Annotated in this window: 56 protein-coding genes and 1 tRNA gene; 27 read left to right on the top strand and 30 right to left on the bottom strand. The window is 70.5% G+C overall.

What is annotated here, in order from left to right; all coding sequences use genetic code 11:
• Positions 1 to 240: 240 nt before the first annotated feature.
• Genes Ato02nite_RS39030 through Ato02nite_RS39015 form a run of 4 tightly spaced genes read left to right on the top strand, consistent with a single transcriptional unit; the run spans position 241 to position 3373 of the window.
• Positions 241 to 753: a hypothetical protein gene (locus tag Ato02nite_RS39030; RefSeq protein ID WP_213011729.1), complete on the top strand. Its 513-nt coding sequence runs from the start codon at positions 241 to 243 to the stop codon at positions 751 to 753.
• Positions 754 to 803: 50 nt separating this feature from the next.
• Positions 804 to 1643 carry a DUF4097 family beta strand repeat-containing protein gene (locus tag Ato02nite_RS39025; RefSeq protein ID WP_213011728.1) on the top strand — a complete coding sequence of 280 codons (840 nt, stop codon included), beginning with the start codon at positions 804 to 806 and terminating at the stop codon, positions 1641 to 1643.
• A 15-nt stretch (positions 1644 to 1658) separates the two neighbouring features.
• A complete protein-coding gene (locus tag Ato02nite_RS39020; RefSeq protein ID WP_213011727.1) occupies positions 1659 to 2582 on the top strand; it encodes an ATP-binding cassette domain-containing protein in 924 nt (307 codons plus the stop codon).
• Complete coding sequence (locus Ato02nite_RS39015) at positions 2579 to 3373, top strand: ABC transporter permease (RefSeq protein ID WP_213011726.1); 795 nt, start codon at positions 2579 to 2581, stop codon at positions 3371 to 3373. Before Ato02nite_RS39020 ends, Ato02nite_RS39015 begins: the two co-directional genes overlap by 4 nt.
• A gap of 238 nt (positions 3374 to 3611) precedes the next feature.
• On the opposite strand, the gene Ato02nite_RS39010 is transcribed toward Ato02nite_RS39015, so the two are convergent.
• The 6 genes from Ato02nite_RS39010 to Ato02nite_RS38985 form a co-directional block, all read right to left on the bottom strand.
• Positions 3612 to 3688, bottom strand: a tRNA-Ala gene (locus Ato02nite_RS39010).
• Between the two features lie 82 nt (positions 3689 to 3770).
• Complete coding sequence (gene sepX / locus Ato02nite_RS39005; protein ID WP_213011732.1) at positions 3771 to 4502, bottom strand: divisome protein SepX/GlpR; 732 nt, start codon at positions 4500 to 4502, stop codon at positions 3771 to 3773.
• A gap of 228 nt (positions 4503 to 4730) precedes the next feature.
• A complete protein-coding gene (locus tag Ato02nite_RS39000) occupies positions 4731 to 5348 on the bottom strand; it encodes a GNAT family N-acetyltransferase (RefSeq protein WP_213011725.1) in 618 nt (205 codons plus the stop codon).
• A complete protein-coding gene (locus tag Ato02nite_RS38995; RefSeq protein WP_213011724.1) occupies positions 5349 to 6659 on the bottom strand; it encodes a molybdopterin molybdotransferase MoeA in 1311 nt (436 codons plus the stop codon). It abuts the gene before it with no gap.
• Positions 6656 to 7570, bottom strand: coding sequence for a UTP--glucose-1-phosphate uridylyltransferase (locus Ato02nite_RS38990; protein ID WP_213011723.1), 915 nt, complete (start codon positions 7568 to 7570; stop codon positions 6656 to 6658). The genes Ato02nite_RS38995 and Ato02nite_RS38990 overlap by 4 nt, the downstream gene beginning before the upstream one ends.
• A 49-nt stretch (positions 7571 to 7619) precedes the next feature.
• A complete protein-coding gene (locus Ato02nite_RS38985) occupies positions 7620 to 9527 on the bottom strand; it encodes a diguanylate cyclase (RefSeq protein ID WP_246607951.1) in 1908 nt (635 codons plus the stop codon).
• Positions 9528 to 9608: 81 nt separating this feature from the next.
• Here Ato02nite_RS38985 and Ato02nite_RS38980 point away from each other — a divergent pair, with 81 nt between their 5' ends.
• The 3 genes from Ato02nite_RS38980 (at position 9609) to Ato02nite_RS38970 (ending at position 11585) form a co-directional block, all read left to right on the top strand.
• Positions 9609 to 10232 (top strand): 5-formyltetrahydrofolate cyclo-ligase, encoded by a 624-nt coding sequence (locus Ato02nite_RS38980; RefSeq protein ID WP_213011721.1) that lies wholly within the window; start codon positions 9609 to 9611, stop codon positions 10230 to 10232.
• Between the two features lie 68 nt (positions 10233 to 10300).
• Positions 10301 to 10708 (top strand): FmdB family zinc ribbon protein, encoded by a 408-nt coding sequence (locus Ato02nite_RS38975; RefSeq protein ID WP_213011720.1) that lies wholly within the window; start codon positions 10301 to 10303, stop codon positions 10706 to 10708.
• A gap of 199 nt (positions 10709 to 10907) precedes the next feature.
• Positions 10908 to 11585, top strand: coding sequence for a hypothetical protein (locus Ato02nite_RS38970; RefSeq protein ID WP_213011719.1), 678 nt, complete (start codon positions 10908 to 10910; stop codon positions 11583 to 11585).
• Between the two features lie 72 nt (positions 11586 to 11657).
• On the opposite strand, the gene Ato02nite_RS38965 is transcribed toward Ato02nite_RS38970, so the two are convergent.
• Positions 11658 to 11837 (bottom strand): hypothetical protein, encoded by a 180-nt coding sequence (locus Ato02nite_RS38965; protein ID WP_213011718.1) that lies wholly within the window; start codon positions 11835 to 11837, stop codon positions 11658 to 11660.
• 63 nt (positions 11838 to 11900) lie between these two features.
• On the opposite strand from Ato02nite_RS38965, the gene Ato02nite_RS38960 reads away from it, so the two are divergent.
• Positions 11901 to 12233 (top strand): translation initiation factor 2, encoded by a 333-nt coding sequence (locus Ato02nite_RS38960; RefSeq protein WP_307854204.1) that lies wholly within the window; start codon positions 11901 to 11903, stop codon positions 12231 to 12233.
• Positions 12234 to 12308: 75 nt separating this feature from the next.
• Here the strand turns inward: Ato02nite_RS38960 and Ato02nite_RS38955 are convergent, their stop codons facing one another.
• Positions 12309 to 12776: a DUF2231 domain-containing protein gene (locus Ato02nite_RS38955; RefSeq protein ID WP_213011716.1), complete on the bottom strand. Its 468-nt coding sequence runs from the start codon at positions 12774 to 12776 to the stop codon at positions 12309 to 12311.
• A gap of 158 nt (positions 12777 to 12934) precedes the next feature.
• Here Ato02nite_RS38955 and Ato02nite_RS38950 point away from each other — a divergent pair, with 158 nt between their 5' ends.
• Together Ato02nite_RS38950 and Ato02nite_RS38945 are read left to right on the top strand one after the other, a co-directional pair.
• Entirely contained in the window at positions 12935 to 13360 is a 426-nt protein-coding gene (locus Ato02nite_RS38950) for a Fur family transcriptional regulator (RefSeq protein ID WP_213011715.1), read from the top strand.
• Between the two features lie 79 nt (positions 13361 to 13439).
• The gene (locus tag Ato02nite_RS38945) at positions 13440 to 14306 is read left to right on the top strand and encodes an oxygenase MpaB family protein (RefSeq protein ID WP_213011714.1); all 867 of its coding nucleotides are present in this window, start codon (positions 13440 to 13442) and stop codon (positions 14304 to 14306) included.
• Between the two features lie 161 nt (positions 14307 to 14467).
• Here the strand turns inward: Ato02nite_RS38945 and Ato02nite_RS38940 are convergent, their stop codons facing one another.
• From Ato02nite_RS38940 to Ato02nite_RS38910, 7 genes are all read right to left on the bottom strand, one after another.
• Positions 14468 to 15292, bottom strand: coding sequence for a RecB family exonuclease (locus tag Ato02nite_RS38940; protein ID WP_246607953.1), 825 nt, complete (start codon positions 15290 to 15292; stop codon positions 14468 to 14470).
• Between the two features lie 88 nt (positions 15293 to 15380).
• A complete protein-coding gene (locus Ato02nite_RS38935) occupies positions 15381 to 16004 on the bottom strand; it encodes a MarC family protein (protein ID WP_213011712.1) in 624 nt (207 codons plus the stop codon).
• Between the two features lie 52 nt (positions 16005 to 16056).
• Entirely contained in the window at positions 16057 to 16911 is an 855-nt protein-coding gene (locus Ato02nite_RS38930) for a PHP domain-containing protein (RefSeq protein WP_213011711.1), read from the bottom strand.
• 70 nt (positions 16912 to 16981) lie between these two features.
• Positions 16982 to 17833, bottom strand: a complete 852-nt coding sequence (locus tag Ato02nite_RS38925; RefSeq protein WP_213011710.1) for a PH domain-containing protein — start codon at positions 17831 to 17833, stop codon at positions 16982 to 16984.
• Positions 17834 to 17842: 9 nt separating this feature from the next.
• Positions 17843 to 18145: a hypothetical protein gene (locus Ato02nite_RS38920; RefSeq protein ID WP_213011733.1), complete on the bottom strand. Its 303-nt coding sequence runs from the start codon at positions 18143 to 18145 to the stop codon at positions 17843 to 17845.
• Positions 18132 to 18860: a DUF6758 family protein gene (locus tag Ato02nite_RS38915; protein WP_369076932.1), complete on the bottom strand. Its 729-nt coding sequence runs from the start codon at positions 18858 to 18860 to the stop codon at positions 18132 to 18134. The genes Ato02nite_RS38920 and Ato02nite_RS38915 overlap by 14 nt, the downstream gene beginning before the upstream one ends.
• 9 nt (positions 18861 to 18869) lie before the next feature.
• The gene (locus tag Ato02nite_RS38910) at positions 18870 to 19499 is read right to left on the bottom strand and encodes a TrmH family RNA methyltransferase (RefSeq protein WP_213011708.1); all 630 of its coding nucleotides are present in this window, start codon (positions 19497 to 19499) and stop codon (positions 18870 to 18872) included.
• Between the two features lie 431 nt (positions 19500 to 19930).
• On the opposite strand from Ato02nite_RS38910, the gene trxA reads away from it, so the two are divergent.
• The 4 genes from trxA (at position 19931) to Ato02nite_RS38890 (ending at position 23451) form a co-directional block, all read left to right on the top strand.
• Positions 19931 to 20293, top strand: a complete 363-nt coding sequence (trxA, locus tag Ato02nite_RS38905) for a thioredoxin (protein ID WP_203812200.1) — start codon at positions 19931 to 19933, stop codon at positions 20291 to 20293.
• Between the two features lie 110 nt (positions 20294 to 20403).
• Positions 20404 to 22338 carry an intein-containing Rv2578c family radical SAM protein gene (locus Ato02nite_RS38900; protein WP_213011707.1) on the top strand — a complete coding sequence of 645 codons (1935 nt, stop codon included), beginning with the start codon at positions 20404 to 20406 and terminating at the stop codon, positions 22336 to 22338.
• Positions 22339 to 22416: 78 nt separating this feature from the next.
• Positions 22417 to 22824: a CoA-binding protein gene (locus Ato02nite_RS38895; protein WP_213011706.1), complete on the top strand. Its 408-nt coding sequence runs from the start codon at positions 22417 to 22419 to the stop codon at positions 22822 to 22824.
• Positions 22825 to 22911: 87 nt separating this feature from the next.
• Positions 22912 to 23451 (top strand): DUF4190 domain-containing protein, encoded by a 540-nt coding sequence (locus Ato02nite_RS38890; RefSeq protein WP_213011705.1) that lies wholly within the window; start codon positions 22912 to 22914, stop codon positions 23449 to 23451.
• Between the two features lie 45 nt (positions 23452 to 23496).
• Here the strand turns inward: Ato02nite_RS38890 and Ato02nite_RS38885 are convergent, their stop codons facing one another.
• Complete coding sequence (locus Ato02nite_RS38885; RefSeq protein WP_213011704.1) at positions 23497 to 24405, bottom strand: SDR family NAD(P)-dependent oxidoreductase; 909 nt, start codon at positions 24403 to 24405, stop codon at positions 23497 to 23499.
• A gap of 119 nt (positions 24406 to 24524) precedes the next feature.
• Between Ato02nite_RS38885 and Ato02nite_RS38880 the strand changes: the two genes are divergently transcribed.
• Positions 24525 to 25097 carry a DUF4190 domain-containing protein gene (locus Ato02nite_RS38880; RefSeq protein ID WP_213011703.1) on the top strand — a complete coding sequence of 191 codons (573 nt, stop codon included), beginning with the start codon at positions 24525 to 24527 and terminating at the stop codon, positions 25095 to 25097.
• A gap of 200 nt (positions 25098 to 25297) precedes the next feature.
• On the opposite strand, the gene Ato02nite_RS38875 is transcribed toward Ato02nite_RS38880, so the two are convergent.
• Together Ato02nite_RS38875 and Ato02nite_RS38870 are read right to left on the bottom strand one after the other, a co-directional pair.
• The gene (locus Ato02nite_RS38875; RefSeq protein ID WP_213011702.1) at positions 25298 to 25945 is read right to left on the bottom strand and encodes a hypothetical protein; all 648 of its coding nucleotides are present in this window, start codon (positions 25943 to 25945) and stop codon (positions 25298 to 25300) included.
• Positions 25946 to 26038: 93 nt separating this feature from the next.
• Positions 26039 to 26950, bottom strand: a complete 912-nt coding sequence (locus Ato02nite_RS38870; RefSeq protein ID WP_213011701.1) for a DMT family transporter — start codon at positions 26948 to 26950, stop codon at positions 26039 to 26041.
• A gap of 135 nt (positions 26951 to 27085) precedes the next feature.
• Here Ato02nite_RS38870 and Ato02nite_RS38865 point away from each other — a divergent pair, with 135 nt between their 5' ends.
• Together Ato02nite_RS38865 and Ato02nite_RS38860 are read left to right on the top strand one after the other, a co-directional pair.
• On the top strand, positions 27086 to 27802 hold the full coding sequence (locus tag Ato02nite_RS38865) for an HAD family hydrolase (RefSeq protein WP_213011700.1): 717 nt from the start codon (positions 27086 to 27088) through the stop codon (positions 27800 to 27802).
• Between the two features lie 9 nt (positions 27803 to 27811).
• Positions 27812 to 28309: a hypothetical protein gene (locus Ato02nite_RS38860; RefSeq protein WP_213011699.1), complete on the top strand. Its 498-nt coding sequence runs from the start codon at positions 27812 to 27814 to the stop codon at positions 28307 to 28309.
• Between the two features lie 13 nt (positions 28310 to 28322).
• On the opposite strand, the gene Ato02nite_RS38855 is transcribed toward Ato02nite_RS38860, so the two are convergent.
• On the bottom strand, positions 28323 to 29189 hold the full coding sequence (locus Ato02nite_RS38855) for a PhzF family phenazine biosynthesis protein (protein WP_213011698.1): 867 nt from the start codon (positions 29187 to 29189) through the stop codon (positions 28323 to 28325).
• A 27-nt stretch (positions 29190 to 29216) separates the two neighbouring features.
• On the opposite strand from Ato02nite_RS38855, the gene Ato02nite_RS38850 reads away from it, so the two are divergent.
• Genes Ato02nite_RS38850 through Ato02nite_RS38840 form a run of 3 tightly spaced genes read left to right on the top strand, consistent with a single transcriptional unit; the run spans position 29217 to position 32221 of the window.
• Positions 29217 to 30503 (top strand): magnesium transporter MgtE N-terminal domain-containing protein, encoded by a 1287-nt coding sequence (locus Ato02nite_RS38850; RefSeq protein WP_213011697.1) that lies wholly within the window; start codon positions 29217 to 29219, stop codon positions 30501 to 30503.
• Complete coding sequence (locus tag Ato02nite_RS38845; protein WP_213011696.1) at positions 30500 to 31048, top strand: DUF1003 domain-containing protein; 549 nt, start codon at positions 30500 to 30502, stop codon at positions 31046 to 31048. The genes Ato02nite_RS38850 and Ato02nite_RS38845 overlap by 4 nt, the downstream gene beginning before the upstream one ends.
• 21 nt (positions 31049 to 31069) lie before the next feature.
• The gene (locus Ato02nite_RS38840; protein ID WP_213011695.1) at positions 31070 to 32221 is read left to right on the top strand and encodes an Mrp/NBP35 family ATP-binding protein; all 1152 of its coding nucleotides are present in this window, start codon (positions 31070 to 31072) and stop codon (positions 32219 to 32221) included.
• A 3-nt stretch (positions 32222 to 32224) separates the two neighbouring features.
• On the opposite strand, the gene Ato02nite_RS38835 is transcribed toward Ato02nite_RS38840, so the two are convergent.
• Positions 32225 to 32641, bottom strand: coding sequence for a twin-arginine translocase TatA/TatE family subunit (locus tag Ato02nite_RS38835; RefSeq protein WP_213011694.1), 417 nt, complete (start codon positions 32639 to 32641; stop codon positions 32225 to 32227).
• A 73-nt stretch (positions 32642 to 32714) separates the two neighbouring features.
• Positions 32715 to 33962, bottom strand: a complete 1248-nt coding sequence (locus Ato02nite_RS38830; RefSeq protein WP_213011693.1) for a S1C family serine protease — start codon at positions 33960 to 33962, stop codon at positions 32715 to 32717.
• 227 nt (positions 33963 to 34189) lie between these two features.
• On the opposite strand from Ato02nite_RS38830, the gene Ato02nite_RS38825 reads away from it, so the two are divergent.
• The gene (locus Ato02nite_RS38825; RefSeq protein WP_213011730.1) at positions 34190 to 34798 is read left to right on the top strand and encodes an O-methyltransferase; all 609 of its coding nucleotides are present in this window, start codon (positions 34190 to 34192) and stop codon (positions 34796 to 34798) included.
• On the opposite strand, the gene Ato02nite_RS38820 is transcribed toward Ato02nite_RS38825, so the two are convergent.
• Both Ato02nite_RS38820 and Ato02nite_RS38815 read right to left on the bottom strand, forming a co-directional pair.
• Positions 34779 to 36197, bottom strand: a complete 1419-nt coding sequence (locus tag Ato02nite_RS38820; RefSeq protein ID WP_246607950.1) for a leucyl aminopeptidase family protein — start codon at positions 36195 to 36197, stop codon at positions 34779 to 34781. The genes Ato02nite_RS38825 and Ato02nite_RS38820 overlap by 20 nt on opposite strands.
• Before the next feature lie 77 nt (positions 36198 to 36274).
• The gene (locus Ato02nite_RS38815; protein ID WP_014447667.1) at positions 36275 to 36442 is read right to left on the bottom strand and encodes a DUF3117 domain-containing protein; all 168 of its coding nucleotides are present in this window, start codon (positions 36440 to 36442) and stop codon (positions 36275 to 36277) included.
• A 259-nt stretch (positions 36443 to 36701) separates the two neighbouring features.
• Here Ato02nite_RS38815 and Ato02nite_RS38810 point away from each other — a divergent pair, with 259 nt between their 5' ends.
• The 3 genes from Ato02nite_RS38810 (at position 36702) to Ato02nite_RS38800 (ending at position 39214) form a co-directional block, all read left to right on the top strand.
• Positions 36702 to 37514, top strand: a complete 813-nt coding sequence (locus Ato02nite_RS38810; protein ID WP_213011692.1) for a PaaX family transcriptional regulator — start codon at positions 36702 to 36704, stop codon at positions 37512 to 37514.
• Positions 37511 to 38299, top strand: coding sequence for an enoyl-CoA hydratase-related protein (locus tag Ato02nite_RS38805; RefSeq protein WP_213011691.1), 789 nt, complete (start codon positions 37511 to 37513; stop codon positions 38297 to 38299). The genes Ato02nite_RS38810 and Ato02nite_RS38805 overlap by 4 nt, the downstream gene beginning before the upstream one ends.
• Positions 38300 to 38404: 105 nt before the next feature.
• Positions 38405 to 39214: a serine protease gene (locus tag Ato02nite_RS38800; RefSeq protein WP_213011690.1), complete on the top strand. Its 810-nt coding sequence runs from the start codon at positions 38405 to 38407 to the stop codon at positions 39212 to 39214.
• A gap of 130 nt (positions 39215 to 39344) precedes the next feature.
• On the opposite strand, the gene Ato02nite_RS38795 is transcribed toward Ato02nite_RS38800, so the two are convergent.
• The 5 genes from Ato02nite_RS38795 to ndhC are packed head-to-tail and all read right to left on the bottom strand — an operon-like array spanning position 39345 to position 41911.
• On the bottom strand, positions 39345 to 39869 hold the full coding sequence (locus tag Ato02nite_RS38795) for a hypothetical protein (protein ID WP_213011689.1): 525 nt from the start codon (positions 39867 to 39869) through the stop codon (positions 39345 to 39347).
• A gap of 13 nt (positions 39870 to 39882) precedes the next feature.
• A complete protein-coding gene (locus tag Ato02nite_RS38790; protein ID WP_213011688.1) occupies positions 39883 to 40470 on the bottom strand; it encodes a DNA-3-methyladenine glycosylase I in 588 nt (195 codons plus the stop codon).
• A gap of 34 nt (positions 40471 to 40504) precedes the next feature.
• On the bottom strand, positions 40505 to 41002 hold the full coding sequence (locus Ato02nite_RS38785; RefSeq protein ID WP_213011687.1) for an SRPBCC family protein: 498 nt from the start codon (positions 41000 to 41002) through the stop codon (positions 40505 to 40507).
• Positions 40999 to 41475 (bottom strand): DivIVA domain-containing protein, encoded by a 477-nt coding sequence (locus Ato02nite_RS38780; RefSeq protein ID WP_213011686.1) that lies wholly within the window; start codon positions 41473 to 41475, stop codon positions 40999 to 41001. The genes Ato02nite_RS38785 and Ato02nite_RS38780 overlap by 4 nt, the downstream gene beginning before the upstream one ends.
• Positions 41476 to 41533: 58 nt before the next feature.
• The gene (gene ndhC, locus Ato02nite_RS38775; protein WP_213011685.1) at positions 41534 to 41911 is read right to left on the bottom strand and encodes an NADH-quinone oxidoreductase subunit A; all 378 of its coding nucleotides are present in this window, start codon (positions 41909 to 41911) and stop codon (positions 41534 to 41536) included.
• A 203-nt stretch (positions 41912 to 42114) separates the two neighbouring features.
• On the opposite strand from ndhC, the gene Ato02nite_RS38770 reads away from it, so the two are divergent.
• Complete coding sequence (locus Ato02nite_RS38770) at positions 42115 to 43968, top strand: 2-oxoacid:acceptor oxidoreductase subunit alpha (protein ID WP_213011684.1); 1854 nt, start codon at positions 42115 to 42117, stop codon at positions 43966 to 43968.
• Positions 43961 to 45007: a 2-oxoacid:ferredoxin oxidoreductase subunit beta gene (locus Ato02nite_RS38765; RefSeq protein ID WP_213011683.1), complete on the top strand. Its 1047-nt coding sequence runs from the start codon at positions 43961 to 43963 to the stop codon at positions 45005 to 45007. Before Ato02nite_RS38770 ends, Ato02nite_RS38765 begins: the two co-directional genes overlap by 8 nt.
• Positions 45008 to 45368: 361 nt before the next feature.
• On the opposite strand, the gene Ato02nite_RS38760 is transcribed toward Ato02nite_RS38765, so the two are convergent.
• Positions 45369 to 46379: a potassium channel family protein gene (locus Ato02nite_RS38760; protein WP_213011682.1), complete on the bottom strand. Its 1011-nt coding sequence runs from the start codon at positions 46377 to 46379 to the stop codon at positions 45369 to 45371.
• A 164-nt stretch (positions 46380 to 46543) separates the two neighbouring features.
• Here Ato02nite_RS38760 and Ato02nite_RS38755 point away from each other — a divergent pair, with 164 nt between their 5' ends.
• On the top strand, positions 46544 to 47038 hold the full coding sequence (locus tag Ato02nite_RS38755; protein WP_213011681.1) for a phospholipase: 495 nt from the start codon (positions 46544 to 46546) through the stop codon (positions 47036 to 47038).
• Here the strand turns inward: Ato02nite_RS38755 and Ato02nite_RS38750 are convergent.
• On the bottom strand, positions 47010 to 49634 hold the full coding sequence (locus Ato02nite_RS38750; protein ID WP_213011680.1) for an adenylate/guanylate cyclase domain-containing protein: 2625 nt from the start codon (positions 49632 to 49634) through the stop codon (positions 47010 to 47012). The genes Ato02nite_RS38755 and Ato02nite_RS38750 overlap by 29 nt on opposite strands.
• Positions 49635 to 50200 lie beyond the last annotated feature (566 nt).

The following is a 50200-nucleotide window of genomic DNA, read 5'->3' as shown; positions in this document are numbered from 1 at the left end:
GAAAGGTCCGCGCCCGCTTCATGTCCACGGTGTGTCCCGCCATCACGGTCGACCGTGGTGGCGGGACTTCGACTTTCTCCTGCCGGGAAGATGCCGGGCGGGACCGCTGGGCGGCCCCGCTGCGGGGGTCAACAGACCTGGATGCCATATCCCCTGGTCACAGCCGAGCGAAAGGCCATGGTGCCACAATGGTGCCAGATTGGCTTGCGCTTGGTGCCACATGGGTGCCATAGTGGTGCCATGGACTTGACCTCGTATGTGAACAACCTCGGCCGCGAGTTCGCCACCCTGGCCGAAGCCGGCGGCGAGGAGTCGCGTGCGCTGGTCGAGCGCCTGACCGGGCCGCTCGAGTCGGCGATCCGGATGACCCTGCTGGACGCACTGTCGGCCGCCGCCGACGAGATCACCCAGGACCTGGTGCCGGGTTCGGTCGAGGTGCGCCTGCGCGGACGCGATCCGGAGTTCGTCGTGAAGGTGCCGGCCGCCGAGCCGATCGAGCGCCCGGCCGAGCCCCTCGCGACAGCACCCGACCTCTTCCCCGAGGACGGCCCGGCCGCCCGCATCAACGTCCGCATGCCCGAGCAGCTCAAGACCGCGATCGAGGATGCCGCGGCCAAGCAGGGCCGCTCGGTCAACGCCTGGCTGGTCCGGGCGGCCACCGCCGGCTTGCAGCAGGCTGATCCGGCCGTGCGTCCCGAGCCACGCGACACCGCCAAACGCACCTCACAGAGCTTCAGCGGCTGGGTGCACTGACCCCTCCGGCCTGCGAAAACGAAAACCCGACCGATGAAGTGGGGACCACCATGCCTAAATTCGAAACCCCCGAACAGATCTCCGTGACGCTCGACTACGCCGTCGGCAACGTGCGGATCGCCGCGAGCGACCGCACCGACACCGTCGTCGACGTCCGCCCCAGCGACGAATCCGACGAGTCCGACGTCCAAGCGGCCCAGCAGACCCGGGTCGACTACAGCAACGGCACGCTTCAGATCACCGGCCCGAAACGCTATTTCGACTTCTCCAAGAAGACCCGGGCGGTCGAGGTGACCATCGAGCTGCCGGCCGGCTCCCAACTGGACGCCCACCTGCAGATGGGTGAGGTCCGCACCACCGGCCGGCTCGGCGCGAGCAAGATCAGGACCACCGGCAACATCCTGCTCGAGCACACCGGCCCGCTGCGCCTGCACACCGGCTTCGGGAACATCACCATCGACGGCATCACGGGCGACGGCGAGGTCTCCACCGGCTCCGGCAAGATCCAGATCGGCGAGGTCGACGGCACCGCGACGGTCAAGAACGCCAACGGCGACACCGTCATCGACGCCGTCACCGGCGACGTCCGCGTCCGCAACTCCAACGGCAACATCGAGCTCGACCGGACCGGCGCCGGCGTCGACGCGAAGACGTCCAACGGCAACATCCGCCTCGGCGAGGTGGTCCGCGGCTCGGTCGTGCTCGCCACCGCCGCCGGCGGCCTGGACATCGGCATCGCCGAGGGCACCGCCGCCTGGCTGGAGTTGAACACCGGATTCGGCCACGTGGTCAACCACATGGAGAACACCACCCGGCCGGACGAGACCGGCAACACCGTCGAGATCCGCGGCCGCACCGGCTACGGCGACATCGCCATCCACCGTTCCTGACCAGGGGAGAAAGCCATGATCAGTGTTACCGGCCTGCGGAAATCCTTCGGCGATCACGTCGTACTCGATGGGGTCGATCTTGAAGTGCGACGGGGAACGGTCTTCTCACTGCTCGGCGCGAACGGCGCCGGGAAGACCACCACCGTGAAAATTCTGTCCACATTGCTCAGTGCCGACGCCGGCGAGGTCCGGGTCGCCGGGCACGACGTCGCCCGCGAACCGGACGCGGTACGCGCCGCGATCGGCGTCACCGGCCAGTTCTCCGCGGTCGACAAACTCCTCACCGGTGAGGAGAACCTGCGGCTGATGGCCGACCTGCACCAACTCGGCAAGGCCGAGGGCCGGCAGCGCGCCGGCCGGCTGCTCGAACAGTTCGACCTGACCGACGCGGCCAAGAAGCCGGCCTCCACCTACTCCGGCGGCATGCAGCGGCGGCTCGACCTGGCCATGACCCTGGTCGGCAATCCGCAGGTGATCTTCCTCGACGAGCCGACCACCGGCCTCGACCCGCGCGGCCGCCGCGACATGTGGCAGATCGTCCGCGACCTGGTCGCCGACGGCGTGACCATCTTCCTCACCACCCAATACCTCGAAGAGGCCGACGAGCTCGCCGACCGGATCGCGGTCCTGGGCCACGGCCGGGTGATCGCCGAGGGAACCGCGGAGGAACTGAAGCGCCGCATTCCCGGCGGGCACGTCCGCCTGCGGTTCGCCGACCACGAACGCCTCGACGCGGCTCTGCGCGTGCTCAGCGACGCCTCCCGCGACAACGACGCACTCGCCCTGCGGGTGCCCAGCGACGGCAGCCTCCACGAATTGAAGAACCTCATCAGCCGGCTCGACGACCACACCGTCGAGGTCGACGAACTGTCCGTGCACACCCCCGACCTCGACGACGTCTTCCTCGCCCTCACCAGCCAGAAGGTGGCCACCCGATGAGCACCCAGACGCTCCCGCGCCTCCACCCGATACACGACTCCGCGACGATGCTGCGCCGCAACCTCAAGCGCATGCTGCGCTACCCGTCGATGACCATCACGCTCATCGCGATGCCCGTCGTCTTCCTGCTGCTGTTCGTCTACGTGCTCGGCGGCACCCTCGGCGCCGGCCTACCAGGCGGCGGCGGCCGAGCCGCGTACGCGAACTACGTGGCCCCCGCGATCATCCTGATGACCGTCATGTCCACGGTCCAGGGCACCGCGATCTCGGTGGCCATGGACATGACCGAGGGCATCATCGCCCGTTTCCGCACCATGCACATCGCCCGCGTCTCGGTCCTGACCGGCCACGTCCTGGGCAGCGTCCTGCAGGCCGTCTTCGCCGTCACGGTAGTGACCGGCGTGGCCCTGCTGGTCGGCTTCCGCCCCACCGCCGGCCCGCTCGAGTGGCTCGCCACGGCCGGCTTCCTGGTGGCGGTGGCCTTCGCCTTCGTCTGGCTGTGCGTAGCCCTGGGCCTGGCCAGCAAGACCGTGGAGGGCGCCAGCAACACGCCCCTACCCCTGATCCTGCTGCCCTTCCTGGGCAGCGGCTTCGTTCCGACCGACTCGATGCCGGCCGCCATCCGCTGGTTCGCCGAATACCAGCCCTTCACCCCGATCATCGAGACGGTGCGCGGCCTGCTGATGGGCACCCCGATCGGCAACAGCGCATGGCTGGCCCTGGCCTGGTGCGCAGCAATAGCCCTGACCGGCTACCTATGGTCAAAGCGCCTCTTCAACCGCGAGTCCTAAACCAAAACCAAAACCAAAACCACAAGCCAACCGCCACCGGCCGGCAAAGCGCACCGAGCAAGCCAACCCCACCCCGCCCCACCCGCCGGCAAAGCGGAGCGAGCAAGCCAACCCCACCCGCCGGCAAAGCGCACCGAGCAACCACCGCAACGCGGGGTTTCCGGGGGCTCGGCCCCCGGAGCAGATATGACAAACGCCGTGTGTCTGCGCTTTCCGCAGACGCACGGCGTCCAAAGTTTGGTGGAGCTGTGGGGATTTGAACCCCAGACCCCCTCGATGCGAACGAGGTGCGCTACCAGACTGCGCCACAGCCCCCAACCAGCCATCGGACGTTGTCCGTTGGACCGCAGCAAGGCTAACAGGTCAGTCGGCTTGGCCGCGAACCGACCCACCCAACTCAAGCCGTGTGGTGCCGGCCGCCCGCCTCGTACGCCCGCCCCCGCAGGCCGCCCACCCGGCGGTAGGACACCGAGCCGGTGGCGGGCAGGTCCGACGGGTCGCGGTCGAGGCCCATCGCGGCTCGCCGTACGGCTTCCTTCTGCGCCGCCAGGCGTCGTTGGGTCTCGCGGCGGGCGGCGGCCCGCCTCGCCTGCTCGCGGCGGACCTCGGCCTGCCGGGCGGCCAGCCAGGCGGCCTCCCGCGCTTCCAGACGCCGGCGCCGGCGGTCGGCGATGGCCCGGTTGCGCAGGTGCACCAGGTAGAGGGCGAGCAGCGTGCCGGTGACCGCGAAGCCGATCCAGAAGCCCGGCCCGACGGCGATGACGCCGACCAGCTCGATCACGTTGAGAAGGAGCAGCGCCGCGAAAACGCGGCGCCGGCGGACCACGGCGGGGGTGTGCCGGCGCGGTGGTGGGCGGCGGGCCGGCCGCTTGCCGGTCACCAGGCGCAGGCGACGCTGGGGCTTTTCAGCTGGTGGGGCGGGGACCGTAACCGTAACCGCCCGGCCGGGGTTGATCGGTCGGCGTCCGGGCACGGTGCGGCGACGGCGGCGGCGCTGCAGCACCCGCGCCGTCGACGACGCCCGCTCCGCGGCCTGGCGCTCGGTGGCGTCGTACCGGCGGACGAGTGCCGGTGCGAGTGCGAGCAAGCCGGCCGCGGCGAGGACGGCGAGGAGCACCGAGGTCGGCACCCTCACCCCTCCCGTCAGCTTCGGACGGTCCGCCCTACACTTCCCGGCGGGCGGACCAAGTGACCCGGTGAGGTTCCTTCAGGGCGGTGGAGACCTGAGCGTCAAGGCTGCGGCGACCCGTCGGTCACGGTATGCCCTGAAGAAACCTCAATCTCACCGAGGCTACGGGCGCGAGCTGCGGAAATGCGCGCGCCGCGCCGGGCGCGTCACGCTGTGAAGATCGGCGAGTCAGGCGCGTACGCGTCGCCAGCGCGCCAGCAGGCCGCCCTCGGCCGACACTTCCTCGCTGGTCAGGGCATATCCAAGATGGTCGCGCCAGCCGCCGTCGATGTGCATGTAGCGCTGGTGGTAGGCCTCTTCGCGGAAGCCGAGCTTCTCCACGACCCGCCGGGACGGCACGTTTTCCGGGCGGATGTTCACCTCGATGCGGTGCAGGCCACCGGCCCCGAAAGCGTGGTCGACGGCGAGCGCGAGCGCGGTGGGGATGACGCCGCGGCCGGCGACCCGGGAGTCGACCCAGTAACCGGCGTACGCCGAGCTGAATGCCCGCCGCACAATGTTGCCCAGGTTGAGGTGCCCGACGAGCTCTTCCTCGTAGCAGACGGCGAAGGGCATGCTCTCGCCACGCCGGGCCGCTCGTTTCATGTCCTGGTAGACGTAGCCGTACGCGCGGGTTGAGTTCATCTCGGCCCATGGCCCGGGCGGGGCCGATTCCCAGGGGGCGAGCCATCTCTGGTTGGCGATGCGCACCGATGACCAGGCGCGAGCGTCATTCCGCTTGTAGGGCCGCAGCAGGACGGCACCGTCGGCCAGGACGGCGGGCCATCCGGGCACGGACCCCAGCATTCATCGCCTCCGGTCGAGCAGCAGCACGTCCACGGTCGAGCCGGCGGCCGCCGTGGTGACCCGCTCGCCGAGGACGAGCAGTCCGTTCGCCTCGGCCAGGCCGGAGAGAGTGTAAGGCCCGCCGGCGAGCGGCTGCACGGTGTGACCCCCGCCGCGCCGCTCGGCCACGTGCGCGGGGCGGAACTCGCGCAGGCCGCCGGGCGAGGAGACGGTCTCCAGCAGGTGGGCCTTGACGCTGGGCCGGAACACCGGCTCGGCGCCGGCCAGCAGCTGGATGACCGGGCGGGCCAGCACCTCGAAGCCGATCAGGGCGGCGCCCGGCTCGCCGGGCAGGCAGACGACCGGCACCTCCTCGCCGCCGACGGTGCCGAAGCCGAGGGTGGCGCCGGGGCAGAGGGCGACGTCGGTGAACTCGACGACACCGCGGCCGGGGTCGCGGCGGGACAGCACGCGGCGCAGCATGTCGCCGGGGCCGGTGCCGGTGCCGCCGGTGGTGATGATCAGATCGGCCCGCAACGTCTGGTCCTCGAGCAGGCCGCGGAGGCCTTCCGGGTCGTCGTCGCAGATGCCGATCCGGTAGGCGAGGGCGCCCGCCTCGACGGCGGCGGCGGTCAGGGCGTGCGAGTTGGCGTCGACGACCTGACCGGGCTGGCTGGGCCGGCCCACGTCGACCAGTTCGTCGCCGGTGGCCACCACGACGACCCGCGGGCTGGGCCGGACGAGCACGTGCCCGATCCCGGACGCGGCGAAGGTGGCCACCATGGCCGGGGTGACGTAGGTGCCGGGGCCGGCCAGCACCTGCCCGGCGGCCAGCTCCTCGCCGGTGCGCCGGACCCCGGAACCGCGTTTCGGGGCGTGCAGGATCTCGACGGCGGCCATGCCCTGGTCGGTCCAGTGCACCGGGACGACCACGTCGGCGCCGATCGGCAGCGGCGATCCGGCCGCCACCGAGAAGCAGGTGCCGGGGGTGACCCGGACCGGGCGCCAGCTGGCCGCGCCCAGGTCGCCGACCACGTTGAGCCGGACCGGCCGCGGTCCGCCCTCGTGCTTGCCGAAGGACGGGTGCGAGCCGACCCGGCCGGCCGCCGCGAGGTCTTCCCAGCGTGCCGCGTACCCGTCGATGGCCGCCTGGTCGAAGGCCGGGTACGGGTGCGGGGCGACCACGTCGGCGGCCAGCGTGTTGCCGTGCGCCTGGGTCAGGTCGAGGTCGAGCGGAGGCAGCGCCCGCAACCTGCGCAGCACGCTGCCCAGGTATTCGGCGAGAGGCATCAGCTCGTTGGCGGCCGCCTCGGCATCGGCCGTGGCCGTCATCCCTTCGAACCACCGGCGACGAACTCGGCCAGCCAGGTCCGGAACTCCTCGCCGATGTCCGCGCGCTCGCTGGCCAACTGCACCACGGCCTGAAGGTAGCCGAGCGGCATGCCGGTGTCGTACCGGTGGCCGCGGTAGATGATGCCGTGCACCGGCACGCCGTCCTGCAGGAGCTGGAACATCGCGTCGGTGAGCTGGATCTCGCCGCCGTTGCCGGGCTTGGTGTTGGCGATCGCCTCGAAGATCGAGGCGGGCAGGATGTAGCGGCCGAGGACGGCCAGGTTGCTGGGCGCCTCCTCCGGGGAGGGCTTCTCGACCAGCCCGGTCACCTGCACGATGTCTTCACCGAGGTCGGACGGTTCCACCGAGGCGATGCCGTAGCGCGACGTCTCGTGCGGCGCGACCTCCATGAAGGCCAGCACGATGCCACCGGTGCGCGCCTGCAGGTCGAGCATGGCCGGGAGCAGCGGCTTGTCCTCCTCGACGAACTCGTCGCCGAGCAGCACCGCGAACGCGTTGTCGCCGACGTGCGAGGCGGCGGTGCCGACCGCGTGGCCGAGGCCGAGCGGCTCACCCTGGCGGCAGGTGTAGATGTCGGCGAGCTCGCTGGTGCGGCGCACCGCGGCGAGCCGCTCGAGGTCGCCCTTCTCCTCGAGGCGCTGCTCGACGTCGGGCCGGCGGTCGAAGTGGTCCACCATGGAGGTCTTGCCACGGCCGGTCACGAGCAGCACGTCGGTGATGCCGGCCGCGGCCGCCTCCTCCACGATGTACTGCAGGACCGGCCGGTCGACGACCGGCAGCAACTCCTTCGGCACGGCCTTGGTGGCCGGCAGGAACCTGGTGGCCAGACCGGCCGCGGGAATGACGGCCTTGACCGCCCGGCGGCCGGTCGCATGCGCGTTCGTGGTCATCGAGGTCACCGCACCCTTCGTCAGATCGTGCCCGGGATATCCCGCGAGACTATCGGCCGCGCGCCTGGCGCGGAGGCTGCGGCCCACCAGTGGTGGTGGCGGTGGGATCAAAATTCACTTCCGGTACGCCCGTGGCCAGTGCGGCGAGCCGGTAGGTGTCCCGCCCAGCGTTCTTGGCCGCGTACAGAGCGTCATCGGCGGCGTCCAGCACCCGCTGCGCGTCGGCGCCGTGCTCGGGGAAGACCGCCACCCCGATGGAGACCGTGATCGAGATCGCGCCGCGGCCCTCGACCATCACCGGCCGCTCGCGCACGGCCGCGCCCAGGCGCTCGGCCACGATCGCCCCGCCGTACGCGTCGGTCTCCGGCAACAGCACCACGAACTCCTCCCCACCCTGGCGGAACGCCACGTCCACCTCCCGCAGCCCGATCCGGATGCGCCGCGCGAACTCGCCAAGCACCGCGTCCCCGGCGGCATGCCCGTACGTGTCGTTGACCTCCTTGAAGTGGTCGAGGTCCAGTACGAGGACGGCGAGCATCCGGCCGAAGCGACTGGCCCGTTCCACCTCCCGGCGCAACGACTCCCGCAGGTAACGGTAATTCCAGAGGCCGGTGAGCGGGTCGGTGAGGGACAGCCGCTGGGCCTCCTCGTGTACCCGGACGTTGTGCACGGCAATCCCCGCCTGCCCGGCGAAGGTGCGCAGGGTGTGCAGGTCGGCGTCGTCGAACTCGTCCCCGCCGACCCGGTCGTAGAGGGCCAGCACACCGAGCGTGGCCGGTCCGACGTCCTCGGTGAACGGGTCCTCCATCAGCGGCGCCCGGATCGGCACGGCCACATACGTACGGCATGGTGGCTCGATCGAACCCACCTCGCCCGGCCCGCGCCGCGCCTCGCCGGCCGCGGCGACGCCGCCGAGCACCCCCGGCCCGACCGGCAACCGCAGCTTGGGCAGCTCGCTCTCGGGCACGTCCCAGCTGCCGGTGAGCCCGACCGCGCAGCGCGCCACCAGCTCGCCGCGGGCCGGGTCGAGCAGCAGCACGAGGCCGGCCCGGGCGCCGGTGGCGGCGAGCGCGGTCCGCAGGATCACCTGCAGGATCCGGTCGACGTCGTGGGTGCTGGACAGCGTCTCACCGAGGATCGCCAGGTGCCCGCGCAGTTGGTCGCGGCTCGCGGTGAGCGCCTGCACGTAGGCCTTGAGCTCGCGGGTCATCCGGTTGAACGTGGCGGCGAGCCGGCCCAACTCGTCCGGGCGCACGATCGGCACCCGGGTGTCCAGATCACCGCCGGCCACCTGGTCGGCGGCGTGGGCGAGATCACCCAACGGGCGGGTGGTGGAGTGAGCCAGCCAGCGCGCCACCACCACCGCCGCTCCGCCGGCCGCGAGAACGACGGCGAGCAGGACGGCGTACAGGAACGTGGGGTTGCTCTTGTGCACGGTGAGGGTGAGCGGCAGCGGTTGGCCCGGCCCCGCGCTCAGCGTGCGGCTTTCCGGCGCCGCGCGGCCACCGAACGCGATGCGGGCACCGCTGGTGGCGGCGAGCCGGGCGAGGAAGTCGCCGTCAACGGCCTGGGCCGCGATGATCGTGACCGAGCCGGCGGTCGCGCCCGCGGCGATCGACGAGGCCGGCTTTCCGGTGGGTTCCGCGCAGTCCGCGCCGTCCGCCGGGGTGGCCGGGCTGACCTGGATGTCGCTGGCGAGTCCGCGGGTGACCAGCTGGCGCGCGACGGCTTCGCGATCGGCGGCGGGCACCACGGCAACCGCGTCGGCGGCGGCCTGCAGTTGCCGGCAGATCGCCCCGATGCTGGTGCGGACCGTGGTCGCGGCATGATCGAGTCGCTCCGCCGTGCGATCCTGACTGACCGTGGCGACGGTCATGGCGACGAAGATGGACCCGAGCAGCAACGGACCGAACACGACCACCAGAAAAGCGGTGGTGAGTCGGCCACGTAGCGTCACGCATCCTCCTGAGAATGGCCCGCTTTGGAGCGATGCTGACATAGTGTGCACCGTTTGCCGGTTTTTGAAAGGGGGTGTTGCGTGCCCGATTTGACCGGTGGCGGAGAAGGATCTCCAGCAGCCAAGATCGCGCTACGCAGTCGTCTGATTACAGCACGACGCCGCCTGACCCCAGAAGCCCGCCTGGCGGCGGACACCCAACTTCAAGATCAAATTCTTGCTTTCGTACGCCGTGAGCACCCGTCCACCGTTGCCGCCTACGTGCCGGTCGGCACCGAACCCGGCGGAGCCGACCTGCCCGCCGTCCTGGCCGCCCACGCCCGCGTCCTGCTGCCGGTCCTGCTGCCCGACAACGACCTGGACTGGGTCGCCTACTCCGGCCCGGCGTCACTGGCACCCGGCCCACGCGGCCTGCGCGAGCCGACCGGCCCCCACTTGGGCGTGACCGCGATAGCCGGCGCCGACCTGATCCTGGTGCCCGGCCTGGCGGTGGACCGCCGAGGCATGCGCCTGGGCCGGGGCGGCGGCTCCTACGACCGGGCGCTGTCCCGGGTTTCCGGCGGCCGGACCATCGTGATCGCGCTGCTGCACGACGGCGAGCTGGTCGACGAGGTGCCCACCGAACCGCACGACCGACCCGTGGACGCCGCCATCACACCGCACGGTGTCGTAGGGCTCAGCCGGGCCGCCGAGTGGACGAAATGACCTCCGATGGCGCAACATTGGCACTCGGAGTTGGCGAGTGCCAGCAGCCGACAGTTTCCGGAGGAGCCGTGCCCACCTATCAGTACGCCTGCACCGAGTGCGGTCACCAGCTCGAGGCGGTCCAGTCGTTCTCCGACCCGGCGCTGACCGAGTGCCCGAACTGCCACGGCAAGCTCCGCAAGGTCTTCAACTCGGTCGGCATCGTCTTCAAGGGCTCGGGTTTTTACCGCAACGACTCCCGAGCGGGCGGCGTGAGCGCCGAGAAGCCGAGCACGAACGGCAGCGACGCCCCCAAGAAGTCGGACACACCCAGCCCGTCGACGTCATCGTCCGACTCGTCTGCGTCGTCCTCCTCGTCTTCGTCGTCGTCCGGCGCCTCGTCGTCCGGCGGCAAGTCGTCCGGCGGCACGTCGTCCGGCTCGTCATCCTCCGGTTCGTCGTCGTCCGGCGGCGCGAAGGCCACGACGGCCTCCTGATCACCGCACCACAGAGCGCGCCAGGCCCTCGGCCCGGCGCGCTTTGTCGGCGTTCCGGCGCATACCAAAATCGGCGGCGCCCTGGGAGTTATCCACAGTTCGCGGTTGTCCACAGGGCGTCAGCGAGCGATCTTCCACCCGGCCTAACGTCCGTCCTGGCGCCAGCGACCACGGCGCCTCGGCGAGGGAGGGCACGGACATGGGCAGACCACGCACAGCCCGCTACGGGTCTGCTCCGCCCAAGGCACACGGGACCGCCAGCCGCGACAGCGGCGACGGGCGCCTCGATCCCGTGCGCTGGCACCGGCCGACCCGCGGCACGCTGCTACGCCTCGCAGCGGTCGCGGTTCTGCTGGTCACCGCCGCCGCGGTGTCGTGGTCACCTCCGCGCTCCTGCGCGGACCCTCGGGCCGGCGTCGCGGCCGATCCCCCGCGTTCATCAAGCGCGACCGCGACGCCCCCGAGGGGCAACCCATCCACCAGCGCGGGCTCGGCCGCCAACTCCGGCTCAGGTTCCGGCCCGGGCTCGGCCGTCGGCTCGGGCTCAGGCGTCGGCTCGGCCGTCGGCTCGGGGTCGGCCGTCGGCTCGGGCTCGGCGGGCGCTGCTGCCATGGCCGTGCCGGCGGGCAGCGTGGGCGTGCCGATCCGGCTGGCCGATCCGGCCGTGCTGAGCCTGGTGCGCCCAGGCAACCGGGTCGACCTGCTCCGCGTCGGCGAAGACAGCTCTCCGGTGGCAACGTCCGCCCTGGTCCTGGATATCAGCGGGGCCGGCGATCCGACGAGCGGAAGCCTGCTGCTCGCCCTGACCCGGCCAGAGGCTGAGCGAGCGGCAACCACGCCGGGCGACGGCTTCGCCATCCTGATCCGGCCCGACTGAGATCTGAAGCAGCCGACGGCATGCATCGTCCCGTCCCGAGGCCGACCGGCAACCACACCGGGCAACGCCGGATCAGCCCCAGTGCGGCGGGCGATCCTCCAGCAGGCGTTCATCGTTGTCGTCGCCGCGCTCGCCCCAGCCACGTTCGGTGTCGTCGCGGGTCTGGTCGGGGAGGATGGCGGCCTCCTCCGACTCGAAGTCGACCTCACGCTCGGCGTCGTTGTCGCGCTCTGGCTCATCCAGAATGTCCACGGCTATGAGGGTAAGCCGCGTCGCTGCGGCCGTCTTCCCCCTCCGGTTGTACCGTCGGTGAACGTGAGCTCCCCCACCGGCGTCCCGGACGACGACGCGTACTGGCAGCGCCCCGACCCGTCGTCCGCCCAGCCCGCCCCGCCACCGGCCGTCACGCCGAGGCCTGCGCCCCGCGACGACTACCCGGGGCCGCCCCGGGCAGACCCGCCACCGGCCTCGTGGCGCCCGCCGACGATCGCTCAGCCGCCTCCGCCACGCTCCCTGCCCGGGCAGGACATGGACGCCCTGGACGACGCCGAGGGCTCCGCCCGGACGGTCACCTACGGCGTGGGGCTGGTGGCCGGCGCGATCGCCGTGATCCTCATGTGCCTGCTCTGCGCTCGGGCCATGTTCTGATCCCTCGGCCACTGTGGGACGGTCCCGGTCCTCGGCCCGGCCGCCGGTTGGCGGCCGGGCCGAGAAACGTGGTCGTCAGTACTGGCCCCACACGGCGGTCGCGCCTGAGTCGCCGGTGCGGAAGACGTAGTAGCCGGACAGCACGGCCAGGATGACCATGGCCGCGGCCAGGACCCACTCGGCGATCTTGGGTAGGCCGCCCCGGCGGTTCAGGAAGACCAGGATGAGGGTGACGATGCCGAGTGCCAGGGAGAACCAGAAGGTCATCGAGCCGAAGCCCATGTGGTCGTCCAGGATTTCCTTGCCCTTGCCGGACAGGCCCAGGCCGATCAGCCGGTCGTAGAGCTTCTCGCCGGACTCCTTCGCGACGAAGGTGGAGACCGGCGCGGCCACCGCGAGCAGGACGACCGCCCACTCGATCTTCGGTCGCCACTTGCCGATGAGCGCATAGACGATGGCGCCGAGTGCCAGCAGCGGAACGAAGATGACCGCCGCATGCAGCACCAACGCGTGCACCGGCAGGCCGTTTACCTGGTCGAACAAGACGCCTCCTCGATCATGAACGGACCGCCAGCTTAGAAGTATCTGACGGCGCAAGCATCCGCTGTGTGCGCTTACGCCCGTCCGCCCGATCCGGTTCACCGGTCGGCCCGATGACCTTATGTGTTGGGGTTTCCGGGTAACCGTGTTGTCATGGACAAATGTCCTCGGGCGAAGAGTTGCTGCGCGAACACGGCCTGCGGGTCACGAAGCCGCGCCTCGCCGTTCTGGACGTGCTCACCGAGGGCGGCCACCTCGAAGTGGACGACATCGCCCGGCGAGTTCGCATCCGTCTCGAGTCGGTCTCCACCCAGGCCGTATACGACGTGCTCGGCGCCCTGTCCCGGGCCGGCCTGGCGCGGCGCATCGAGCCGGCCGGCAGCCCGGCCCGCTTCGAGGCCCGGGTCGGCGACAACCACCACCACATCGTCTGCCGCGGCTGCGGAGTCATCGACGACGTGGACTGCGCGGTCGGTGAACGGCCCTGCCTCAACCCCGGTGAGGGACACGGCTTCGAGATCGACGAGGCCGAGGTGACCTTCTGGGGTCTATGCCCAAATTGCCAGAGTCGCCGCGACTCCGATTGAATCCTCGGGAAATGCCTCCGACGGAGGCCGTTTCTGAACGAGTTCAACTTTCGCCGGATTCCGTGGCAGTCTGGATCCCATGATTGGGGATGTCGGGCTGTTCGGACCGGGCTCGGTCACCTGGAGACTTCACCAGGAACCGATTCTCCTGCTGGGCGGGCTCCGCTCGCTCTACCTTCAGGCGCTGCACCCGCGCGCGGTCGCGGCCGTGGCGCAGAACTCGCGCTACCGCGCCGACCCGTGGGGCCGGCTCACCCGCACCTCGGCCTACGTGGGCACGGTCGTCTGGGGCACGACGGAAGAGGTCGAAGCGGCCTCGCTCCGGGTGCGCCGCATGCACGCCCGGATGACCGCGGTCGACCCGCGCACCGGCGAACAGTTCCGCATCGACGCGCCCGACCTGCTGCGCTGGGTGCACGTGACCGAGGTCGAGTCGTTCCTGACCACCGCGGTGCGGGCCGGTGTCCGCCTCAGCCCGGCCGAGATCGACCGTTACTACACCGAGCAGCTCCGGGCCGCTGAGCTGATGGGTCTCGACCCGGCCACGGTGCCGGCCACCGCCGCCGAGGTGTCCGCCTACTACGACGACATGCTGCCCCAGCTGTCCCTGACCAAGGACAGCGTCGAGACGGCGCTGTTCCTGACCGTGCCGTCGGTCCCGGAGAACTGGGGTGGCCGCGCCTTCCGCCTGGGCCTGACCCTGGGCCCCACCCGCTGGGCCTACTTCGGCATAGCCGCCACCGCGATGGCCATGCTCCCGCCGTGGGCCCGCCGGCTCTACGGCGGCCTGGGCTGGCCCACCACCGACCTGACCGCCGACCTCTCGGCGCGCGGCCTGCGCTTCCTGCTCTCGACGGTGCTGGCCACCATCCCCCGCAGCCTGCGCGTCGCACCGATCCGCGAGGCCGCCCTGGCCCGAGCCGCCGCCCAGGCCGGCACCACCTGACCCAACCCGGCGGCTCATTCACGCCGAACACCGCCTACACCGGGCACCGGGCACCGGGCACCGGCCACCGGCCACCGGCCACCGAGCACCGAGCACCGAGCACCGAGCACCATCCCCGGCTCAGCCATCGTCGGGGCCGCCATCGTCGCCACTGCCGCCGCTCAGCTGCTCAGGTGCTCGACCGCCGTCCACGGTTGCTTCTCGGCGACCTCGATGCCGGCTGGGCAGCTCCGGCGGAAGTCGCACCAGCTGCACAGCGCGCCCGGATTGGTGGGGAACTCGACGTCGGGGTCGGCGCCGGACGCCACCGCCTTCTCGGCGGCCATGATGTCGCGAGCGGTGTTCTCCGCACGGCTGACCTGGCGGGCGAGCGACTCCTCGGTGTGCTCGTGGACCGCCACCGTGCCGGTGGGCAGGTGGTGCAGCTCGACCCGGTGACACGGGCGGCGGAAGACGCGCTGTGCCGCGTACGCGTAAAGGGCCAAGGCCTGCGACCCGCGGGCGTCGTCGGCGTCCAGGCCGGAACGGCCGGTCTTGTAGTCGACGATGACCGCCTCGGCGCCATCGGCGCCGCGGCGGGAGTCGATCCGGTCGGCGCGGCCGTTGAAGGCCAGCACCGCCGTCTTGGTGGCCACCACCCGCTCGACGCCGAGCGGCTCGTCCTGCGGGTCGAGGGTCGCCACGTAGGTCTCCAGCCAGCGCAGCGCCGCCTCGTAGGTGGCTCGCTCCTGGTCGACGTCGCGGTAACCCTCGCGCACCCAGGTCGACTTGAGCAGGGTCGGCAGCGCGCCGGGCGCGCGCCGGTCGAGGGGCAGGGCATACCAGTTCTTCAGGGCCGTGTGGACGCTCGCGCCCAGCGAGTTGTGCGCCCAGGGCGGGCCCTTGGGTGGAGTGGGGCGGTCGACGTAGGAATATCTATACCGGCGGGGGCAGTCGGCGTAGGCGCCCAGCTTGCTCGGTGTGCAGACGAACAGCCGCTCGGGCATGCCGTCGAAGCCGAGCTGCTCGGGCACCGCGTTGCGGGATCTGGTGGAGGCCACGCGGTAATCCTGCCAGCACCCTCCGACAAGAATCTCAGCCGCTGTACGCCGCCGTGTAGAGCTCCACGAAAGCGTCCACCGCATCGGCGATCAACTGCACGGCGATGGCGGCCAGCAGCAGGCCGGCGATCCGGGTGAGCACCTCGATGCCGGCCGGCCGGAGCAGCTTGACGATCCCGCCGGAGAAGCGCAGGACCAGCCAGACGGTGAGCATCACCAGCAGAATGCCGATGCCGATCACGGCGTACTCGGCGAGGCCGTCGGCGCGGCGCACGAACAGCATGGTGGCGACGATCGCGCCCGGCCCGGCGAGCAGCGGCGTGCCGATCGGCACGAGCGCCACGTTGGTGGTGCCGCCCTGCTGGTCGGTCTCGTCGGCCTTGCCGGTGAGCAGCTGCAACGCGACCAGGACGAGCAGCAGACCGCCGGCCCCCTGCAGCGCGGGCAGCTGGACGTGCAGGTAGTCGAGCAGCGTCTGCCCGGCCACCGCGAACCCGACGATCACCCCGAGGGCGAGCAGCACGGCCTGGGTGCCGGCCTTCATCCGCTGCCGGGGCGGCATCGCCCCGGTCAGGGCGAGGAACACCGGGACCATGCCGGGCGGGTCGACGATGACCAGAAGGGTCACGTAGACCTCGCCGAGAAACTTGAGATTCACCCGCACAAGGTAGGGCTGCGTGGTCCCTTCGCGCAGGCCGGTGCGTCGAGGGTCACCCCAGGACCGGCACACCCGTCGCGGCGGACACGATCTTCTCGTACGCCTCGGGGGCCGTGCTGAACGCGCCCAGCTTGACCGTCTTGTGCGTACCGTGAAAATCGGATGATCCGGTGACCACCAGGCCGAGGTCTTCCGCCAGAGCCCGGACGTGAGCCCGCTCCGCGGGCGAATGGTCCTCATGATCGGCCTCGAGTCCGAAGAGGCCGGCGTCGGCCAGATCGGCGATCAACTTATCGGGCACCACCCGGCCGCGCACGGTCGCCCGCGGATGCGCGAAGACCGCCACCCCGCCGGCCTCCCGGACCGCCCGCACACCTTCGAAAACATCAAGATCCGACTTGGGTACGAAGTATCGCGCGCCCAGCCATCGGGAGGCGAAGGCCTCGTTGGTGGTTCGCACGAGACCGGCCCGGATCAGGGCTTGGGCGATGTGTGGCCGCCCGACGGACCCGCCCGCCGCGTAGCCGTGGACCTCTTCCCAGGTGATCGGTACGCCGTCGGCGCGCAGCTTCGACACGATCTGCTCGGCCCGCTGCTCGCGGTCGTTGCGCAGGGTGGCGAGGTCGGCCGACAGCCGCGGCTCGGTGGGGTCGAAGAGGTAGGCGAGCAGGTGCAGGGCGATCGGGTAGTCCTCGCCGCCGAACCAGCGGCAGGACAGCTCGGCCCCGCGGACCAGGGTCAGCCCCTCCGGCCGTGTCGCGGCCGCCTCGGCCCAGCCGCCGGTGGTGTCGTGGTCGGTGATCGCCATGACGTCGAGCCCGGCGTCGGCTCCCGCGGTGACCAGTTGCGCGGGGGTGAGGGTGCCGTCGCTGGCGGTCGAATGGCAGTGCAGGTCGATTCTGGTCACTAGAAAACGCTACCGGCCGCGCACAAGGCGCGACCGGGCGGAGCGGAGATCCCTTCATCACAGGAGGGATTCAGGCGTCGTCGCCGTCGCCGTCCTTGCCGAGGCGGGCCTCGACGGCCTGCGGTTCGTACATCTCCTCGACGACCCGCAGGTAGAGCTCGTTGGGGTTGGGCAGATGCTTGACCTCGCGGAGTGCCTGGTCCTGGCCGGCCGACTCGAGGACGAACGTGCCGTAGCTGAGCATCCGGCCGAGGGCGGACTGCTCGTACTTCATGTCGGTCACCCGCAGGAGCGGCATCATGGCCACCCGCCGGGTGATGATGCCGTTGACCACCATCACCCGCTTGTTGGTCAGGATGAAGCGATCGAAATACCAGTCGAAGACCTTCCACGCCACCCAGCCGATGACGCCGAGCCAGATCAGCACGGCCACGGTGACCAGGCCGTCGACGTTTTGCCGGGTCAGGAAGCCGGCCAGATAGCCCAGCAGCAGGGTCGCGCCGGCACCGATGCCGAGCGGGGTGGAGAGGTGGATCCAGTGCCTCTTCCACTCACCGCGGTAGCGCTCGGTGGGGAAGAGGTAGCGGGCGACCAGAGTGGTCGGCTCGTCCTCAAGGGGCAGCACCCGGCGTGGTCCGCCGCCACCGCCCTCGGGACCGAGGCCGGCGAGCTCCTCCTCGGTGATGACGGGCGCTTCATACTCCCCTGAGTCGCCGTAGCCGGCGTCGGGCGAGTAACCGGCATCCGGTGAGTAGCCGGCATCGGGCGAGAAGCCCGGACCATCGGAATAGGGACGCCTTCGCCGGTCGTACTCGGGATCTACATACGCCGAGTCTCTGTACCCGAAGTTCTCGTCGTCCTCGTCTCGAGGGCGCCCAGCACCCTCGCCTCGAGGCTCGTGCGGCTCAGCAGGACCACCCATGTAGAGATGCTAAGCGACGAGGTTGGTGAAGAACTGGCCGAAGCCCCGGGCAATATCGGCGATCGTCCCTCCGAGGGAGGAGAAGACGTCCGCTGCCGAGTTCGGATTGAAGGCAATGAAAAAGATCAAGAACGCGATACCAAGCCAGGTTAGAACCTTCTTGATCATGGCGGGCCTTCTCCTGTAGGTGCGGGTGACGGTCAGCGCCGCGGCAGTACTGACGGTATCAGCTTCGTCGCTCGGTGTGAACAATGTGACCGAAAAGCCGATACCGAACCCGCAGGTCAAGGCCCGTTTATCAGGCCCTTCCATGCAGGTACGGCGACGGCGCTCCGTACACGAGCTCGGGCGGCACCCCATCGCAGAGGTCGTGCAGAACGACATGCTCCGCGAGGAAGTAACCCGCGCTTGCCGGCCACGCTACCGCATAGAGCCACATTCCTTTGGCCTCACTCACGTAGGCACTTCGATCTTCCGGGGACTTGACGCACCACAGTGGAGTGGGGTGCCCGGCTGCCTTGATCTTGGCATGTGGACCGGGGTGTCCACTGGAGCCGGCCAACGCCTCGGCGATCAGGTAACCCGGGTCGATGCCGGGAATGCCGGCGAACCTGGTTCCCAAGCCCACGCCCGGATGTTCGGCGATCAGGACCACATCGGCCGGTCCGCCGCCGAGCGGCTCGGGACCGCTGCAGGAGACCGCGCTGGCCCGCACGCCACGCCGGTCGTCACCCGCCCAGCCGACGCCGGTCACCATCCACCCGGAGGGGAGCGGCCACGGGCACCAGAACGGCACCCGGTCGGGTGAGGGGCGGCCCAGCATGCTGTCGACGATCTCGGTGCTGATGTGCTCGGCCACGTGGAACGGGGGGACGTCACCGCAGTTGTCACAGCGCCACTCACTGTGCATCAGGTCCGGCTTCCGGACCTGCGCACCGCACCTGGGGCAACTCACCGTGACACCCACCCACTTACCGTGCGGTCCGGCGCGCCCTCCGTCAAGCGAATCGGCAGAACCCGGAGGCATCCGGCGAATTCACTCGGGCGGGGGTCCCGCGTGGGCGCGAACCCAGGCGTGCATGGCGATCCCACTGGCCACACCCGCGTTGATCGAGCGGGTCGAGCCGTACTGCGCGATCGAGAAGAGCTGGCTGCACGCGGCGCGGGCCGGCGCCGAGAGCCCGGGCCCCTCCTGGCCGAAGAGCAGCACGCAGCGGCCGGGCAGGGTGGTGGTCTCCATCGGCCGTGAGCCGGGCAGATTGTCGATCCCGATCACCGGGAGGCCTTCCCCGGCGGCCCAGGCCACGAACTCCTCGATCGTCGGGTGGTGCCGCACGTGCTGATAGCGATCGGTGACCATGGCGCCGCGCCGGTTCCACTTCCGCAGGCCGACGATGTGCACCTCGGCGGCGAGGAACGCGTTGGCATTGCGCACCACGGTGCCGATGTTGAAGTCGTGCTGCCAGTTCTCGATCGCGACGTGGAATCCGTGCCGCCGCTCGTCGAGGTCGGCCACGACCGCCTCACGTCGCCAGTACCGATAGCGATCCACCACATTGCGACGATCACCCTGAGCAAGCAACTCGGGGTCGTATCGCGGGTCGGTCGGCCACTCGCCCACCCAGGGGCCCACGCCGACTTCGACTTCGTCCTCACCCGCGGTCATGGCCGGTTACGCTACCGATCTGCGGTGGGACGCAATGAGCGGCGGGGCCCTCCCCGGCACCCGCCGCCCACGCTCTGTGGGGCAGAGTCTGCCTTACCGTCCGTATCGATGTGAAGGACTTTCAGATGTGACCCAGCTCACATTTAAGATTCTTTACTATTACTTTCGGTCGCGCGTTTGACCAGGCAAGCAGGCAGGCAGTCCGGCCCGAGATGCGATGTCATGGTTTCTGGCGGCAAAACGGACGTCACAACTTGTTTGAGAACTGAGAGCGCTCTCCTTACTTATCGTTACGATGGGTGGTCTAGGGTCAACACCGCGTTCGGAAATCGTGCCGCAGGACACGTGTCGCTAGCCCACGGACGGGAATGGCACTAGGGGACGATGGGTTTCATCGGACGCAAGCCAATTTTCCCGTGGACGGAGACATCATGGCGACGGTTGCGCTGACCGCAGAGAACTTCGACGAGGTCACCGGTAAGGACGGCATCGTCCTGGTCGACTTCTGGGCCAGCTGGTGCGGCCCGTGTGTCCGATTCGCGCCGACGTACGAGCGGTCCTCGGAGAAGCACCAGGAAATCACCTTCGGCAAGGTCGACACCGAGGCCCAGCAGGAGCTGGCCGCGAAGTTCGACATCCGCTCGATCCCGACGATCATGGCCGTCCGGGACGGCGTCATCGTCTTCTCCCAGCCGGGCGCTCTCCCCGAGTCCGCCCTGGAGAACCTGATCGAGCAGGTCGAGAAGCTCGACATGGACGACGTGCGCAAGCAGCTCGCGGCACACAGCCACTGACCCGGCGACTCAGGCCCGCGGACCGTTGAGGTCCGCGGGCCATTTTTCTTTCCGGAACACGCCGCCGGCCGGGTGGACAACGAGATCGAACATGTGTTCGAATTCTCGCCATGCGATGGTCCAACCTGTCGGCTCCCCACGACGGCGACTCGCTCCTTGACAGGGCAGCGCCGGCGGCTCCACCCCTGCCGCTGGCGCTGCCCGGCGCCACCGTCCGCACCTTCGACACCCCCGGCTTCACCGGGATGACCTTCTTCGAGATCGAGGCGAAAAGCCTGATCAACCGGGTTCCGGGTCAGTCGCGGGTGCCCTTCCAGTGGACCATCAACCCCTACCGCGGCTGCTCGCACGCATGCTCGTACTGCTTGGCCGGCGACACCCCGATCCTGATGGCCGACGGCACCACCCGTCCCCTCGCCGAGCTGCGCACCGGTGACGCCATCATGGGCACGATGGGTGCGGGCGCCTGCCGGCGCTACGTGCCCACCACGGTCCTCGACCACTGGGAGACGCGGAAACCCGCTTTCCGGGTCACCCTGGCCGACGGCACCCGTCTGGTCGCCAGCGGCGATCACCGGTTCCTCACCGACCGCGGCTGGCGGCACGTCAGCCCGGCCGAGCCACATCTGCCGGCCCTGGCCGTCGGCGACCTGATGTTCGGGGTCGGCCACTTCGCCGAGCCGCCCAAGGAGTCCCCCGACTACCAGGCGGGTTTCCTGTGCGGCCTGGTGCGGGGCGACGCCTCCGGCGGGCGCGCAGCTCGGGAGAGCGACGCGTGGGTGCGCGCCGACCGATACCTCGAAGACATCCCGCTGCACGAGGCGTTGCGCTGGCCCGAGCAACCCAGCGGCGGGTGGCTGCGCGGCTTCCTGGCCGGCGCGTTCGGCTCGACCGGCCGGGCCGACCGGCTCGCGATCACCTTCACCAGCGGCGACCAGCTGTTCCTCAGCCGGGTGGTCGACTCGCTCACCCAGCTCGGCCTGCCCAGCCGGGCCCCGGTGCGCACCCGGCCCGGCGGCTCGGCCACCGTGGAGATCGACCGCGACCTGTGGGCGGCACTGCGCTTCCGGCACCTCACCGGCGCGGCCGGCGCGCCTCTCGACGCCTCCGGGGTCGGCGTGCGCAGCAACCGCGAGCTGGCGGTGGCCGACATCGAGGAGCTTGGGCTCACCCTGCCGCTGTTCGACATCTCCACCGGCACCGGCGACTTCATCGCCGACGGCGTGGTCAGCCACAACTGCTTCGCCCGCAACACCCACACCTACCTCGACCTCGACGCCGGGCATGACTTCGACACCAAGATCATCGTCAAGGTCAACGCGGGCGAGCTGATCCGCCGCGAGCTGGCCGCGCCACGCTGGTCCGGCGCCGCCATCGCGATGGGCACCAACGTCGACGTCTACCAGCGCGCGGAGGGCCGTTACCGCCTCATGCCGGAGATCCTGGCCGCCCTGCGGGACTACGCCAACCCGTTCTCGATCCTCACCAAGGGCACGCTCATCCTGCGCGACCTGGAGCTGCTCAAGCAGGCGGCCGAAGTGACCCGGGTCGGGCTCGCGGTCTCGGTCGGGTTCGTCGATGAGGCGATGTGGCGGGCGGTCGAGTCCGGCACGCCGAGCCCGCGACGGCGGCTCGAGGTGGTGCGCCGGCTCACCGACGCCGGCTTCCCGGTCGGTGTGCTGATGGCCCCCATCCTGCCCGGCCTGACCGACACCGACGAGTCCATCGACCGGACGGTGGCCGCCATCGCCGCGGCCGGCGCCACCAGCGTCACGCCGATCCCGCTGCATCTGCGCCCGGGCGCGCGGGAGTGGTTCGCGTCCTGGCTCACCCGCACCCACCCGGCGTTGGCCCCGCGATATCGCGACCTGTACGGCTCCGGTTCCTACCTGCCGCAGACCTACCAGGCCGAGATCGGCGCCCGGGTCCGGTTGGCCGCCCGCCGGCACGGTCTGCATCGCCCCGACCCGGTCCAGATCCGCGACGTCGGCGAAGACCCGGGCGAGCGCGCGACCGCCCCGCCTCACCAGCTCACCCTGCTGTGAGGGCGAGTGCTCCGGGAGGCTCGACGGAGGCTGTGGTGAGGGTGCGGAGGAGGGCGGTGTGATGGCTACAGTCGAGGCATGAGGGATGCGCAGCAGATCCTGGCCGAGGCTCGTGTCATTGCCGTTGTGGGGGCCTCTCGTGATCCGTTCAAGGCGGCTCACACGGTGCCTCGGCAGATGCTTCGGCACGGCTGGCGGATCATCCCGGTCAACCCGTTCGCCGACGAGATTTTCGGGGTCAAGGCGGTTCCTACGCTGGCCGACATCGATGAGCCGGTTGACCTGGTCGACGTTTTCCGGCCGGCTCGGGACGCGGTCGACGTGGTTCGGCAGGCCATTGCCATCAAGGCGCCTGCCGTGTGGTTGCAGAGCGGCATCGTGTCGGCCGAGGCGCGGCGTCTCGCCGAGGAGGCAGGTATCGACTATGTCGAAGATCGCTGCCTGGCCGTCGAGCGCGCGGTGGGCAACCTGACCAGGCTGTCTTGACGGATCCGAAACACAGCAACGCCGCGGCCCGGCCTCCGATCCGGCACCGGCCCTAGTACGGTGCCGGGAAACGATGGAGAGGTCCTCATGACATACCCCCCGTCCGGCGGTGCGCCGGATCCATATCAGCCCTCGCAGCCGTACGGGCAGCCGACCGATCCGACGACGCCGTACAACGCTCCTCCGGAGCCGCCGGTCAGTGGTCAGCCCGGTTATCCGCCGCCCCCGACGAGTGGCCAGCCCTACCCGCCGACGGGCGCGCCGGGCGGTTACGGCCAGCCCGATCCGTACGGTCAGCCCGCCTACGGTCAGCCCGGCCCGTACGGTCAGCCGGGGGCCTACGGGCAGCCCGGACCGTACGGTCAGCCGGTCTATGTCCCGGTCGCCGGCACCAACACGCTGGCGATCCTGGCGCTGGTCTTCGCGTTCATCTTCGCGCCGGCCTCGATCGTTCTCGGCCACCTGGCCAAGAAGCAGATCCGGCAGACCGGTGAGCAGGGCGAGGGGCTGGCCACGGCCGGTCTCTGGCTGGGCTACATCTTCACCGCGCTCGGCGTGCTCGTGTGCATCGGCTACATCATCGTCATCGTCGTCGCGGTCGGGAACAGCTCGACGTCGACGTACTGATCCGCTGCTGAGGGCCGGGTGACGTCACCCGGCCCTCAAGGATCGTCAGCGGAACTCCGCCTCCCGCACGCTGTTGCCACCGTCCACGACGAGCATCTGGCCGGTGATGTAGGACGCCGCCGGCGAGCAGAGGAACGCGATCGCGGCCGCGACCTCGTCCGGTGTTCCGGGACGGCCGATCGGCGTACCCAAACCTTGTTTGATCTCCGTCACCGTGGACGCCGCCGTGTAGATCGTGCCGGGGGCCACGCAGTTGACGTTCACACCGTCGGCGACCAGCTCCATCGCCAGCGCCCGGGTCAGCCCCACCACGCCGGCCTTCGCCGCGGCGTAGGCAGCCTCGGTGGGCAGGGCGTTGATCGCACCGGCGGTGGCCGCGAGGTTCACGATCCGGCCCCAGCCGCCCTCCGCCATCGCGCCCTGGAAGGCCCGGCTGCACAGGAACGCGGTGCTGAGGTTCCGGTCGATCTCCGCCTTCCACTCGTCGTAGGTGAGCTGGGCCACCGGGCGCAGCACCTCGGGCGAGGCGCGGCTCGCCAGACCCGCGTTGTTGACCAGCACCTCGACGTCGCCGAGCTGGTCGGTGATCGCGTCGGCGAGCGCACCCACCTCGGCCTCGTCGGTCAGGTCGGCCACGAACCCGGTGACGCCGAGCTCGGCCGCCCGCTCGTGGATGCGCCGCGTGGTCGACACGATCGCGACCCGGGCTCCGATGTCACGCAGCCGCCGGGCCGTCGCATAACCGATGCCGTCCGGGCTGCCCGCGCCGGTGACCAGCGCGACCTTCCCGTCGAGCCGGAGCGTCACCGGCGCTTCGTCCGGCTCGACGGCCTCGGTCGCCGTCGGCGACTCGGACGTCTCGGTAGCGCCGGTGCGCGGCCGCCGGCCCGCGGAGGGGCGGGTGGCGTCGCGCCGGGAACGGCTTCCGCTGCTGGAGCGGGCGTCGAAGACCATGCGAGCGATCCTGCCCCGTCCGTTGAGTCAGGGCAAACATCGCACCCCCGTGGCGCACGCGCGACGTGCGGGACCTGCTTGTTTACAGTGACATCCGCACCAGTCGCACGGAGGCAACGATGACCGACCCCTATCAGCCACCCGGGCCCTACCAGCCGCCCGGCTCGACTCCCCCGCCGCCGGACCCTTACGCGCCGCCCGCCAATTCCCCGCAGCCGGACCCGTACGCTCCGCCGGCCGGCTACCAGCCGACGCCGCCGGACCCCTATGCGCCAGCCGCTGCCTACCAATCGTCGCCGGACCCGTATGCGCCGGCCACCAGTTACCAGCCGGCCGGTTATTACCAGCAGCAGCAGCCGGGCCCCTACGCGCCGGCCGGCCTTTACCAGCAACCCCCGGTCAATCCGTACGGCTACGCGCAGCCCCAGCCGACCGAGGGCCTGGCGATCGCGTCGCTGGTGGTGTCGTGTGCGGCCGTGCTGGGTCTGTGCTTCTACGGCATCGGTGTGATCCTCGGGCCGGTCGGCGCGATCCTCGGCCACGTAGCCCGCAAGCGCATCGCCCGCAACGGTTCGGGCGGGGCCGGCATGGCCCTGGCGGGCATCCTCATCGGCTGGATCGTGACCGGCCTGGTGGTACTCGCCGTCGCGGCCATCGCGATCTACGCGATCGCCGGCGGCAACTTCTCCTGACGCCGGCGACCAGCGCCGGCGCAGGGCCCGCATGCAGGCACCGGGAAGCGGCCGCACGCACGGCTCCGGGAAGCGGCCCCAACGCACGGCTCCGGGAAGCGGCCCCAACGCACGGGCCGAGATACGGCCCCAACGCACGGGCCGGGAAGCGGGCAGCAACGCGCATGCGCCAGGGAGAGGGTGGCAGCGCGCGGGCGGGGTCAGGTGCCGGGCGGGGGTGCGATTCGGCTGGTGGGGGCCGGTAGCGGCCGGACCGGGTCGGCGGAGACGAACACCAGCGGGGCCCGGCTGCCGTAGCGGGCCAGCAGGGCGGTTCGGGCCTTGGCCACGTCCCGGGTGCCGATCTCCACGCCGGTGCCGTCGTGGCGTGCTCCGATGCTGACGATCGGGACGCCCTCGTGGCTCCAGAAGGGCAGGTCGGCGACCACCCTGTCGTGCCAGACGGCCAGGCTGACCGCGGAGTGCGCGGCGTCGCGGACCAGGATGCAGGTGTCCTCGGCGGTCTTGCGGATGAAGTCGTCGAACGTGGCCGACGGCACCCGGTAGACGGTGGCCTGCACCAGCTCCTGGTCGACCTCGAGGCCGGCGTAGCTGTCGGTGAACTGCACCCGCCCGGCCTGCTCGATCCGGTTCATCACGGCTTCCAGCCCGGCTGGTGTCGTCGGCACGGTGACGCCGCTGACGGTGACGTGCTCCGGCGTTCGCTCCACCCCGCAGCCGCCGGTGGCCCAGCCCCCGGTGAGTCCGGGGGCGTCGACGACCTCCCCGTCGGGATCGCCGCACCCGCCGATCACGAGGGCGATCCCGAGCACGAGCCCCGGCCAGATCCGGAATCGATCGCGATGCATTGCATGCCCCTTCTCTACCCCGCCCCGGCGGTCGCCGCCAACCAGCGCCCTCTCAGCTCAACGAGCGACCCGCCATACCGGACAAAACGGCGGTCAATCGGTGAGAGTCGGGGCCACCGAGGGGCGGGCCGAGCGGGCGGCGCCGAGGATGACGACGAACACGCCGGCCAGCAGCAGGGCCAGTCCCGGCAGGGCGGCGGCCCGGGGTTGCTGGCCCAGCCACAGCCAGGCCAGCAGGGCCGCGCCGGGCACCTCGAGCAGGATCAGGACGCTCACCGTGGTGGCCGAGGTGTGGTGCAGGGCGTAGTTGAACATCGAGTGGCCCAGCAGCTGGGCCCCCACGACCAGGGCGAGGATCGCGGCCCACGTCGACGTGCGGTAACCGGTCAGGTCGACCCCGGCGGTCAGACAGACCAGCAGCAGGAGGAACGCGCAGGTGCCGTAGCAGATCCAGGTGTACGTGGTGGTGCTCAGCGTGGCGCGGGCCTGCTCGCCGAGCGCCGTGTAGACCGCGGCGGCCATCGCGCCGAGCAGAGCCAGCACGTCGGACAGCACCGCCTGCCCGGAGACGCCCACGTCCGCGCCGGTCGCCCAGACCGCACCGGCCACCGCGAGCCCGATGCCGAGCCAGCCGGCGGTCGACGGGCGGCGGCCCTGCCCGAGGGCGATCAGTCCCTGCCACACCGGCTGGGTGGCCACCAGGGCCGTCGCGGTCGCCACCGAGCCCAGCTGGACGCTCGGCATCCAGGTGGCGAAGTGCGCGGCCAGGGCCACCCCGGCCAGGAGGCAGAAGGTCACCGCGCGCCGGGTGGCGCCGCGCAGTTCCCGGCGGCGCGGGCCGAGCGTGATCGGCGTCAGGACGACCGTGGCCAGGCCGTTGCGCCAGAACGCGATGGCCATGGCAGGGGCTGCCGCGAAAGCGATGAGCGGGGCCGACGAGGAGACCGCCAAAACCGCTACCACCAGGGACAACGCGGTCAGAACGTGCGGTGAGCGCGCATTCATCCCCGGCCGTCGCTTCTTGCAGAGTTGTTCAGCACATTCATCTATCGCTATTGAACGGAGAGTGACGCCACGACTACAGTCACCGCGGTGTCCTGACCTCTTTTGATCATCTAATGCCCGGGAGGCTGATTTACCATGCCCGCATACCGTGCGGTCGTGTTCGACTTTTTCGGCACGTTGACCCGCGCCGTCCAGCGCGGACCGCAGCACGCCGAGATCGCCCGAGACCTCGGCGTCGATCCGGAAGCGGTGCTCGGCGTGCTCGACCGCACCTTCCGGGCCCGGGCCCGGGGCCGGTACGGCAACGCGGAAGCCACCCTACGGTGGGTCATCGAGCAGGCCGGTGGCCGCCCCCGCCCGGCCCAGGTACGAGCCGGTGTCCCGGCCCGGATCAGCGCGCTGAAGGCCGACACCCGGCTGCGGCCCGACGCGGTGAGCGCGCTGACCGCCATCCGCCGGCGCGGCCTGGCCACCGCGGTGATCAGCGACTGCACGCACGAACTGCCGGCCTTCCTGCCCGGCCTGCCGATCGCCCCGCTGCTCGACGCCAAGATCTATTCCGTACGCCTCGGGGTCTGCAAGCCGGACCCGCAGATCTACCTGGCCGCGTGCGATGAGCTGGATGTTCTCCCGGCCGAATGTCTCTATGTCGGCGATGGCGGCAGCCATGAGCTGACCGGTGCCGCCGCGGTCGGCATGACGCCGGTCCGGCTGGCCGCGCCCGACCTGACGAACCACCTGGTGTTCGACGCGGACCACAACTTCGCCGGGCGGACCGTGCGGTCGCTGACCGAGGTGGTCAACCTGATCGACACCCTCCAGCCGGCCCCGGCCGCGCTGGCGACGAAGTAACCTGTCGCGGTGACGTCAGCGGTCTTGGATGAGGCACTCAAGAAGGCGGCGCTGGCCTGGATCTCCGTGGGGGACGGGCCGGCGCTCGGGCTCTGGTGCATGCCGTTCGAGGGTTCGCTGATCGTGGTCAGCGGGCCCGGCGAGCAGGTCGCGCCGGGCCTGGCCGAGGCCGCGACGGCGACGGTGCGCCTGCGCGGCGACAACGGCGGCCTGATCGTGGTCAGTGACATGGCGGTGACGCGGCTGCAGCCGGGCTCCGAGGAGTGGGAGACGGTGGCGCCGCAGCTGGCTCAGAAGCGGCTCAACGCGTCCGGCACGTTCGGCGAGATGGTCACCCGCTGGGCCGATTCGGGCTGCGCGGTCGTCCGGCTCACGCCGGCCGAGCAGCACACCCCGGTCACCGCGCCCGATCTGCCGGCCGACTCGGGTGCGGTGACTCCGCGCGAGACCCCGGCGCGCAACGAAACCCGCCGACCGTTCCGCCTGCATCGCGTCCGCCGCCGCTGAAGGCCGGCGCGGCTCAGCCGACGAAGGGCGGCACCATGATCTCGCCGCGAGCGATCGCGCAGACGTGGCCGGTCACGGTGGCGGAGACGGCCCGGCCGGCGGTCGCGGTGACCGTGCACTCCAGCAGGGACGGGCGCTTCATCTCGTAACCCTGGTGGATCCGGTAGTCGGTGGTGCCGTCGGGCGGGAGCCAGCCCGCGGCGACCAGCCACACGCCGAGGCCGAGGGCGGCCGAGCCGGTCGCCGGATCCTCAGGGACGGCGCTACCGGCGACGAGAACCCGGGAGTGCGCTTCGCGCGACTCCGGCGACCAGGAGAACAAACAGACGTCGGTGACGGCCAGGCGTTCGGCCGCGGCCAGTTCCAGGCGTACGGACGACAACTGCTCACGCCGTACGGGAATGAACAACCAGCTCAGCCCGCACCCGGCCGCACGCGGGGCAGCGAGCGCGTCCCCGTCGAGCCCGGCCATCGCGAGCAGCGGGGCCGCGTCCAGCGGCTCGCCGAGCGTCGGCTCGCCGCCGGTGAGCGTGGCCGTGCCGGACTCCCGCACCTCGATCGACAGCAGGCCGGCGCCGCACTCCTGGACGACCGTCCCGGCCGGAAAATCGCCCCGCCGCATCGAGGTGACCGCGGCGCCGACGCTCGGATGACCGGCGAACGGCAGTTCCGACTCGGGCGTGAAGATCCGGGCCCGATAGGTGGCGCCCGGCTGGGTGGGCGGGAGAACGAAGACCGTCTCGGAAAGGTTGAACTCCCGGGCCAGGGCGTGCATCTGGTCACCGGCCAGATCATCGCCGCCGTAGACCACAGCCAGCGGGTTCCCGGCGAAGGGACGATCGGTGAACACGTCGACGATCTCGTACGCCAAGGTGGACATGTCCGGACCCTAACCTAGGCTGGGCCTGTGACCATGGGGACGAGGGTTTATCTGGCCCGGCTCGCCGGCCTGGGTGTTTTCGACCCCAACGGCGATCGGGTCGGCCGCGTCCGGGACGCCGTGGTCCGGTTGCGCACCACCAACCGGCCACCGCAGGTGGTGGGCCTGGTGGCCGAGATGGCCCTGCGCCGCCGGATCTTCCTGCCGATCGGGCGGGTCACCTCGATGGATTCCGAGGCGGTCGTGCTGAGCACCGGCACCCTCAACCTGCGCCGGTTCGAGAAGCGGCCGAACGAGTTGCTCGTGGTGGAGGAGTTGCTGGACCGGCGGGTCACGGTGATGCCGGAGACCGGCGACGGGCACGGCAGCCCGGGCAATGTCGTGGACATCGGCATGGACCTCACCCGGAACAACGAATGGCTGGTCACCCGGGTGGCCGTGCGCGAGCACACCGGGCGGCTCGCCCGGCGCGGCCACGTCTACCAGGCGGAGTACGAACGCATTCGCAATCTGTTCGGCCCGACCGACACCCAGGGCACGTCCAATCTGCTGGCCCTGCTGGAGCCGATGCGCCCGGCCGACATGGCGAACGCCCTGCAGGACCTGCCGGACGCCCGCCGCAACGAGGTGGCCGCGGCGCTGAGCGACCGCAAGTTGGCCGACGTGCTGGAGGAGTTGCCCGAGCACGACCAGGTGGAGATCCTGTCCCGGCTGGATCGGGAGCGGGCCGCCGACGTGCTCGAGCGGATGGACCCGGACGACGCCGCCGACCTGCTCGCCGAGCTGCCGAACGCCGAGCAGACCATGCTGCTGGACCTGATGGAGCCGGAGGAGGCCGCCCCGGTCCGGCAGCTGATGAGCTACAAGCCGGGCACGGCCGGCGCGGTGATGACCTCCGAGCCGGTGATCATGACGCCGGACGCGACGGTGGCCGAGGCCCTCGCGCGCATCCGCGAGCCCGACCTGTCGCCAGTGGTGGCCGCGCAGGTTTTCGTGGCCCGTGCACCCTCGGCGACGCCGACGGGTAAGTACCTCGGCATGGTGCATTTCCAGCGGCTGTTGCGCGAACCCCCGGCCTCGATCCTCGGCGGCATCGTCGACAACGACCTGGAACCGCTGCGCCCGGCCATCTCGCTGGGCGAGATAACGAAGCGGATGGCGACCTACGACCTGGTGGCGATGCCGGTGGTGGACAACACGCACCGGCTGCTCGGCGCGGTGACGGTCGACGACGTGCTCGACCACTCGCTGCCGCGGGACTGGCGTGACCGGGACACCGCGAACGCCGAGCCCGAGGACGGGGTCCACCTATGAGCTCCGAGCCGCGGCGCGACCGGCTCGACCAGCCGGTCGAGCCGGGCCGGGTGCGGCTGCCCCGGTTCAACCCGGAGTCGTTCGGGCAGTGGTCGGAGAACATCGCCCGATACATGGGGACGGCCCAGTTCATCGTGTGGATGACGCTGGTGATCGCGGCCTGGTTCCTGTGGAACACGCTGGCCCCGGCGAAGATGCAGTTCGACCCGTACACCTTCACGTTCCTGACCTTGATCTTGTCGCTGCAGGCCTCCTATGCCGCGCCACTGATCCTGCTCGCGCAGAACCGGCAGGCCGACCGGGATCGCCTGACCATGGAGGAGGACCGGCGCCGGGCCGCGATGCAGAAGGCCGACACCGAATACCTCGCTCGGGAGATCGCCTCGCTGCGCATCGCGCTGGGCGAGGTGGCCACCCGGGACTTCCTCCGCAGCGAGCTGGCCCGGCTGGCCGATGAGCTGGACGAAGCCGCCCACCGCCGGGAGAAACGGGCCCGCGCGGAATGGGAGGAGGATCGCAAGGAGTGGGATCCGGAGCGCTCCTGACCGAGCAGTAGCATCGAACTCATGTCCGCTCCTGCACCGACGCTCGAGGACGCGATCCAGACCGCTCTCGCGACCGTCGACGACCCCGAGATCCGCCGCCCGATCACCGACCTCGGCATGGTCAAGGGCTTCACCGTCGCCGCCGGCACCGTCAAGGTCGAGTTGCTCCTCACCGTGGCCGGCTGCCCGCTGCGCGACAAGCTCAACAACGACATCACCGCCGCCCTCACCAAGATCCCCGGGATCACCGCGGTGTCGGTCGACTTCGGTGTCATGTCCGAAGAGCAGCGCAAGGCGCTGCAAACCTCGCTGCGCGGTGGTCCGGCCTCGGCCGAACCGGTCATTCCGTTCGCCCAGCCGGGCTCCCGGACGCGGGTGTACGCGGTGGCCAGCGGCAAGGGCGGCGTCGGCAAGTCGAGCGTCACCGTGAACCTGGCGGCGGCCCTGGCAAAGCGGGGTCTGTCGGTCGGTGTGGTCGACGCGGACATCTACGGCCACTCAGTGCCCCGGATGCTCGGCGTGGAGGGCAGGCCGACCCGGGTCGAGGAAATGATCATGCCGCCGCAGTCGCACGGCGTGAAGGTGATCTCGATCGGCATGTTCACCGCCGGCAACGCGGCCGTGGTGTGGCGCGGGCCGATGCTGCACCGCGCGCTGCAGCAGTTCCTGGCCGATGTCTACTGGGGCGACCTGGACGTGCTGCTGCTCGACCTGCCGCCGGGCACCGGTGACGTGGCCATCTCGCTGGCCCAGCTCCTGCCGAACGCGGAGATCCTGGTCGTCACCACCCCGCAGGAGGCCGCTGCCGAGGTGGCCGAGCGGGCCGGCGCGATCGCGCTGCAGACCCACCAGCGCCTGGTCGGCGTCGTGGAGAACATGTCCTGGCTGGAGCTGCCGGACGGCTCTCGGATGGAGGTCTTCGGCAGCGGTGGCGGCCAGGCCGTGGCCGACTCGCTGACCAAGACGGTGGGCGCCTCGGTGCCCCTGCTCGGGCAGATCCCGCTCGACACCCGGGTGCGGGAGGCGGGCGACGCCGGCAACCCGATCGTGCTGGCCGACCCGTCGGCGCCGGCCGCGAAGGCTCTGGACGCGGTGGCCGACCGACTGGCCGTGCGGCGTGACTCGCTGGTCGGCAAGCCGCTCGGCCTGCTGGTCAACGCCCGGAAGGGCTAGACGTCAGGTCGCGTCGAGGTCGAACGAGGCCCGCTTCTCCACCGCGCCGGATGCCGGCGCCGAGGGAGTGGCGGGCTTCCTGATGTCGGCCGCCGCGGCCACGTCGGAGAGATCGTTCTTCACGCCGGCCAGGTCGTTCTTCACATCGTCGAAGAGGCCCTGGAGCGGCTTGCGGAGCGACGCCTCCTCCTCCTCGCTGAGGATGTGCTTGCGGATGAACGCCTTCGGATGAAGGTCCTGCAGCTGGAGGTCGGTGCCGAGCTCGCGATTGAGGTCGGTGGTGGCGTTTTGCGCCATGGCGCGCAGGCCACGCAGCATGCGCAGGCCGTCGCCGATCACCTTGGGCAGGCGCTCACCGAAGATCAGCAACGCGAGCAGCAGCAGCGCGCCGATCTCCCACCAGTTCAGATTTTCGAACATGAGGCGGCCTCCCTGTGTTTCCCGGCGCCCAGCCTACGCACGCTCGCTGTGGATCCGCACCCCCGCGAGGTGATCAGTTGGAGTCGGCGGCGAGCGTCACGGAGGCGCTCTGGGTCTTGGTGCCCCGGCGGTACTCGACCGGCACCACCGCGCCGGGAGCGTACTTGCGGACCAGGGCGATCAGGTCGGTGCCGTCCTCGAGGGGATGGTTGTCGAGCTTGGTGACCACGTCACCGGCCTTGAGACCGGCGGTGCCGGCCGGGCCGGCCGGGTCGACCGAGCGCAATTTGGCGCCGCCGCCGGTGTTCGTGCCGGTGGTGACCTCGGCACCGATCACCGTCCGCCGGGCCTTGCCGTGGTCGATGATGTCGCCGGCGATCCGCTTCGCCTGGTTGATCGGGATCGCGAAGGCCAGGCCGATGTTGCCGGCCTCGGTCTCGGTGCCGCTCACCGAGCGGATCACCGAGTTGACCCCGACGACCTGACCGGCCGCGTTGACCAGCGGGCCACCGGAGTTGCCCTGGTTGACCGCGGCGTCGGTCTGGATGGCCGCGTAGTACCGGGTGGTGCCGCCCGGGTCGCCGGCCTGGATGGTGCGGTCCAGCGCGCTGACGATGCCCGAGGTCACGGTGTTGACCAGGGCCAGCGGGGAACCGAAGGCGAACACCGGGTCACCGACCGCGATCGCGTCGGAGTCGCCGAGCGAAACCGGTGTGACGTTGGACTTTGCGACCTTGATCACGGCGATGTCGGACTCCGGATCGCGGCCGACCAGTTTCGCCGAGGCAGTCGACCCGTCGCTGAACGACACCGACATTGTCTTGTCGTCGGCGCCCTCGACCACGTGATCGTTGGTGATCACGTAGCCGTCGTCGGAGACGATGAAGCCCGAGCCGATCGCGCCGGTCACCCGGACCGTGACGACGCTCGGCAGCACCTTCTTGACGATGCCGGCGTTCGACTCGGGCGCCCGGTTGACCTCGGCCGGCGCCTCCTGCCCGGCCGCGCCGAGCTGGCTGCCGGTGCCGTTGGCGAGGCCGCCGCGCACCGCGAAGACGAAGCCCAGGGTGCCGCCCAGACCACCCGCCAGCAGGGCGGTGACCAGGCAGATCAGCAGGACCGGGGTGAGCGAGCGGCGGGGCGCGTCGGGGTCGGTGACCGGCTCCGGCGCGGGGCCGGTGCTCTCCCGCGCGGTCGGCACCACCACGTGCGCCGGGGCGTAGGGGTCACGCCACGGATCGGCCAACGCGTCGGACCACCAGGGCGACGGTTGACCTGCGGCGGGCGGCGGAGCGGAGCGCGCGTTCCAGCCGTCGGTCACGTCGGTGCCTCCCTCACATCCCTCAGGAGCCCGGCTCCCCCTCCAGAATGACACGGATCCCCGACAGCACCCGGCCCCGGGCTGTTTATCCCATCGACCGCCCGCTGCGGCCTTGGAAAGCGTCGCTCTACTCTCATATCCGATGTGCGCAAGTTCCGCACGTCGTCCGCCGCCCGGAGGTTGTCATCGTCCCGTCAATTCGTCCGCAGCCGGCCCACTCCGCTGCGCTGGCCTTCGCCGAGGCGTACGCCAGCGAGGACGTGGTCCTGCAGACCGCGCGCAGCCTCGCCCACGAGCTCGGCCTGGAGAGCGTCACCCCGGCCGCCGGCTCCGTGCTGCGCCTGCTGGCGGCCGCGGGCAACGCCAAGGCGGTGGTGGAGATCGGTACGGGTGCCGGGGTCAGCGGCATCTGGCTGCTGCGCGGGATGCGGACCGACGGGGTGCTCACCACCATCGACGTGGAGAACGAGCACCAGCGGATCGCCCGGCGGATCTTCGTGGAGGCCGGTTTCGCCCCGTCCCGGACCAGGATCATCACCGGCCGCGCCCTGGACGTCCTGCCCCGCCTCGCCGACGGCGTCTACGACCTGGTCTTCGTCGATGCCGACGCCACCGAGTTCACGGCCTGCGCGGAGGCGGCGCTGCGGCTGCTGCGCCCGGGCGGGGTGCTGGTGGTCAACGGCGCGATGGCCGGCGGCCGGATCAGCGACCCGGCCGCCCGGGACGTGGACACGCTGACCATCCGGGAGACGGTGCGGGTCGTGCGCGAGTCGGAGGAGTGGATCCCGGCGATCATCCCGTCCGGGGCCGGCCTGCTCACCGCGGTGAAGCGCTGACCGTCTCCAGGTATCGCAGCAGGGTGCGGGCGCCCCACCCGGTGGCACCCCGGGTCAGATCGAGGTCGGTCTCGTCGGCCCAGCTCGGCGCGGCCATGTCGAGGTGGGCCCAGGCCGAGACCTGGTCGCCGAGGAACTCGCGCAGGTAGAGCGCGGCGACCACGGCACCGGCGCCCTGCGCGGGCGAACTGTGCCGGTCGGCGATCTCGGACCGCAGGTATTCGCAGTAGTCGTCGGGCAGCGGCATCCGCCACATCGCCTCTCCGGCGCTCGCACCGGCCGCCTGGAGCGCACCGGCCAGCTCGTCGTCGTGGCTGAACAGGGCGGCGATGCGCGGGCCCAGGGCGATCGCGTTGGCCCCGGTCAGCGTGGCCAGGTCGACGATCACGTCCGGGTCCAGCTCGGCGACCGCGTAACCGAGCGCGTCGGCCAGCACCAACCGGCCCTCGGCGTCGGAGTTGGTGCTCTCGCTGGTGGTGCCGTCGTAGTGAGTGATCACGTCACCGGGCCGGTACGCGTCGGCGCCGACCGCGTTCTCGGCCAGCGGGAGCAGTGCGGTCACCCGTACCGGAAGGTTCAGGTCGGACGCGCCCAGCGTGGCCGCCACCACCGCGGCCGCACCGGCCATGTCGATCTTCATGGTCTTCATGCCCGGCCGGGTCTTGATCGAGATGCCGCCGGAGTCGAACGTGATGCCCTTGCCGACCAGCACCACGTGGCGGGTGGCGCCGGCCGGGTGCCGGCTCATCTCGACCAGGCACGGCGGGAAGACCGAGGCGCCGCCGACGGCCCGCAGGCCGCCGAACCGCTCCAGCTCGGCGCCGCTGCGGATGCGGACGGTGACATCCGTACGCTTCGCGGCCGCGCCGACGATCTCCTCGGCCAGCCAGTCCGGGTTCTTGAGCGAGGACGGGGTGTTGGCCAGGTCTCGTGCGAGCCAGACGGCGCGGGCCGTCACCTGCGCCCGGGCCAGGCTCGCGGGGTCTTCGTCGGGGTCGGGCACCACCAGGTCGACCGCGGCCGACCGGGGCTCCTCGCGGCCGTCGCGGTAGCGGTAGCCGCCCAGCCACAGACCCTCGGCGAGGGCCCGGACCGCGTCCGTCGGGACGCCCATGATCTGCACCGGCTCGTCACCCGGCACCGCACGGCTCACCGCCGCGCCGGCCGCCCGCCAACCGGCGTCGTCACCAGCGCCGATCCCGGCCAGCAGCACCTTCGCCGGCCGGCATAGTGGTCTCGGGAATATCCGGATTTCGCCAGCTTTTTCCATGCCGTCGGCGAGCGCGGCGATTTCCGCCGCCAGCTCGCCCTCGTCGTGCGACAGTGAGCCCGAGACGGCGATCGGGGCGACCCACGTTCGGTTGTCGTCGAGATGGTCGGTCAGCCTGATCGGAAACACGAGAGCGTGACCTTTCTCGAAGACGTGGAAAGCCCGCCGGTACGGGCGGTACCGTACCGGCGGGCTCGCGTGAAACGTCAGCCGGCGATCGACTTCAACGCGTCGCCCAGCGCGTTGGCCTCGTCCGGAGTCATCTCAACGACGAGACGGCCACCACCTTCCAGTGGGACGCGCATGACAATGCCCCGTCCCTCCTTGGTGACCTCCAGCGGACCATCGCCCGTCCGCGGCTTCATCGCCGCCATTTCGTCTCCCCTCAGACCCACATCAGGGTGTCGGTGGGTTACCCCACAGCCACTACTCAACGTCACGTGCTCAGCCCCACGCGACGTGCTAACTCGTATATCCGACCGGCGGCCGAGGGCCATTTCGCGTGCTGACGCGACCCGGCCCACCGTGCCGATCAAACATTTTCCCTGATGAACACCGGCGAACCCAAACCCAGCCCGGGCGGATGTGACAGCGTCTAGCATATCGTCTTTTGGGCTGTCACAATGTGCGGTCATGCAGGCGCGGTCGGCACTCTTCGACCTGTACGGCGACTATCTCCGTCCCCGAGGCGGGCGCGCGCCGGTTGCCGCCCTGGTCAGACTGCTCGCGCCGCTCGGCATCGCCCCGCCCGCGGTCCGCACCGCGGTGTCCCGGATGGTCCGCCAAGGCTGGCTGCATCCGATGCGCTTGGTCTCCGGACCGGGCTATCTGCTCACCCCGAAGGCCGCACGCCGACTCGACGAGGCGGCGGCCCGGATCTACCGAACCGGGCGCTCCGGGTGGGACGGACGGTTCGATCTGGTCCTTCTGCACGGCCCGCTGCCGAAGCGCGAGGCCAACCGGCTGGCGTACCTCGGCTACGGATCACTCGGTGATCATGCCTGGGTCGCACCGAGGGCCGTCGAGGAGGTCGACACGGTCCTGGTCGACGCCGGGGTCGGCTACGAACGGTTCAGCGCGGCGCACGCGGCCGGCTCGCTCGGCGCCGCCGAGGTGGTCGGCCGGGCGTGGGATCTGTCCGAGCTCGCCAACTCCTACGAGACGTTCGTGTCCGATCTGCGCCCCGTGGTCAGCTCGGTCAACGGGCGCAGCAGCGACGAGGAGGCGTACGCGGCCCGCTTCCGGCTGGTGCATGCCTGGCGCTCGTTCCTGTTCCGCGACCCCCAGCTGCCCCCCTCGCTGCTGCCGCCGCGCTGGCCCGGGGCGAGCGCGGCCGGCTTCTTCGACCGGCACTCGGCCCGGTTGCGCCCGGCCGCCGACCGCTACGTCGAACGCTGCCTGCAGTCGGCCGGAAGGGGCGGCCGTGTGGGATTCTCGGATACATGACGGACTCGCTGCTCGTCGACCGCACTGACGCGGTCGTCACGCTCACGCTCAACCGGCCCGACGCGATGAATGCCCTCGACGTCGACCTCAAGGTGGCCCTGCGGGACACCCTCGCGTCGCTGGAGTCCGACCGCAGCTGCCGGGCGATCGTGCTGGCCGGCGCGGGTCGCGGCTTCTGCGTCGGGCAGGACCTGCGCGAGCACGCCGAGCAGCTGGAGTCCGGCCACACCGACCTGGACACCGTGCGAGCGCACTACAACCCGATCGCGCAGCGGCTGGCCAGCATGCCGAAGCCGGTGGTGGCCGCGGTCCGCGGGATGGCGGCGGGCGCCGGGGCGTCGCTGGCGCTGCTGGCCGACTTCCGGATCGGCGGGCCGTCGACCGGGTTCCTGATGGCGTTCGCCAACGTGGGCCTGGCCGGCGACAGCGGCGTCTCGTGGTCGCTGCCGCGGATCGTGGGGCACGCCCGGGCGGTCGAGTTGCTGCTGCTGGCCGAGCCGGTGCGGGCCCAGCGGGCGTACGAGATCGGTCTGCTCTCCCGTCTTCTGGAGGACGACGACCAGGTTCTGCCGCAGGCGCAGGAGCTGGCGGCGCGGCTCGCGGCCGGGCCCACGGTGGCCTACGGCGCGATCAAGCGGGAGCTGTCCATCGGCGACGCCGGCACGCTGTCCGACGCGCTGGCGGCCGAGGCGCAGGCCCAGGCGATCTGCGGCGGCACGGCCGACCACAAGGCCGCGGTGGCGTCGTTCCTGGCCAAGCAGAAACCGGTCTTCGAAGGCCGCTGATCCTGGTGTTATGACGGTTTTGGGATCGTCACATTTACCATCATCTATTCATAGGCTCCTCCTGACGCGTCCTACCGGACGTGCATTCCCCTTGGGAGGACCTACATGGTCAGGTGGCGGATTCTGGTGGGCACGGCGGTCGCCGTGCTCACCGCGGCGGCGATGGGCGCGACCGCGTCCCCCGCCTCGGCGGCTCCGACCGGCAGCGGCGACAGCGTGGCACCGACCACGAACGTCGTCGGCGGCACCCGGGCGACACAGGGCGAGTTCCCGTTCATGGTGCGGCTGTCGATGGGCTGCGGTGGCGCCCTCTACAGCTCGACGATCGTGCTGACCGCGGCGCACTGCGTCGGCTCGACCGGCACGAACACCTCGATCACCGCCACCCTCGGCGTGGTCGACCTCAACTCCACCAGCAAGATCACCCGGAAGTCGAACTACGTCTACCGGGCGCCCGGCTACAACGGCAACGGCAAGGACTGGGCGCTGATCCGCCTGGCCAGCCCGGTGACCGGCCTGGCCACGCTGCCGCTCAACACGTCCTCGACGTACGACACCGGCAACTTCACGATCGCCGGCTGGGGCGCCGCCACCGAGGGCGGCAGCCAGCAGCGTTACCTGCTGAAGGCGACCGTGCCGTTCGTCAGCGACGCCACCTGCAACTCGTCCTCGATGTACGGCGGCGAGGTCATCGCGAGCAACGAGATCTGCGCCGGTTACACCGCCGGTGGCGTCGACACCTGCCAGGGCGACTCCGGCGGCCCGATGTTCCGCTCCGGCGCCAGCGGGCTGGTCCAGGTCGGCATCGTGAGCTGGGGCGACGGCTGCGCCCGCCCCAACAAACCCGGCGTCTACACCCAGGTCAGCTACTTCGCGTCGACCATCGCGGCCGCCGCCAGCAGCCTGGGCGGTTGATCCAGGTCTGAGCAAGTCACCCTGGCTCACGCCGGAGGCCCCCCGAATGCGCGCTGCCGGCTGTCCCTGGCCCGACTCGCCGGCGCCGTGCGCCACGGCCCCGCAGCCCTCGCTGCGGGGCTGTGGCTCATCACTCGTCTTCGTCTTCTTCCGGGTCCTGGTTGGCCTCGGCGCCCAGCACGAACGCGAGCATGGACAGCTCGTCGCCGGTGGGCCAGACGTAGGTCGGGAGCTCGGCCGGGCCCAGCTCGCGCACGTGCGACCAGAACTGCCGGACCGCTTCGGCCGGGGTCGCGGCCTCGATCGGCATCGCGACGCTGACCAGCCAGGTCGGCAGGCCGGCCGCGCTCTCCCCGCGCAGCTGCGCGGCCAGCCGGCGGAACGTCTCGGGCTCGACCTCCACCGGACGGGCACCGCCGAGGCCCTCAGCCGGCAGTGGGGCGTCGAACTGCCGCCGCAGGTAGGTCAGGGTGAGGTCGTCGCCCTCGGTCTTGGCGGCGCGGCCCAGGGCCACCACCTGGTCGTCGGCGACCAGCAGGACCTCTTCGTCGGGTGCCACCGCGCCCGCCGCGCCCGCCACCGTCACGACCTCGTTGTGGAAGAGTCGCTCGGTCGCCCACTGCTCCGCCGGAATGATCACCGCCCACTGCGCCATGCGCTCAATCTCATCACGCGTGGATCGGAGCAACCCAGCAGCCCGTCAGATGGTCGTCCACCATGCCCGTGGCCTGCATCAACGCGTAGGCCGTGGTGGGGCCGACGAACTTGAAGCCGCGTTTCTTGAGCGCCTTGGCCAGCGCGATCGACTCCGGCGTGGTGGCCGGCACGTCGGCCCGGGTGGCCGGCCGGGGCGGTCGCGGCACCGGGGCGAACGACCACAGCAGCTCGGAGAGCCCGCCCTCGAGGTCGGCGGCGACCCGGGCGTTGTGCAGGGTGGCGTCGACCTTCATCCGGTTGCGGACGATGCCCACGTCGGCCATTAGGCGGGTGGCGTCGGCCTCGGAGTAGGCCGCCACCTTGTCGATCTGGAAGCCGTCGAACGCGAGCCGGAACGCCGGGCGTTTGCGCAGGATGGTGATCCAGGAGAGGCCGGACTGGAACGCCTCGAGGCTCATCCGCTCGAACAGCGCGTCGTCGCCGCGCAGCGGCTGGCCCCACTCGGTGTCGTGATAGCCCACGTAATCGGGGGTGCTGCCGCCCCAGAAGCAGCGGGCGCGGCCGTCCGCACCGACGACCAGGCCGGTTTCGTCTGTCATGGCGACCACCGTAGGGCCACCCTCTGACAGTTTCTTACGGCAGCTTGCCCTGCTCGACCAGGCGGCCGAACTTCTTCAGCGCGGCGGTGAAGCTCAGTTTCGACCCGGGCCAGAGCACCGGCCAGGCGACCTTCCCGACGGCACCGGCCGGCAGGTGGAACCACTCGTGCAGGACCACCTGGGTGCGGTCGCCGGACATGGCCGTGCAGCGCATCGCGCCGGGACCGCGCAGCACCTTGCCGCAGTGCACGACGCGAACCTCGTACGGCGGATTGACCTTGACCACCCGGATCTCGTCGCGCAGCGACGCGGGACCGATCGCGGTGATCGCCTCGACCAGGCTGCCCTCGCCGCCGTCCCCCTCGACCACCCGGACCTTGGTGAACGGGATCCAGGCGGACTGCTTCTCCCAGCTCAGGAACGCGGCGAAGACCCGGGCGGCCGGTGCGTTGACGATGACCGTGGCGGTCACCTCACCGGTTCCCGGACTGGCGGCGTCGCCCAGCCCGTCGACCGGGCCGGGGGCGCTCACCGCGGCTCCGCGGCCGGCGCGGACTTCTCGGGCTCGGGCTCGACCGGCACGTCGGCCTTGACCGGCTCGAGCTCGATCACCGCACCGTCGGTGACCGGCGCGGGCGGAACCGCCGCCACCGCGGCCTCACGGGCCCGGCGGAGGGCGTCGGCGTCGGCGGTACGGCCGTCGCGCAGGGCCGTCACCTCGGCCTCGAGCACGCTGATCAGCTCGCCCTTGTAGCCGATGTCGTAGGCGGCCCGCTGCAGCGCCTGGTCGACCTGCGACATGCGGTAACCACGCCAGGTGGTGTCGAACTTCGTGCCGGCGATGTCGTCCTCACCGAGCGGCCGGTCGGTCGGTAGCGGCACAGCGCTGCCATCGGGTTCGACGGGTGTCAATCCGGAGTCGCCTCCGCTCATCATCACGGTCACACCGAAGACGATCGCAGCCACCACCAAGGCGACGACGATGAACAGGAGAAGCTGACCCATGCGGACGATGTTGGCATGTCCGCTCGAAGCTCGCGAGCCCGCCACCCCGTCCGATAAGTCAGGTCCAGGTCAGGATCTTCTTACGCCAGGCGTACAGGATGCCCAGCGCGAGCACGGCCACGAAGATCGCCATCTCGGTGACCGTGGCGGCGCCGAACCCCGGCCGGTCGAACACGACCGCCCACGGGAAGAGAAAAACGGCTTCCACTGCGAAAAGCACATAAAGGTACGCATATACGTAGTAACGGATCTGGGCCTGTGCCCAGTCACCGCCGACCGGATCGATGCCGCTTTCGTACGCGATGTACTTGCCGGGCGGCTCGGCGGGGTTGGCCGGCCGGAGCAGCCGGTTGGCCGCGAACGCGCCCACGAAGACGATCACGCCGGCCCCGATGACCAGCCCCAGCGTGGCGTACGAACCCAGATATCCGTCCACGACGACAGCCTAGTTGACCGAGTGACACGGGCGACCCGCCGCATGGTGGACACTCCTGGAACAGGCGAGCCTGACCTAGCTACTGTGGTCAACGGCTTGCGACCGCGTGTAAGGAGCGCCGACGTAGGCTGGAAGTGACGATTGCGGGCCGGCCCATCGATGTGCTTTCTCGCTTGGCCGGCGCCCCCTGGGAGGTTGGAAACGTGGCCGCTGGAGCGAAACGAGTCGAACAGCTCGACCGGGTGGTAATCCGGTTCGCGGGCGACTCGGGCGACGGCATGCAGCTGACGGGCGACCGGTTCACGTCCGAGACCGCGCAGCTCGGCAACGACATCTCGACGTTGCCGAACTTCCCGGCCGAGATCCGCGCACCAGCCGGCACCCTGCCCGGTGTGTCGAGCTTCCAGGTGCATTTCGCCGACTACGACATCCTCACGCCGGGCGACGCGCCCAACGTGCTGGTCGCGATGAACCCCGCCGCGCTCAAGGCCAACGTCTCCGACCTGCCCTCCGGCGCCGACATCATCGTGAACACCGACGAGTTCACCAAGCGCAACCTGGCCAAGGTCGGTTACGCGGTGAGCCCGCTGGAGGACGGCTCGCTCCACGACTTCGCCGTGCACCCGGTCGCGTTGACCTCGATGACCGTCGGCGCGCTCAGTGAGCTCGGCGTCTCGAAGAAGGACGCCGAGCGGGCCAAGAACATGTTCGCGCTCGGCCTGCTGAGCTGGATGTATTCGCGGCCGTTCGAGTCGACCCTGCGGTTCCTCGAGCGCAAGTTCGCCAAGCGTCCCGACCTGGTCGCCGCCAACAAGGCGGCCTTCCAGGCCGGCTGGAACTTCGGCGAGACGACCGAGGACTTCTCGATCCGGTACGAAGTGAAGCCGGCCAAGATGCGCCCCGGCACCTACCGGAACATCACCGGCAACCAGGCGCTCGCGCTCGGGCTCGTGGCCGCCGGCGTCCGGTCGAAACTGCCGGTGTTCCTCGGCGCCTACCCGATCACCCCGGCCTCCGACATCCTGCACGAGCTGTCCAAGCACAAGAAGTTCGGCATCACCACGATGCAGGCCGAGGACGAGATCGCGGCGATCGGCGCGGCGCTGGGCGCCTCGTACGGCGGTGCCCTCGGGGTCACCACCACCTCCGGCCCCGGTGTCGCGCTCAAGGGTGAGACCATCTCGCTCGCCATCGCACTCGAACTGCCGCTGGTGATCGTCGACGTGCAGCGGGCCGGGCCGTCCACCGGCATGCCGACCAAGACCGAGCAGGCCGACCTCAACATGGCGCTCTACGGCCGGCACGGCGAGGCGCCGCTCGCGGTGATCGCGCCCAAGTCGCCGTCCGACTGCTTCCACGCGGCGATCGAGGCCGCGCGGATCGCGCTGACCTACCGCACGCCGGTCATCCTGCTCTCCGACAACTACGTGGCCAACGGCTCCGAGCCCTGGCTGCTGCCCTCGTCCGACGAGTTGCCCGACCTGACCGTCGCGTTCACCACCGAGCCCAACGGCGACGACGGCCGCTTCCTGCCCTACCTGCGCGACCCGTCGACCCTGGCCCGCCCGTGGGCCATCCCCGGCACGCCGGGTCTGGAGCACCGGATCGGCGGGCTGGAAAAGGCCGACAAGACCGGCGACATCTCGTACGACCCGGCCAACCACGAATTCATGGTGCGCACCCGGGCGGCCCGGATCGAGGCCATCGAGGTGCCCGACATCGAGGTGGAGGACGACGACGAGAACGCCAGCGTCCTGGTTCTCGGGTGGGGCTCGACGTACGGTCCGATCGGCGCGGCCTGCCGGGCGCTGCGCCAGCGCGGGCTGCCGATCGCCCAGGCGCACCTGCGGCACATGTCGCCGCTGCCGGCCAACCTCGGCGAGGTGCTCAAGGCGTACGACAAGGTGGTCATCCCCGAGATGAACCTGGGCCAGCTCGCCCACGTGATCCGGGCCAGATACCTCGTCGACGCGGTTCCGTTCAACCAGGTCAGCGGCCTGCCCTTCACCGCCGCCACCCTGGAAAGCATGCTCGAGGACGTGGTCAAGAATGGCTAGCCCCACCATCCCCCTGACGCCGGTGAAGCTGACCGCCAAGGACTTCAAGTCCGACCAGGAGGTCCGCTGGTGCCCCGGCTGCGGTGACTACTCGATCCTCGCCGCCATGCAGCGGTTCATGCCCGAGCTGGGCATCCCGCGCGAGAAGACCGTGTTCATCTCCGGCATCGGCTGCTCGTCAAGGTTCCCGTATTACATGAACACCTACGGGATGCACTCGATCCACGGCCGCGCCCCGGCCATCGCGACCGGTCTGTCCTCGTCCCGCCCCGACCTGTCGGTCTGGGTGGTCACCGGCGACGGCGACGCGCTCTCGATCGGCGGCAATCACCTGATCCACGCGCTCCGGCGCAACGTCAACCTGAAGATCCTGCTGTTCAACAACCGGATCTACGGCCTGACCAAGGGTCAGTACTCTCCGACCTCGGAGCTCGGCAAGATCACCAAGTCGACCCCGGCCGGTTCGGCGGACTCGCCGTTCAACCCGCTGTCGCTGGCCCTCGGCGCCGAGGCCACGTTCGTCGCCCGCACCATCGACTCGGATGCCAAGCACCTGCAGTCGGTGCTGCGTGCGGCGGCCGAGCACGAGGGCAGCGCGTTCGTCGAGATCTACCAGAACTGCAACATCTTCAACGATGGCGCCTTCGAGCTGATCAAGGACGCGTCCACCCGCGACGACCACCTGATCCGCCTGGAACAGGGCCGGCCGATCACCTTCGGCAGCGAGCAGCAGTTCTCGGTGGTCCACCCGGCGGGCGCCTTCGGCCTCTCGGTCCGCGACTCGGCCGCCCTCGACGGCGAGTCCCCGGTAACCCACGACGCCACGGTCGACGACCCGGCCTACGCGTTCGCCCTGTCCCGGCTGTCCGGCTCCGACCTGAACACCACCCCGATCGGCGTGTTCCGCGACGTGAAGCGCCCCACCTACGACCAGTTGGTCCAAAAGCAGCTGGAAGACGCAAAGGCCCAGGTAACCGGCACCCCCGACGAGATGCTCGACGATCTCCTCAACGCCGCCGACACCTGGACCATCGTGTAGCCAACAATCACGAACAATGGCGGTGAGCCCTCGGGCTCACCGCCATTTGTCTGGGCGTCGGTAGATGCGGCCGACCTCCCGGTCTCGGATCACGTCGGACATCTGAGCGCGCTTCAAAATGCTCTCGCGGATGAAGAAGTGGCCGATATTTCCTCCGCCGGTCAGATGCCGCGAGGGACCGGTGTTGCCAGGCGCAAGTGCCAGGAATATGCGTTGCCGACCGGCGATCAGTCGGTTTACCCACTCACGCAGAATGAAGGGCCAGGGCCGGCGCAGCTGGGCCCCGGCCCGGCCTCGGCGGGAGCAGGTCCGTGCCACGCCAGGCCGTCACGTCTGACGAACTCAATCTTGCGGTTGGTCCTCAGACCGTGACGCCGGTACTTTCGTCGGCGCGGATGTAAACCAGCATGTCGCCGGTTTCGATGGTCACGATCTGTTCGCCGCCCAAGGGAAGCACCTTTCCGCGGCGGATCAATGCGACCACCAGCGTCGCCAATTCGCGGGGGTTTCGGCCTACCTCGTTGCGTTCCGCGCTGCGCATTGCCAATGCCATTCCCTGGCCCGGCGTCAGCAGATCTTCGACCACGTCGATCAGCGGTGGGGCCGTTGTCGTCAGGCCCAGCAGGCGGCCGGCGGTGGCCGAGGAGACGATCACGTGGTGGGCGCCGCTCTGCTTGAGCAGCGCGGCGTTCTCCTGCTCGCGGACCGCGGCGATGATGCGCACCTGGCCGGCGGTCAACTGCCGGACGGTGAGGCTGATCAGCACCGACGCCTCGTCGCTGTCGGTGGCGATGATGACGGCCTTGCAGTTCTTGACGTCGGCCTCGTTGAGGACCGCCGAGCGGGTGGCGTTGCCCTCGACCGCGACCAGGCCGTTCGAGGCGGCCTGGCGGACCCCCTCCTCCCGGCTCTCCACCACGATGATCCGGGCCTTGTCCCAGCCGTTCTCCAGCAGCGCGGCGACCGCTGCCCGGCCTTTCGTGCCGTAACCGCAGACGATGACGTGGTCCTTCAACTTTCGCCTCCACCGGCCGACCCGCAGGCTGTTGCGGTACTGGTCGGTGAGCACCTCGAGGGTGGTGCCGACCAGGATGATCAGGAAGAGCACCCGCGCGGGGGTGATCGCCAGGATGTTCACCAGCCGAGCCTCGGGGGTGAACGGGGTGATGTCGCCGTAACCGGTCGTGGAGAGCGACACGACCGCGTAGTAGAAGCAGTCGAGGAGGGTCAGGCCGTCCTCGTTGATGTCTCGGTATCCGTCCCGATCGACGTAGATGATCAAGACAGTGACCAGGACGAGCGTGACGGCCAGTGCCACCCGGACGGCGAGCGCACGAAGGGGACCCTGGCGGACCAGGGGCAGATGGATCATTTCTCGTCCCGCACACGCACACCATAGCGGCCGTGTGCCGGGCCGCCCCTCAGGACATCACATAAACGATCGTTTAGGAATACTCGTCGGTAGGTTGCCGCAGGCGACGGAAAAGCCGATCGACGCTCTTGTATGCGGATCGTAGCGATGCAAACACTGCGCGTATGGTCCGACGCATCGTCCTCGCCGCGATCCTCAGCCTCGGAATCGTGCTGGTGCCGTCCGGGGTTGCCTACGCCGCCGCCGACAAGACCGCGGTCCTGTCCGGCTGGACCCAGCCCACCGCGAGCAGTACCAGCGCGTGGAACTCCGCCCGGCTCAACCGCGACCCGTGGAAGTCCTACAACTTCGACTGGTCCACCGATTACTGCTCGGCCAGCCCGGACAGGCCGCTCGGTTTCGATTTCACCCTCTCCTGCTGGCATCACGACTTCGGCTACCGCAACTACAAGGACGTGGGCGCCTTCCCGGCCAACAAGGACCGGGTCGACAACACGTTCTACGCCGACCTGAAGCGGGTCTGCACCACCTACAGCAGCGTCGTGCGCCCCGCCTGCTACAGCCTGGCGTGGACGTACTACGAGGCCGTGCACCTGTTCGGCTCGCTCAACGCGGTCAAGAAGGCCGACCTCAAGAAGGCCGAAGCACTGATCCGATGAACCGGGCGGCACCGTCCTCCAGGTCCGGATGCTCGACGGCCAGCGCCATCGCCACGATCCGATCAAAACCTTGACCGACCCCCTCGGCGTACGCGGCGTCGAACGCCGCGTCGCCGAGGGAGGTACGCAGCGAAAGCTGCTGCGCCGACCAGAAACTTCCGAACATGGGCGTACGCCGAGCTCCGCGCGCCGCCTCGGCCCCGCCGAACAGCACCGCCGCCATCCCCGGGTCACCGCCGAGAGCACAGCGCACCGCGATCGCCGCGACCGCGTCGGCGGCGGCACCCCGGTACCCGTGCCGCAACCGCGACCGCAGCGCCACCACCAGGTGATCGTGCGCGGCCACCAGGTCCCGGCGGCGCAGCGCCACAATCCCGAGCAGCCAGTCCACGGTGCGCCGGCCCCGATCCTCCGGCCGGCCGGCCTCCCACTGGCGGGCCCCGCCGAGCAGGTCGGCCGCCTCGTCCAGAGCGTCGCGCCGGCAGAGCAGCTCGGCCAGGGTCACCACGGCGGGCAGCGCCGCCTCGGCCACCCCGGACCGCTCGGCCTGCCCGATCACCTCACGGCAGAACCGCTCGGCCTCATCGAAGTGCCGGCTCTCCAGCGGCGTCAACCGGCCCCCGACCAGCGCTCGGACCAGCAGGTCCTGGTTGTCGGTGGCGCGGGCGATGCGCTCGGCCCGCTCCAGGAAACGGTTGCGCTCCTCCCGGTCGTCGGCGAGCCCGGCGTGCGTGAGGTAAGCGGTAGCCAGGGTGGCCGGGGCGATCTCGGCCTCGTCGAGCCGGCGGTACAGCCGGAACAGCAGGTCCCGGCCCTCACGGGCACCGCCGTGCTCCCGCCACCACGGGTCGAGTGCGCTCGCCAGCCGCAGCCCCGCGGCAACGTCGCCCTCGGCCGCCGCCCAGCGCAACGCCGCCCGCCACTCCGCCACGAACGGCGCCAACGCGGTGAGCGACACCGTGCGCGGCTGGCCGTCCGTGTCCACCGTCACCGAGTCGAGCGTGTGCAGCGACCATGCCACGTGCCGGTCCCGGGACGCGTGCTCGTCGCCGGCCGCCGAGAGCTGGCGGGTCGCATACGCCCGCACCTGCTCGGACATCCGGTAGAGCGGGCCGGGAACCACCTCGATCAGAGACTTCTCGGTCAGCTCGGCCAGCGAACCGAGCGCGTCGTGGCCGCACCACTCCACCGCGGACAGGTCGACCGCGCCGGCGAAGACCGAGAGGCGGCGCAGCAGGCCGGCCGCCCGGCCGCTCAACGTCCGGTACGACCAGTCCAGGCTCGCGGTGATGCTGTCGTGCCGCTCCCCCATCTCGCCCGACACCGGGTCCAGGGCGGCGATCGGATCGTCCAGGCGAGCCGCGAGCTGCCCGGCCGTGAACATCCGCAGCCGGCCGGCGGCCAACTCCGCGGCCAGCGGCGACCCCTCCAACCGGGACGCCACCCGAGCCAGGTCGGTGCTCTCCTCGGCCGGTCCCGGCCGACCACCGCGCGCCGCCGTGGCCCGCTCGCAAAGCAGCGTGAACACGTCGGACGGCGACATCGGCGGAATCCGCCACACCACCTCGCCGTGCACACCCAGCGGTTCCCGGCCGGTGACCAGCACATCCATCTGCGGACAGGCGGACAGCAGCATCCGCACCAGGCCCGCGCACGCCGCCGGGGCCGCGTCGCACGTCTGCAGGAGCAGCAGCATCCGCCGGTCGGCGCACTGCTCGAGCAGGGTCTCCAGCACCGGCCGGCCCGGCTCGGCGCGCAGGCCGAGAGCCGCGGCCAGGGCGGGGGCCAGGCCGGTTGCCGCGCTCACCGCGTCGACCGTCCAAACCCCTTGCGGGTACGCCGTGAGCACCCGCTCGCCCACCGCGACCGAAAGTCGCGTCTTGCCGGAGCCGCCCGGCCCGGTGATCGTGACGATCCGGTTGCGGGTCAGCAGGTCGGCCAGGTCGGCGGCCTCGGTGCGGCGGCCGACGAACGAGGTCAGCGCGGCCGGAAGGTTGTGCCGGGGGCTGCCCGGGGTGCGCGGGCGAGGGAAGTCCCGATCGAGGCCGGCCGCGATCACCTGGAAGAGGCGCTCGTCATCGTCGAAGCCGCGCAGGCGGTGCGGTCCCAGGTCGAGAAGATCGACCCCGGCCGTCACCGTGGGTGTGGGAGCACTGTCGGTGAGAATGGACGAGGCAGTGGCGCCCGAACACAGGATCTGACCGCCGTGCGCGGCCGCCGCCACCCGGGCGGCCCGGTGCACCTCGACGCTCGCGTACTCGTCACCGATCGGGGTGGCCCACCCGGTGTGCATGCCCATCCGGACACGCGGCATGGCGTCCCGGCCCGGCCAATCGTGAGCGGACAGTCGCCGCTGAGCCTCGACGCAGGCGGCGAGCGCGGCGCCCGCATCCTGGAACGCCACGAAGAAAGAGTCACCCTCGGTGAAGAGCTCGACACCGCCGAAGTCACTCAGCGCAGCGCGCAACACCGATCGATGCGCGCCGAGAACGGGGCCGTAGTCGTCGCCGAGCATCCGGGCCAACCGCGTCGAGCCCTCGATGTCGGTGAACATAAAGGTCACCAGCCCGCTCGGCAGCTCGGTCCGTCCCGACACGGTGAACCTCCGCCTCCTTTGGGAAGTCGTGTCCCATGCTGCCGTATCACTCTGTCACCGTGCATCGTAGAAACGGACGGTAACGATCTACACGCCATGACCGACCCCGGACGGAGGATTTCCCGCTCGGAGTCATCGACGTTCGCTAAGCACTACGCGTGACGTAACGAAATGGATCGACCCAAGTCACGCCGCAGTTGGTCACATCCGGCCGACCGTTCGGATGTACCCTTCCGGGTCTTCTGCGGCAGCGTCTCTCCACGTCGCACACTCACTCCGTAGAGTAACGACGCCCACGATCGCCAAACACCGCGAGCGACCGTAGCTCACCCGAACGATCACCATGCGTACTCGAAGTGACTCGCGAGTAGCGACCGCGGGGCCGCCGAGAGGCTCGGGCTACGCGGAGGCTTCGGCCGTCGGGAAGCTTCAGCCGCACCGAAGCGCGGGCTCATGCAGAAGCACCCGACCACGCAGAAGCCCAGCCACGCAGAAGCGCCCGACCATGTAGAAGCTCAGCCACGCAGGAGACCGGCCCACGCAGGAGACCGGCCCACGCAGGAGAC

The organism is Paractinoplanes toevensis (assembly GCF_018332695.1).
Lineage (GTDB): Bacteria > Actinomycetota > Actinomycetes > Mycobacteriales > Micromonosporaceae > Actinoplanes > Actinoplanes toevensis.
Note: the sequence above shows the minus strand (reverse complement) of the source record. Positions and strands in the feature narration are given on the sequence as shown.

Bases quoted from the DNA above. Each gene is read 5' to 3' on its own strand.
- Ato02nite_RS39030 (WP_213011729.1), top strand. From the start codon at position 241: ATGGACTTGACCTCGTATGTGAACAACCTCGGCCGCGAGTTCGCCACC.
- Ato02nite_RS39025 (WP_213011728.1), top strand. From the start codon at position 804: ATGCCTAAATTCGAAACCCCCGAACAGATCTCCGTGACGCTCGACTAC.
- Ato02nite_RS39020 (WP_213011727.1), top strand. From the start codon at position 1,659: ATGATCAGTGTTACCGGCCTGCGGAAATCCTTCGGCGATCACGTCGTA.
- Ato02nite_RS39015 (WP_213011726.1), top strand. From the start codon at position 2,579: ATGAGCACCCAGACGCTCCCGCGCCTCCACCCGATACACGACTCCGCG.
- Ato02nite_RS39000 (WP_213011725.1), bottom strand. From the start codon at position 5,348: ATGCTGGGGTCCGTGCCCGGATGGCCCGCCGTCCTGGCCGACGGTGCC.
- Ato02nite_RS38995 (WP_213011724.1), bottom strand. From the start codon at position 6,659: ATGACGGCCACGGCCGATGCCGAGGCGGCCGCCAACGAGCTGATGCCT.
- Ato02nite_RS38990 (WP_213011723.1), bottom strand. From the start codon at position 7,570: ATGACCACGAACGCGCATGCGACCGGCCGCCGGGCGGTCAAGGCCGTC.
- Ato02nite_RS38970 (WP_213011719.1), top strand. From the start codon at position 10,908: ATGGGCAGACCACGCACAGCCCGCTACGGGTCTGCTCCGCCCAAGGCA.
- Ato02nite_RS38950 (WP_213011715.1), top strand. From the start codon at position 12,935: ATGTCCTCGGGCGAAGAGTTGCTGCGCGAACACGGCCTGCGGGTCACG.
- Ato02nite_RS38945 (WP_213011714.1), top strand. From the start codon at position 13,440: ATGATTGGGGATGTCGGGCTGTTCGGACCGGGCTCGGTCACCTGGAGA.
- Ato02nite_RS38940 (WP_246607953.1), bottom strand. From the start codon at position 15,292: ATGCCCGAGCGGCTGTTCGTCTGCACACCGAGCAAGCTGGGCGCCTAC.
- Ato02nite_RS38925 (WP_213011710.1), bottom strand. From the start codon at position 17,833: ATGGGTGGTCCTGCTGAGCCGCACGAGCCTCGAGGCGAGGGTGCTGGG.
- Ato02nite_RS38920 (WP_213011733.1), bottom strand. From the start codon at position 18,145: ATGGAAGGGCCTGATAAACGGGCCTTGACCTGCGGGTTCGGTATCGGC.
- Ato02nite_RS38915 (WP_369076932.1), bottom strand. From the start codon at position 18,860: ATGCCTCCGGGTTCTGCCGATTCGCTTGACGGAGGGCGCGCCGGACCG.
- Ato02nite_RS38910 (WP_213011708.1), bottom strand. From the start codon at position 19,499: ATGACCGCGGGTGAGGACGAAGTCGAAGTCGGCGTGGGCCCCTGGGTG.
- trxA (WP_203812200.1), top strand. From the start codon at position 19,931: ATGGCGACGGTTGCGCTGACCGCAGAGAACTTCGACGAGGTCACCGGT.
- Ato02nite_RS38900 (WP_213011707.1), top strand. From the start codon at position 20,404: ATGCGATGGTCCAACCTGTCGGCTCCCCACGACGGCGACTCGCTCCTT.
- Ato02nite_RS38895 (WP_213011706.1), top strand. From the start codon at position 22,417: ATGAGGGATGCGCAGCAGATCCTGGCCGAGGCTCGTGTCATTGCCGTT.
- Ato02nite_RS38890 (WP_213011705.1), top strand. From the start codon at position 22,912: ATGACATACCCCCCGTCCGGCGGTGCGCCGGATCCATATCAGCCCTCG.
- Ato02nite_RS38885 (WP_213011704.1), bottom strand. From the start codon at position 24,405: ATGGTCTTCGACGCCCGCTCCAGCAGCGGAAGCCGTTCCCGGCGCGAC.
- Ato02nite_RS38880 (WP_213011703.1), top strand. From the start codon at position 24,525: ATGACCGACCCCTATCAGCCACCCGGGCCCTACCAGCCGCCCGGCTCG.
- Ato02nite_RS38875 (WP_213011702.1), bottom strand. From the start codon at position 25,945: ATGCATCGCGATCGATTCCGGATCTGGCCGGGGCTCGTGCTCGGGATC.
- Ato02nite_RS38870 (WP_213011701.1), bottom strand. From the start codon at position 26,950: ATGAATGCGCGCTCACCGCACGTTCTGACCGCGTTGTCCCTGGTGGTA.
- Ato02nite_RS38865 (WP_213011700.1), top strand. From the start codon at position 27,086: ATGCCCGCATACCGTGCGGTCGTGTTCGACTTTTTCGGCACGTTGACC.
- Ato02nite_RS38855 (WP_213011698.1), bottom strand. From the start codon at position 29,189: ATGTCCACCTTGGCGTACGAGATCGTCGACGTGTTCACCGATCGTCCC.
- Ato02nite_RS38845 (WP_213011696.1), top strand. From the start codon at position 30,500: ATGAGCTCCGAGCCGCGGCGCGACCGGCTCGACCAGCCGGTCGAGCCG.
- Ato02nite_RS38840 (WP_213011695.1), top strand. From the start codon at position 31,070: ATGTCCGCTCCTGCACCGACGCTCGAGGACGCGATCCAGACCGCTCTC.
- Ato02nite_RS38835 (WP_213011694.1), bottom strand. From the start codon at position 32,641: ATGTTCGAAAATCTGAACTGGTGGGAGATCGGCGCGCTGCTGCTGCTC.
- Ato02nite_RS38815 (WP_014447667.1), bottom strand. From the start codon at position 36,442: ATGGCGGCGATGAAGCCGCGGACGGGCGATGGTCCGCTGGAGGTCACC.
- Ato02nite_RS38810 (WP_213011692.1), top strand. From the start codon at position 36,702: ATGCAGGCGCGGTCGGCACTCTTCGACCTGTACGGCGACTATCTCCGT.
- Ato02nite_RS38805 (WP_213011691.1), top strand. From the start codon at position 37,511: ATGACGGACTCGCTGCTCGTCGACCGCACTGACGCGGTCGTCACGCTC.
- Ato02nite_RS38800 (WP_213011690.1), top strand. From the start codon at position 38,405: ATGGTCAGGTGGCGGATTCTGGTGGGCACGGCGGTCGCCGTGCTCACC.
- Ato02nite_RS38795 (WP_213011689.1), bottom strand. From the start codon at position 39,869: ATGGCGCAGTGGGCGGTGATCATTCCGGCGGAGCAGTGGGCGACCGAG.
- Ato02nite_RS38790 (WP_213011688.1), bottom strand. From the start codon at position 40,470: ATGACAGACGAAACCGGCCTGGTCGTCGGTGCGGACGGCCGCGCCCGC.
- Ato02nite_RS38780 (WP_213011686.1), bottom strand. From the start codon at position 41,475: ATGGGTCAGCTTCTCCTGTTCATCGTCGTCGCCTTGGTGGTGGCTGCG.
- Ato02nite_RS38765 (WP_213011683.1), top strand. From the start codon at position 43,961: ATGGCTAGCCCCACCATCCCCCTGACGCCGGTGAAGCTGACCGCCAAG.
- Ato02nite_RS38760 (WP_213011682.1), bottom strand. From the start codon at position 46,379: ATGATCCATCTGCCCCTGGTCCGCCAGGGTCCCCTTCGTGCGCTCGCC.
- Ato02nite_RS38755 (WP_213011681.1), top strand. From the start codon at position 46,544: ATGGTCCGACGCATCGTCCTCGCCGCGATCCTCAGCCTCGGAATCGTG.